This is a genomic window from Paenarthrobacter sp. RAF54_2, from assembly GCF_052113945.1.
In the GTDB taxonomy this organism is placed as follows: Bacteria; Actinomycetota; Actinomycetes; order Actinomycetales; family Micrococcaceae; genus Arthrobacter.
Genome location: NZ_JBFRDV010000012.1, coordinates 1 through 56,824, shown reverse-complemented (window position 1 = coordinate 56,824; position 56,824 = coordinate 1). Strand labels below are relative to the sequence as shown.

The window sequence follows — 56,824 nt, the reverse complement described above, 5'->3', positions numbered from 1 at the left end:
CCAGCGACGGCACCCTCTACGTCTACCCCGGCGACGGCAAGGGCGGCTTCCTGCCGCGTGCCGCCGTCGGAACTGGTTGGAACGGGGTAGGTGACATCGTTGGCGGCCGGGATTTCACGGGCGACAAGCGCGTGGACGTCCTGACCGCAGCAGCGGGCGGGGGCATGACCCTCTATCCGGGCGACGGCAGTGGCTTCGCGGATCGGCTGGCGATCGGGACCGGCTGGAACCAGTTCCTTCAGGTGTGGGAAGCGGGCGATTTCGACGGCGATACTGTCGCCGACATCCTGGCGCGCGCAACCGACGGCGCATTGTGGCTTTACCCGGGCAACGGATCCGGCAGTTTCCTTCCGCGTGTTCAAGTCGGGTGGGGCTGGGGCCAGTTCACGTCTGTGTTGAGTGCGGGAGATTTCGACGGCGATTCGCACCCCGATCTTGTGGCCAGGGCTTCCGATGGGACACTGTGGCTTTACCCGACCGACGGCACGGGACAGTTCCTTGCACGTAAACAAATTGGCACCGGATGGCAGGGCTTCGAGCAGTTGCTGGCCCCGGGCGATTTCACGGGCGACGGAAAGCCGGACATCGTTGGCCAGTCCGGCGATGGTGTGCTGTGGGTCTACCCCGGCAACGGCTCCGGAGGCTTTCTTGCGCGCAAGCAGATCGGCACCGGGTGGGACGTGTTTAACCTGGTCCTTCAGGCCGGTGACTTCAACGGCGACGGAAGGGAAGACCTCGTTGGCCGTTCCGGTGATGGCGGACTCTGGCTCTACCCGGGGAACGGCGCTGGCGGCTTCCTTACACGCTCCTACCTCGGTTCAGGATGGAACATGTTCTCCAGCATCGCTGCCCTCGGCAACGGGTTTACCGGTACTGGCGACCCCTCCGTGGTGGGAGTTGCAGGGGACGGAACGCTGCTGATGTACTCCGGAACGGGTGCTGGGAAGTTCAAACCGGTGGCGCTGAACCCGCGGTAGTTACTCCGTGGCACGTAACAATGGAGTATGGGAGTCCAGGAGAGGGTCAATTCACATCGAACCAAATGCGGGAGCGGGGGTGTCGCATGGTGCAAATCTGGGTGCCGGATGTGAAGGCGGCCAATTTCGAAATCGAGGCGTGTAGGCGGGCCGCGGCGGTTGCTGAGGGTGATCGGCACTCTGACGATCAGGCGTTCATCGAATCTGTCTCCGCGTCCTGGGACGAATGAATCTTGGCGAGCTCTGTTGCAGCTGGTTGCGAACTCACGGGAGACAGCGAAAAGCCCGGAATGTCAAAGGACATTCCGGGCTTTTCCGTTGCCCGCGCCAAATAAGTGCAGGTGCCGCTGCGGCGACTTACTCGCTCAGGCCGAGTTCCGCCGTCGGGACCTTTGCTGACTCGCGTGCCGTCATGGCTGAGACCGCCGCGATCACGCAGATGACTGCAGTGAAGATGGAGATCTGCACCCAGCCGCCAGGCTTGGTGCCACCGAGCGCGGTGACGATGGTCGGAGCAAAGCCTGCCATGAGGAAGCCGAGCTGCGTACCGATTGCCAAACCGGAGAAGCGGACCTTGGTGCTGAACATTTCACCGTAGAAGGACGGCCACACGGCGTTGGCGGCTGCATACCCGAAGGAGAAGAACACCACGGAGACCAGGAACATGAGCGGGACGACTCCCGATTCCAAAGTCAGCAGGAACACCGGAGTCATGATGGCGCTGGCGATGGCGCCGTAGATGAAGACGGGCTTGCGGCCCATCTTGTCAGCGAGCATGCCGAACAGCGGCTGTGTACCGAGGGCCACAATGTTGGCTACTACAACGAGCCACAAGGTGATGGTGCCGCTGACGTGGGCCACGTCCTGGGCGTACTTGATGGCCAGAGTTCCAAATACGGTACTCACGGCGGCGATGAAGGCGCAGCACACCACGCGGAGGACGTCGCGCCAGTGCAGCTTGAGGAGGTCGGCGATGGGCAGCTTGGCGATCTGGTTGTTCTTCTTGGCCTCTGCGAATGCCGGCGGCTCGTGCAGGGTGCGTCGGATGAAGAACGCCACGATGACTACTACGGCACTGAGCCAGAACGGGATGCGCCAGCCAATGCCGTACTTGATCTCGTCCGGGAGCGCGAGTACTGGAATGAAGACGAGCGCTGCCAAAATCTGGCCGCCTTGGGTGCCGGTCAGTGTCCACGAGGTGAAGAACGAGCGGCGGTTGTCCGGAGCGTGCTCCAGCGTCATTGACGAGGCACCGGCCTGCTCACCGGCAGCCGAAAGACCTTGGGCAAGGCGGGCAAGTACCAGCAGGACGGGAGCCCACCAGCCAATGGTCTTGAAGTCCGGGAGGCAGCCGATCACGAAAGTCGCGGCACCCATCAGGACCAGTGTGAACATGAGGACCTTCTGCCGGCCGATCCTGTCGCCGAAGTGGCCCAGGATGACAGCGCCCACAGGGCGGGCAACGTAGGCGAAGCCGAACGTTGCGAAGGACATGATGGATGCGTTGGTGTCTGCGTCCGGGAAGAACACGTGGGGGAAGATCAGGGCTGCGGCGGAGCCGAAGATGAAGAAGTCGTAGTACTCCACTGCGCTTCCCAGGAAGCTGGCGAGTGCCGCCTTCTTGGGTGTTCCTGCTGGGGTAACTTTGCCTGGCGTCGCTGACGGCATTGTGTGGCTCATGGGTGTTCCTTCTGTGACGACGATGTCGCGGGTCTGGCTTCTGCGGGAAGACCAGAGCGAGGTGCGGCCGGATCAATCCCAAAGTAACCACATGGTGAGAGCTACTTGTGCAATACAGCAATAGTGGCCGTGACTGGGGTCACTTGTCAAGACTTGTCCCCACGATCTAGAAATAGCTCTCACGATGTGAGAGCATCTAAGCATGAGTGTGAAAGAGGACACAAAGACCGACATGGTCGGCAAGGCCCTGGGCCTGTTGGTATTGCTGGGAAATGAGCCCAAGGGTGCGAGTGCCGCGGATCTGGCCCGGAGTGCGGGACTTCCGTTCAGCACCACCTACCGGCTGCTCGGCTCGCTGACGCGCGATGGATTCGTGGACTACGAGCCGGACGGCCGTCGATATCACCTGGGATTGCGGGTCTTCCAGCTGGGCCAGCGGGTGTCCAACCACCATGGCTTCGCAGCAACGGCACTTCCCGTACTCCAGCGCGTCACCGAGAAGACCGAGGAGGCAACCATCCTCTCCGTGCGCGACGGCAACCATCATCTGACAGTCAATAAGGTGGACGGCCCCAAGACCTTCCGTGTCACCAGCGATCCCGGTCATTTGGGCGCGCTGCACACGACGTCCGTGGGCAAGGCGATCGTCGCTTTTGAGAACGACGCCGAACGCGAACGACTGCTCGAAGAGTTGCCTTTGGAGCCTCTCACTGAGCGCTCCATTACCGACCGGGCTGCATTCCGGGCGGAGATTGAGCAGGTGCGCCGGCAGGGCTACGCGGTGATGGATGAAGAAAACGAGATCGGCATGCGCGCCGTCGCGGTGCCGGTCCTCAATTCCCAGGGCCACGCCTTTGCGTCTCTTGCCACGGCCGTGCCGGTTTTTCGTCTCACCATGGACGAACTCATCGCCCACGTACCCACGTTGCAGGAGGCCGCGGCTGAACTCGCGGCCCGCCTGCCCCAGCGCTAACCCAACTGGGGGACAGGACATGTCGCTATGAGCCCCCAGTGGGGCGTTATCTGTCCCCATAGTTGGGTGAGGGGAGTGCAAATGTTCGCGATAAGAACAAGCGTGCGGAATATGAACACTTGTAGTAATCTAAATAGCACCCGGCCTGGCGACGCCCGAAAAGCGCCAACAGCCCGGGGTGCTGAAGTCAAAGGAGCTTTAGGATGAGCAATCGAGCCGAGTCCGTTCTGGTGGGCCTCATGGGCGAAGGGGTCATGCCCTCGCTCACGCCACCCATGCACGAACGCGAAGCCGACGTGCAGGGCCTTCGCTTGCTGTACCGCCCCATCGACCTGCTGGACCTGGCCTTGCCGGCCACCGCCGTCGGGGATCTCCTCACCGCAGCCCACCGCATGGGCTTCAATGGCCTGAACATCACGCACCCGTGCAAGCAGCTGGTGCTGGAGCATCTTGACGAAATTTCCGACGACGCCCGTCGCCTGGGTGCCGTCAATACAGTTCTGATTCAGGATGGTCGGTTTATCGGCCACAACACTGACTTCTCGGGTTTCGGCGCGGCCCTCACCAGCGGACTCCCTGATGCCAAGCTCGATCACGTGGTCCAGCTTGGTGCTGGCGGTGCCGGGTCCGCCGTCGCCTACGCGTTGCTTAAGGCCGGGGTCGGCGTGCTGGACCTCGTGGACATGGATGCAGCCCGCGCAGCCGATCGTGCCGAGGAACTAGGCGGACTTTTCCCGGCGGCCACAGTCACGCCGCGCACTCCCACTGACTTGCCGCAGATCATGCCGCTCGCGGATGGCCTGGTGCACTGCACCCCCATTGGTATGGCCGCCCATCCGGGACTGCCCCTGGACATCGACCTCCTGGAACCGCGGCACTGGGTCGCCGACATCGTCTATCGCCCCATCGAGACGCAGCTGGTCCGCGAGGCGCGCGCCAAGGGTTGCGACGTCCTCGACGGCGGCAGGATGGCAGTCGGTCAGGCGGCCGACGCTTTCCAGCTCTTCACAGGACGAGACGCCGATCGCGACCGCATGCGGGCACACTTCCTGGAGCTGATCGCCGTGGAAGATGCCGCAGCCTCACTGGCCCCTGAGCTGACGAAGGCGGGCCACTGATGCGAACCGGAATCGCCACCGTATGCCTCTCCGGCACACTGAAAGAGAAGATGCAGGCCTGCGCAATCGCGGGGTTTGACGGCATCGAAATCTTCGAGCAGGACCTCGTCACCTCGCCGCTCAGCCCTGAAGACGTACGGAAAATGGCCGCCGATCTCGGCTTGGGTCTGGACCTGTACCAGCCGTTCCGCGATTTCGACGGCGTCACTCCGGAGCTGCTCAAAACCAACCTTCGCAGGGCGGAGGCGAAATTCAATCTGATGGAACGCCTGGGCATGGACACCATCCTGGTCTGCTCCAACGTGGCGACGGCAACCATTGATGACGACGAACTTCGTGCCTCCCAACTGGCAGAGCTTGCTGAACTGGCGGGGGACCACGGCGTCAAAGTTGCCTACGAAGCATTGGCCTGGGGCAAGTACGTCAACGATTACGAGCACGCGTATCGCTTGGTCGAGATGGTTGACCACCCCAACTTGGGCACGTGTCTGGACTCCTTCCACATCCTTTCCCGCGACTGGGACACCGCGCCGATCGAGGACATCAACGCGGAGAAAATCTTCTTCGTCCAGGTGGCCGACGCCCCTAAACTTTCCATGGACGTCCTTTCCTGGAGCCGCCACTACCGCGTTTTCCCTGGCGAGGGTCAGTTCGAGCTTGCCAAGTTCATGGGCCACGTGGTCCGCGCCGGCTATACGGGTCCGGTTTCGCTGGAAGTTTTCAACGATGTCTTCCGCCAGTCCGATGTCGAGCGGACAGCCGTGGACGCCATGCGTTCCCTGATCTGGCTGGAGGAGCAGAGCGCCAAGTGGCTCGAAAGCACCTCCGCGGATTCCGCAGCCGGCAATGGAAGCGCCTCCCGGCGTCGTTATCCCATGGAACTGGCCACGCTGCCCAAGGTGAACGAACCCGCTGGCTTCAACTTCGCCGAGGTCAAGGCTGACGACACCGCCCAGCTGGAGAAGCTCCTGGGCCAGCTCGGGTTCGAGTTTGAGGGCCGCCACCGCACTAAGGACGTCCAGCTCTGGACCATGGGCCAGGCGCGCGTGATCATCAACGAGCAAGCTGCACAGCATGCCGAACCGGCTATTGCCGCCCTAGGGTTCGACGTCGACTCTCCAGTGATTGCCTCCGCTCGCGCCCAGCAACTCAAGGCCCCCGTGGTGGCACGCAAGGTCCAGGCTGACGAGGAAGTGTTCCAAGGCATCTCCGCCCCGGACTCCACCGAAATCTTCCTGTGCCAGGGCAGCCCGGACGGGACCGCCGCGTGGACGCACGAGTTTGGCGAGGGGTCGGAACACGTTTCCAACGTGCAAAACGCGGTGATTGACCACGTTAATTTGGCCCAGCCCTGGCAGCACTTCGACGAAGCCGTCCTGTTCTACACCAGCGCCCTGGCCCTGGAACCGCAGCCGTTCGCTGAGGTTCCGAGCCCCAGCGGCCTGGTGCGCTCGCAGGTCATGGAGACCTCGGACGGTTCAGTCAGGCTGGTGTTGAACCTGGCACCTGCACAGCAGGCGCAGACTGCCCGCAAAACGTACCAGGAACATATCGCGTTCGCCGTGAACGACCTCGTGGGTGCAGCCCGGTCGGCCCGTGATCGTGGCCTCGACTTCCTGCAGATCCCCGCCAACTATTACGAAGACCTGGACGCGCGGTTCGATCTTGAACCGGATTTCCTGGCCACCCTCAAGGAGCTCAACCTCCTGTATGACCGGGACGCCAATGGAGAATTCCTCCACTTCTACACCGCCACAGTTGGCAGYGTGTTCTTCGAAATGGTGGAACGCCGCGGCAACTACGACGGCTACGGGGCGCCCAACGCGCCGGTGCGCCACGCCGTCCAATACGACTCGCTCCACCGCATTTAGACCCATAACGAAGCAATCAACCGAAAGGAGCCGGCCGTGCCACAAGAACAGACCGCACAAGTCAACTCTGCAGAAGCGCTCGAATCCGAGGAACTCGTGCCACCCGCTGAGCCACACGCAGCGCATGATTCCAAGAAGGTGGAAACCCAAGCGGATCTCAGCGCTGAGATGAAGGGCATTGCGGATCGCTATGCGGAGGCGCTGAAGAACGGCAAGGCGCCGGAGACCATGCCCCGGCTGGACTACGCGCCGTATCGCAGCAGCATCCTGCGCCACCCGACCAAGAGCCTGCACCACGCGGACCCGGAGACGATCGAGCTCTACTCGCCGGCCTTCGGCCACCATGATGTGCACGCGCTGGAATCGGACCTGACCATCCAGCACAACGGTGAGCCGCAGGGTGAACGCATCATTGTCGCAGGCCGTGTTCTTGATGGCGACGGCCGGCCGGTCGCGGGCCAACTAGTGGAGATCTGGCAGGCCAACGCAGCCGGCCGCTACATTCACAAGCGCGACCAGCACCCCGCACCGCTGGACCCGAACTTCACCGGCGTCGGGCGTTGCATCACCGGCGACGACGGCTCGTACAGCTTCACCACCGTCAAGCCCGGCGCCTACCCGTGGAAGAATCACCTGAACGCTTGGCGCCCGGCGCACATCCACTTCTCCATGTTCGGCTCGGAATTCACGCAGCGCATCGTCACCCAAATGTACTTCCCGGGTGATCAGCTCTTCCCGCTGGACCCGATTTACCAGTCGATCGTGGACCAGGACGCCCGCGACCGCCTGGTGGCAGAGTACGACCACGAGCTGACGAGCCCCGAATGGGCCCTCGGCTACAAGTGGGACATCATCCTGACCGGCTCCCAGCGGACCTGGACAGAGAACGAAGCATTCGGCGACGCCGGGGACGAGGAATAAGCACATGAGCAAGCTGACACCCACACCGGGCCAAACCGTCGGACCCTTCTACGGCTACGCCCTCCCCTTTAACAAGGACAACGAACTCCTCGCCCCGGGCAGCCCGGGAAGCGTCCGCCTCCAAGGCACGGTCTACGACGGCGCCGGCAACACGATCCCGGACGCCATCCTTGAAATCTGGCAGCCGGACTCAGAGGGCAACATCGTCCAGCGCACCGGCTCCCTGGTCCGCGATGGCTACACCTTCACCGGCTGGGGCCGCGGTTCTGTGGGCAACTCCGGCGTTTACACGTTCACCACCGTCAACCCCGGACCCACCTCGCCGGGTGCGGCACCGTTCATCTCCGTGGCAGTCTTTGCCCGCGGCCTCATGAACCGCCTTTTCACCCGCGTATACCTGCCGGAAAATGAGGAAGCGCTGGCCAACGATCCGCTGCTGAGCTCCCTGGATCCCGAGCGTCGCAAGACCCTGATCGCCCGTCGCGACCCCGACGGCGGCCTCACCTGGGACATCCGACTGCAGGGCGGCGACGAAACTGTATTCCTGGATTTCCAGCACGACGGTTCACTGGAAACCAGCGTTAACGCGGACTCGCCTGCAAGGGAAAACCGGCCATGACCGACGGCGACTTCGGCCTCCTTAGCCCCGTTTCGGCGTCGCCCGCTGTTGCGGCGCTGACGGGCGATCGTGCCGTGATCGCGGCGATCCTCGACGTCGAAGCCGCCTGGGCGGTTGTCCTCGAGGAAGCGGAGCTCGTCCCTGCCGGTTCCGCCGCAGTTGTGGCCGAAGCCGCCGACGCCGGCTCTTATGATGTTGCCGCAATCGCGGAACGCGCCCAGGGCGGGGGCAACCCTGTGATTCCCTTGCTCGGCGACCTCCGGGCACGAGTGAAGTCCCTGGACTCGGGTGCGGCTTCCGCTGTCCACACCTCACTCACCAGCCAGGACGTCCTCGACTCCGCGCTCATGCTGCTCGCCAGTCGCACCATTTCTTCGCTGCTGGCCGACGTGAAGCGAACGACGACGGCGCTCGCCACCTTGGCGGAACAGCATGCGGAGACCCTTTGCGTGGGCAGGAGCCTGACGCAGCACGCGCTGCCATATACGTTCGGGCTCAAGGCCGGGCAGTGGTTCCACGGTGTGGCCGCTGCGGCTGCGCGGATGGAAGCGCTTGAACTACCCATCCAGTTTGGCGGGGCCGGCGGGACCTTGGCGTCGGCAACCAAACTGACTGCTTCCTTGCAGAGCACTCCTTTTGATCTTGCCGATTCTTTGGCCTCAAAGCTTGGCCTCGCAACGGCTCCTGCTCCTTGGCACACGAACCGCCTGGCCCTCACTTCCCTGGGCGATGGACTTGCTGCTCTGATTGATTCCTTCGGCAAGATCGCCGTGGACCTGCTGTTCCTGAGCCGGCCGGAAGTCGCAGAACTGGGCGAACCATTGGCTCCCGGACGCGGTGTTTCCTCGGCCATGCCGCAGAAACAGAACCCGGTGCTGTCCGTGTTGATTCGCAGCGCGGCGTTGCAGGCACCCGGTCTCGCATCGCAGCTGCACCTCGCAGCGGCCACCTTCAACGATGAGCGCCCGGACGGTGCCTGGCACAGCGAATGGCCGGCCCTGCGTCAGCTGCTCGCGTTGGCCTTGGGGGCGGCCGGACATCTCCGCGAGCTTACGGAAGGCCTTCGTGTCTTCCCCGATGCCATGCGCCGGAACCTCGAAATTTCGGGGCCACTGCTCCTCAGCGAAGGTGTGATGGCCGCCGTCGCTCCTCTGCTGGGTGAGAACGGAAAACAGAAGCTGCAGGCCGTCGTCGACGAAACCCTCAACGCACCCGCCGCAGAGCAGACCCGGATCTACACCAAACTCCTGCGCGAAACGGTCCCCGCGGATAAGCTCTCCGACGCCGAACTCGAGGCACTCCTGGATCCCGCGAGCTACCTCGGTGAAGCCGCCGAGATCACGCGCCGGATCCTTGCCGCGTATCCGGTCTTCGCAGGAATCTCAACGAAGGGAGCCACCCGTGGCTAAGCCAACCGTTAAGGCCGTTCTGCTCTCCCCGCAGCGCGAACTGGGAACCAAGCCGCTCCTGGTGGTCGGCCCATCGTTGGGCACCTCCACTGTTCTCTGGACCGAAACGGCAGCGTTGCTTGGCGATGAGTACGACGTCATCGGTTGGGACCTCCCCGGCCACGGCATCTCGCCAGCCGCCACCGAAGGTTTCGATATCGCGGAACTGGCGGACGCGGTCGTCGATCTCGTCGACTTTGTGAGTCCGGGCGCGAAGTTCCACTACGCGGGCGTCTCGCTGGGTGGGGCCACCGGCTTGCAGCTCGGCATCAAGCACGGCGACCGTCTCCGCAGCCTGTCTGTCCAGTGCAGCGGCGCCAAACTCGGCACGCCCGAGGGCTGGCTGGAGCGCGCCGAAACTGTGCGCAAACTGGGTACGCCGGTGATGATTCAGGGCTCCGCCGAACGCTGGTTTGCCGCTGGCTTCATGGACCGGCAGCCGGAAATCAGCAGCCGCCTCCTGCACTCACTCCGCGACGCCGACCGCTTCAGCTACTCGTTCTGCTGTGAAGCCCTCGCCGGATTCGACGTCCGCGAGCAGCTCGGCAGCATCACCGTTCCCACCCAGGCGATTGCCGGCGTCGAGGACTCTGTGGCGCCGCCGTCCCTGGCCGAAGCTGTTGTTTCCGGTATCACCGCGGGCGGCGGTACCGCTCAGGCGGTGGCGCTCGACGGCGTCGCGCACCTCGCGCCAGCGGAGGCGCCTGCAGTTGTGGCCGGGTTGATGCGGACCTTTATGAAGGAGAACGGACGATGACCTCTTTATCTCCCGAGCGGAATGGTGCCGTTCAGCCGAGCGCCACCGGACAGGACATCTACGACGCCGGCATGGCGGTACGCCGCGAAGTCCTCGGCGATGAGCATGTGGACCGCGCGAACGCCAACATGGACTCCTTTACCGAGGACTATCAGGACATGATCACCAGGATCGCCTGGGGTGGCATCTGGACGCGGCCCGGTCTTAGCCGGCAAATGCGCTCCGCCGTCACCCTCACGGCACTGGTGGCGCACGGTCACTGGGAGGAGCTCGCGATGCACATCCGGGCGGCTCTCAACAACGGCCTGAGCAGGGACGAGATCAAGGAAATCCTGCTGCAGACCGCAATTTATTGCAGTGTTCCCTCGGCCAATTCGGCCTTCAAGACGGCGCAGAAAGTCTTCGCCGAGATCGACGCCAACGAACCCAACTAGGGGACAGCACATGTCCCATTGAAGGCTCACAGCGACGTTTACTGTCCCCTAGTTGGGCAGAGAGAATCAGAGGAATCCCCATGAACCAGGCATACGTGTACGACGCCGTACGCACACCCTTTGGCAAGTTCGGCTCCGGTCTTGCTGCTGTCCGTCCCGATGACCTTGCTGCCCATGTGGTCCGCGAGTCCGTTCGCAGGGCTCCGGGGCTGGACGTTGAACGGATCGACGAGGTGGTCTTCGGCAACGCCAACGGCGCCGGCGAAGAAAACCGCAACGTGGCCCGGATGGCTACCCTGCTGGCAGGCTTGCCCGTGTCGATTCCCGGGACAACGGTCAACCGCCTGTGCGGCTCCTCCCTGGATGCAGCGATTATTGCGTCCCGCCAGATCAATGCCGGCGACGCCGACCTGATGTTGGTGGGCGGTGCAGAGTCCATGTCGCGTGCACCTTGGGTGCTGCCGAAGACGTCCAAGCCGTACCCCGCCGGTGATATGACGCTCGCGTCCACCACGCTCGGCTGGCGTCTGGTGAACCCGGCCATGAACAAGAACTGGACCATCTCACTGGGCGAAGCCACCGAACGGCTGCGCGAGAAGTATGGGATCACCCGTGAACGCCAGGACCAGTTCGCAGCGGACTCGCACAACCTGGCCGATTCCGCATGGAACGAAGGCTTCTACGACAACCTTGTTTCGCCGGTTCCGGGCACTGACCTGGTTCGCGATGAGGGAATCCGTGCCGGTTCTTCCGCAGAGAAGCTCGCCACGTTGAAGACCGTGTTCCGTGCCGAGGGTTCAGGGCCCGACGGCGGCACGGTCACCGCCGGTAACGCCTCGCCATTGAATGATGGAGCTTCGGCTGCGTGGATCGGTTCGGAGGCTGCTTCTTCCATCCTGGGTCTCGAACCCCTGGCCCGCATCGCCGGCCGCGGCGCCCATGGCAACGATCCCCAGTTCTTCGGGTTCGCCCCGGTGGAGGCGGCGAACAAGGCCCTTGCCAAGGCGGGCATCGGCTGGGACCAGGTTGGCGCCGTCGAACTTAACGAGGCTTTCGCCGCGCAGTCGCTGGCGTGCGTTGACGCGTGGGGGATTGACCCCGGAATCGTGAACCGGCATGGCGGGGCTATTGCGATGGGCCACCCACTCGGTGCCTCCGGTACCCGCCTCCTCGGGACGCTTGCCCGTTCCCTGCAGGCCTCCGGACGGCGCTGGGGAGTGGCGGCGATCTGTATCGGGGTGGGGCAGGGCTTGGCTGTGGTGCTGGAAAACGTTTCTGCGGGCGTATCGGAATAGGTGGATCATGCTGAAATTCATTGACACCGTTGGCGAAGCTGTCGCCGGCATCAAGGACGGGTCCACCGTGATGATCGGCGGGTTCGGCAACGCCGGGCAGCCATTCGAACTGATCGACGCCCTGATGGACTGCGGCGCGAAGGACCTCACCGTGGTGAACAACAACGCCGGTCAGGGCGATCAGGGGCTCGCGTTGCTGATCAAGGAAGGCAGGGTCCGCAAAATGATCTGTTCGTTCCCGCGGCAGTCTGATTCCTGGCACTTCGATGCCAAGTTCCATGCGGGTGAGATTGAGTTGGAGTTGGTTCCGCAGGGCAACCTGGCCGAGCGTATCCGTGCCGCGGGTGCAGGGATTGGCGGGTTCTTCACACCCACTGGCTACGGCACCACGCTGGCTGAGGGCAAGGAAACGCGCTTGCTGGACGGGAAGTGGCAGGTGTTCGAAACGTCCATCCACGCCGACGTCGCCCTCATCAAGGCACTCAAGGCGGACGGCAAGGGCAACCTCGTGTACCGAAAAACTGCCCGGAACTTCGGCCCCATCATGGCGGCCGCTGCCAAGCACACCATTGTGCAGGTCTCGGAGATCGTGCCCACGGGTTCGTTGGATCCGGAGAATGTGGTGACGCCAGGGATTTACGTCAACAGTGTGGTCCGCGTCGATTCTGCCGGAACAACAGAGAAGGTGGCCTGATCATGAGCACCCAAACCAGTATCCAGACGTCCGAGGAGCCGTTGGGTCGCGACGAACTCGCCCAGCTCGTGGCACGTGACATCGCGCCAGGTTCGTTCGTGAACCTGGGCATCGGCCAGCCCACTCTTGTGTCCAACTACCTCACCGAGGAACAGAACATCACGCTCCACACGGAGAACGGGATGCTGGGGATGGGCCCCGCGGCTGAGGGCGACGAGATCGACGGTGACTTGATCAATGCCGGCAAGATCCCCGTCACCGAGCTGCCCGGGGCCTCGTACTTCCACCACGCCGACTCCTTCGCGATCATGCGCGGTGGGCACCTGGACATCTGCGTCCTGGGCGCATTCCAGGTTTCGGCCACGGGCGATCTCGCCAACTGGCACACCGGCGCCCCGGACGCCATCCCGGCTGTGGGTGGTGCCATGGACCTTGCCACGGGCGCCAAGGATGTGTTCGTGATGATGACGTTGTTGACGCGCGAGGGCGTGTCCAAACTGGTGGAGCAGTGCACCTACCCGCTCACCGGCGTCGGCTGCGTGACCCGCGTGTACACGGACAAGGCCGTCTTCCTCACAGGATCCGACGGCGTCACTGTCCGCGAGACGTTCGGCTGCACCTTCGAGGAAATCCAGGAGTTCGTACCCCTGCCTCTGAAGCCCGGCGCCTAACACTGCTCACGTTGTGGGGCCTGCTCTGGGGATGCAGAGTAGGCCCCGCAACGCACCCTAGGATTGGTAACCATGACCGATTCCGCAGTTACCCCGCAGGCCAGCGACCAGTATGTGCAGTCGTTGGCCAGGGGTCTGGCCGTGATCCGGGCGTTCGATGCGAACAACCCGGTCATGACCCTCAGCGAAGTCGCAGCCCGCACTGACCTGACCCGCGCCACGGCCCGTCGTTTTCTTCACACCCTCGTGGAGTTGGGCTACGTCCGCACGGACGGCAAGACCTTCGCCCTCACTGCAAAGGTGCTGCAGCTCGGGTACTCGTATCTGTCGGCGCTGTCCCTGCCTCAGCTGGCTCAGCCACATCTGGAGCAGTTGAGCATGAAGCTGGGGGAGTCCACGTCAGCGGCAGTCCTTGACGGTCCGGACATCTTCTACGTTGCCCGCGTCGCGACCCGCCGGATCATGAACGTCGGCATCACTGTGGGCACCCGTTTCCCGGCATACGCCACATCCATGGGCCGTGTGCTGCTCGCCGGTCTGCCACAGGCCAAGCTCGAGGCATACCTGGCCAACGTCGACCTCAAGCCAATCACCCCGCGAACCGTGGCCAACGCGGCAGACTTGAGGTCCGCCGTCGAGCAGGTCCGTGTGCAAGGCTGGTGCCTGCTGGACCAAGAGCTGGAAATCGGCCTGATGTCCATCGCGGCGCCGGTCTGGAACCACAACAACGGCGATAACGTTGCGGCGATCAACGTGTCCCTGCAGGCCCAGGCTGTCGCGGCGGAGTCGGACCCGGACAAGTATCTCGAGTCCGTACGGCAGGAAGTGGTCGCAACGGCCAACGCGATCTCGCAGGACGTGTCCGCGAAGCACTAAATCGAGGCGCCTCTACTTCCGGATCGCAGCCAGCCGCGTCTCGAGAATGCGCCGCACCATGGAGTCGGGAACAGGGTTGTCCGCAGAGAACCGCAACGTCCCCGGCGACCACGAGTAGCCGCCCAGCTCCTCGGACATCTCCGGCAGGATCTGGCCGCTAAACGGGTACAGGGCCAGATGGTTCTTGGTTTCGAGTACGCTCACGAAGCCCTTGCCGTCCACAAGCAAGGCAGGCATGCCGTAGCTGGTGCCTTCCTCGGCGTCTGGGGCAAGTTCACGTGCGATCGCAACTATCCGCTCCAGGATTTCCCGGTTGCCTTTGCTGACGTTCTCCAGATATTCGGTGACGGTTCCCATAGGGGACATGCTTCACTAAGCCCGCAGCAGAGGCCAGAGATTTAGCCCTCAGGAATAACCGCGATGCCCTGGATTTCGATCAGGGCCTCTTTCTGCCACAGCCGGCTCACACCGATGCCGGCCATCGCCGGGTACTGTGTGCCAGCCATTTCACGCCAGATTCGTCCGATCTCGCGGCCGTTCGCCATGTAGTCGTCTACGTCTGTGAGGTAGATGGTGACGTTGACGAGGTCCTCCGGCTGCCCACCGGCTTCCCGCAACGTGGTCAGCACGTTGGAGAACGCCTGCGTGAACTGCTCCACGATGCCGCCGGGAACGATGTTCATGTTCTTGTCCAAGGCAGTCTGCCCACCCAGGAACACCGTGTTGCCGGCAAGCATGCCGTGCGCAAAACCGGATGGCTTGGGGAGTGACTCCGGGTTGATTGTTTTGTGGCTCATGCTGTTCCTCCTTGTTGTGGCAACTGCAAAAACTTTTGAAATGCCTCTGTGCAGATCATTTCTGCCGTGCTACGTTGAGCATATGTGACGATCGTAAAAAAGTCGACACATTGAATCTCGAAGGAGCAGAACCCATGAAACTTGCCACCTTGCGCACCTCCGGCGGAAATACGACGGCGGCACTCGCCACAGGCGCCGACACGTATGTTGCGCTGCCGGCCACCGACGTCGGCGCGCTCCTGGCCCAGCCGGAATGGCGGTCGATCACCGAGAAGGCAGCCGAAGCAGCGGCGGAAGGCGGGCAAGCCGTCATCGCAGCAACTGAAGCTGACTTTGCCCCGCTCCTGCCCCGCGCCGGAAAAGTCATCTGTTGCGGGCTGAACTACGGGGACCACATCCAGGAAATGGGACGCGAACTTCCTGAATTTCCCACCCTGTTCGCCAAATACGCTGACACCCTGATCGGAGCCACGGACGTCGTAGAAGTCCATGGCAGTGGGCGCGTGGACTGGGAAGCCGAGTTGGCCGTCGTCGTGGGTTCTGAACTGTTTCGTGCAGACGAAGACCATGCCCGGGCGGCAATTGCCGGGTACACCGTTGCCAATGACGTCTCCATGCGTGACTGGCAGAACCGCACCCTGCAGTGGTTCCAGGGCAAGGCCTTCGACGCAACCACACCAGTGGGCCCGGTGATGTTGACTGCGGACGAGGCAAGCGAAAGCTTCGAGGTCCGTGGCTACGTCAACGGTGAGCTCGTGCAGCAGGGCAATACCAGCACCCTGGTGTTCGGCCCCGCACAGCTCCTGTCCTACATTTCCCAGTTCACCGTCCTGCGTCCCGGCGATCTCGTACTCACGGGCACGCCTGGGGGAGTGGGCATGGGGATGACCCCGCCGCGTTTCCTGAACGACGGCGACGTCCTCACCACCGAAATCGACGGCATCGGCCGCCTGGAAAACCAGTTCCGAATCCACGCGCCGGTCACGCCAGTCCCCGCCAACGCCTAAAACCACCGCCAAAAGGAGAACCCCCATGAGCCAGACCACCACTGAATACCGCCTCGAAGGCGACAACTCCATCTACGCCGGAGCTGACGGCAAGGTTGTCCCCGTCGTGACCCGTGCGGGTGAAGAAGACACCAACACCGCCCAGTCCGGGGATTGCATCCGCGTCTCCGGCGTGAGCATCCAACACACCCCGGCGACCAAGATCTGGTTCGGCCAGGTCTCCAACACCCCCGGGTACCGCTCCCTGCCGCACCACCACGGTGAAGCCGAAACCGGCGGCTACGTTCTTCGTGGCCATGGCCGCATCTACTTCGGCGAAAACTACTCAGAGTTCCTGGACATGAAGGCCGGCGACTGGGTCTTCGTTCCGCCGTTCATGCCGCACGTTGAAGCAAACATGTCCGTCACCGAAGAACTCGTGTGGCTCACAGCCCGCACCCCGGAGAACCTCGTGGTCAACCTCGACGACGTCCCGGACGAAACCCTCGCCGACTACCGCCGGGCATAACCACCATGATCACTGGAACCTTGACCTCGGAGACCTTCCTTAGGGCTGTGGAGATGACAGCCGTTGAAGCGGAGGTTTTTGACGAAGCCTACGAAGCCACGACCCAATACGTTCCGTGGCCAAAAGCCTATGGCGGAGACATGGTGGCCCAAGCTGCAGCCGCCATGATGCTTTCAGTGGAGGCCGACAGGCAGCTCCACTCGATGCACAGTTACTTCATGCGGCCCGTGGACATCGGTGCCCATGTTCGGTACGAAGTAGAGCGCTTGCGTGACGGTCGCGGCTACTCCACCCGCAACGTCCGTGGTTTCCAGAATGGCAAGACTGTATATGCCGCGATGGGTTCGTTCCAGGTTCCCGAAGATGGTCCGGACTTCCAGCCGGAGGCTCCTGCCGCCGTCGAGCCTGAATCCCTGCGCTCCGCAGCGGAAGCACTGGACGGGAAGGAAGGCCCAGCCGCAGACTATTGGTCTACGGGCCGTAGTTTCGACATGCGGCATATTCCGGGGTCGGTATACATCGAGCTTGAGGGTGGATCCATGCCGCAGCAGGCAATCTGGGTCAAGGCCTTCGACAGCCTCCCCGACGACGCCAACCTCCACCGGACTGCCCTTGCTTACGTTTGCGACTACACGATCCTGGAGCCGCTGCTCCGGGTCAACGGGCTCAACTGGTCCAGTCCCGGGCTCGCCACCGCCAGCCTTGACCACTCCATGTGGTTCCACCGCGATGGCCGCGCCGATGAGTGGGTCCTCTATGCACAAGAGGCCATATCAGGCCAAAGCAACAGGGGCCTGGCCATGGGCCGCTTCTTCGACCGACAAGGAAGGCTCCTCGCCACAGTCGCCCAAGAAGGCATGATCCGCGCCTGAACAGTTTTACCCCCAACACCATCCCCAGCTTCACTGACGCACCACTGAAAGGAACGGCCATGAGCATGACGCCATCGGCCCACGTGGACACGTTCACCCGCGACCACCTGCCGCCCGCCAACACCTGGCCGGCGCTCGAATTTACCCTGCCGGAACTCCACTACCCGGAGCGGCTGAACGCTGCCGCCGTGCTGATCGACAGCGCCGTCGAGACGTACGGCCCAGACCGGCCGGCGCTCCGCACCCCGGATGGCACAGTCTGGTCCTATGGACAGTTGCAGCTGCACTCCAACCAGGTTGCCCAGGCCCTCACCGAAGACCTCGGGGTAGAGACCGGAAACCGTGTGCTGCTCCGCGGCCCCAACAATCCATGGCTGGTTGCCGCCTGGCTGGGTGTGCTGAAGGCGGGCGCCGTGGTGGTCACTACGATGCCCATGCTGCGTTCCAGCGAGGTGGCCACACTCATCCAGCTCACCAAGCCTGTGGTCGCCATTTCCGATCACCGCTTCGTGGATGAGCTCGCGACGGCGGCAGGCGAGGACGTCACCGTCCTGAGCTACGGAGGGCCCGACGACGGCGATCTCACCCAGCGCTGCCAGCGCAAGAGTGGGGAGTTCACGGCTGTGGACACGTCGGCAGACGACGTAGCCCTGCTGGGTCCAACGTCCGGGACCACAGGTGTGCCCAAGGTGACCATGCACTTCCACCGGGACGTCCTGGCGAATGCGGACACCTTTGCCCGCCACATCCTTCAGCCCACAGCTGATGATGTCTTCGCCGGTTCCCCTCCACTTGCCTTCACGTTCGGGCTCGGCGGATTGGTGATCTTCCCGCTGCGGTTTGGCGCGTCGTCGCTCCTGACGGAGAAGGCCGGGCCTGTGGAACTGGCCGAGCATGCTTCGGCTGCCGGGGCCACCATCCTTTTCACGGCTCCCACTGCCTACCGGGCGATCCTGAAGGAAAAGCGCGGGGACTTGCTCCGTGGCCTCCGCGTCGCTGTTTCGGCGGGGGAGCACCTGTCCAAGGAGACGTGGGAAGCGGTCCGTGAGGCGACGGGTCTGAGGCTGGTCAATGGTATCGGCGCCACAGAGTTGCTTCACGTGTTCATTTCCGCTGCAGGGGATGACATCCGTCCAGGTACTACCGGCAAGGCTGTGCCGGGCTTCCGTGCAACCATTCTTGATCAGGACGGCCACCAGCTTGGCCCAGGCCAGTCTGGCCGGCTTGCAGTGATTGGCCCTACGGGTTGCCGCTATCTGGACGACGCACGCCAAACGAATTACGTGGTGAATGGCTGGAATGTCACTGGCGATACGTTCTCGATGGATGAAGACGGGTACTTCACGTACCAGGCCCGCTCGGACAACATGATCGTTTCCTCCGGCTACAACATCGGGGCACCCGAGGTGGAAACCGCCATCGACCAGCACCCGGACGTGGTGGAGAACGCGGTGATCGGGCGGCCTGATCCTGAGCGCGGAAGTATCGTGTGCGCGTTCATCGTCCTGCGTGAGGGCGTCATTGGCGACGCCGCGAAGCGCAAGGAAATCCAGGACTTCGTGAAGCAAACCATTGCCCCGTACAAGTACCCGCGCGACGTCCGCTTCGTCACCGAGTTGCCGAGGAACCCCAGCGGCAAACTCCAGCATTTCAAGCTCCGCGATGGCCTCCTCAAGGAGAGCACCACAGGCGAAGCAAAAACCCAACAACTTACCCCCGCCGGCCAAAGCCAGGCTTGAGAAGGAGCATGAGCATGAAGATCGCAATCGTTGGAGGCGGCCCCGGCGGCCTGTACTTCGCAGCACTGATGAAGCAGCTGGATGCGTCACACGAGATCACGTTGTGGGAGCGGAACGCTGCCAGCGACACGTTTGGTTTTGGTGTGGTGTTTTCCGATGAGACCCTGGGCGGGATCGGGAACGCGGACCCGGTGGTCGCGGAGTACATGAGCCGCCGGTTCGCGCGCTGGTCCGATATAGATATCCACTTCCGTGACCAGATGATCACGGTCGGCGGGCAGGGTTTCGCTGCCATGAGCCGCAAGGAACTGCTGGAACTGCTCCAGCGCCGCTGCATCGAACTGAACGTCGATGTCCGGTTCTCCACTCTGGCCCCTGCCATTGAGGAACTCGAAGCCAACTATGACCTGGTGCTCGCCGCTGATGGTGTGAACTCCCAGATCCGTGCCAAGTACGCCGACGCGTTTGGCCCGGACCTGGACCCGCGGACCAACAAGTTCATGTGGCTCGGTACGGACCAGGTGTTCGAGGCCTTCAAGTTCTTCGTGAAGGAAACTGAGTGGGGTGTCATGCAAATTCACGGCTACCCATACTCCGATGAGGGTTCCACGTTCATCGTGGAAATGCACCAGGACGTCTGGCACGCGGCAGGGTTCGACGAAACCGCCAACGAGGTCTTCCCTCCCGGCGTCTCGGACGAGAAGGCGATCGCGAAGATCCGCGAGATTTTCGCCGAGGAACTGAACGGCTACGAGGTCCTCACCAACAACTCCAAGTGGATCAACTTCACCACAGTGCGGAACCAGAGCTGGCGCAAGGGCAACGTGGTCCTGCTCGGCGACGCCGCCCACACCGCGCACTTCTCCATCGGCTCCGGCACGAAACTGGCCATGGAAGACTCACTCGCCCTCGCTGCCTGCCTGCACGAACACCCCGACGTGGACTCCGCCCTGGCCGCGTACGAGGCTGAGCGGCGTCCCGTGGTCGCCTCCACGCAGCGCGCCGCGCAGGCATCGCTGGAGTGGTTTGAGCGGATCGGCCAGTACAAGGACCAGGATCCCACCCAGTTCGCGTTCAACCTGCTCACCCGCAGCCGCCGCATCACCCAGGAAAACCTCCGCCTCCGCGACCCGGAGTTCGCCGAAACCGTGGACCGGAACTTCGCCGAATCCCAGGGCCTTGCCCAGGTCGCGCCGGCGATGTTCCAGCCCTTCCGCATCGGGGAGCTGGAGTTGAAGAACCGCATCATCGTCTCCCCCATGGACATGTACTCCGCCACCGACGGGATCCCCGGGGACTTCCACAAAGTCCACCTGGGCTCCAAAGCCCTCGGCGGCGCGGGTCTGGTCATGACCGAGATGGTCTGCGTGTCCGAAACAGGGCGTATCACCCCCGGCTGCAGCGGCCTGTACACCGATGAACAACGGGACAGTTGGAAGGAAATCGTGGACTTTGTCCACGCCCGCTCCACCGCCAAGATCGGCGCACAGCTGGGACACTCCGGCCGCAAGGGCTCCACCAAGCTCATGTGGGAAGGCATCGACCAGCCCCTCGACTCGGGCAACTGGACCGCCGTCGGGCCTTCTGCATTGCCGTACAGCAACGAAAACCAGACCCCCGTGGAGCTGGATCGCGCAGGGATGGACGCCATCACGGCCGAGTTCGTCGCCGCCACGATCCGCGCTGGTCAGGCAGGCTTTGACCTCCTGGAAATCCACGCCGCTCACGGCTACCTGCTCTCCTCCTTCCTCTCCCCGGTCTCGAACAAGCGCACCGACGAATACGGTGGCAGCCTCCAGAACCGGCTGCGGTTCCCGCTGGAAGTCTTCGACGCCGTCCGCGCGGCCTGGCCTGCCAACAAGCCGGTGACGGTGCGCATCTCCGCGACGGACTGGATCGAGGGCGGCAACACCTCCGACGATTCGATCGAGATCGCCAAGGCGTTTGTGGAGCACGGCGCCGCCGGCCTGGACGTTTCCACCGGCCAGGTCGCCAAGGAGGAAAAGCCTGCGTTCGGCCGCAGCTACCAGACCCCGTTCGCGGACCGCATCCGCCAGGAAGTCGCCGCACCCGCCGGGGTGGCCGTGATCGCCGTCGGCGCCATCTCCAGCTACGACGACGTGAACTCGATCCTCCTTGCAGGACGCGCGGACCTCATCGCCCTGGGCCGCACCCACCTTTACGACCCGCAGTGGACTTTGCACGCCGCTGCAGAACAGGAATACCACGGTCCTGGCGCGCAATGGATCCCGCAATTCCGCGGCGGCCGCCGCAAACCCCCAAGCGCCCGCACGGACGCCGTCCGCCCCCGCCTGTCCCTGCTGAAGGAACCCGACACTGAAGAAACCACCACCCACCTCCGCTGGACACCTGCGTCCGCCGCTGCATCTGCGTTGGTGAAGTAGCCATGGCCGCCGCACCGATTAATGACTGGAAAGTGCCCAAGCGCACCACTGGCTTGGTGTTGATTTGTTGCTGGCTCGCCATCCTCGCTGAAGGGTACGACGTCGGCGTCCTGGGGGCAGTGCTTCCGGCCCTGGCCGAGTACAAACAATGGAACCTCAGCCCGCTTGCCCTGGGTGGGCTGGGATCATATGCCTTGATCGGCATGCTTATCGGAGCCCTGTTCATCGGGACTCTGAGCGACCTCGTAGGCCGCAAGAAGATGCTGTTGGCGTCCATGGTCATCTTCACCCTCACCCAGGCTGGTGCGGCCTGGGCTCCGACGCCCGAGCTGTTTGGCCTTTTCCGGCTCATCGGCGGACTGGGCATGGGCGGTGTCATCCCCGTGGCCGCAGCCCTGACAATCGAGTACTCAGCTCCCAATAGGCGTTCCTACAACTACGGCCTCATGTATTCGGGCTACTCGCTGGGCATCGTTGCGGCCGCGCTTGCTGCGATGTTCGTGCTGCCGGTTGGTGGCTGGCGGGCCGTGATTGCTCTTGGTGCCGCGCCGATTGTCCTGCTGCCGATCATTTGGAAGTTCCTCCCGGAATCGTTGGAGTACCTCGAGTCCAAGGGACGTAAAACCGAGGCCAAGGCCTTGGCTGCCAAGCTGGAGATCGCCGACTACCAGCCGGTGGCAACGGTGGCAGAGCTGGGTTCACAGGCCTCCTCACACACCGCAGATCCGTGGTGGAAGACCATCACCACGATGTTCTCCAGGAAGTACCTGCGCTCCACGGTGTTCTTCTGGGTTTCCCTGTTCTGCGGCCTGGTACTGGTCTATGGCCTGAACACCTGGCTGCCGAGCATCATGAAGAAGGCCGGCTACGATCTGGGCTCGTCCCTGACGTTCCTGTTGGTCTTCAGCCTGGCCTCCGCCATCGGCGGCCTGCTCCTTGGCCGTGCGGCAGACAAGTACGGCAAGAAGCTCATCCTCGTGGTGTTCTATATCCTGGGTGGCCTGGGCATCATGCTCCTCGTCTTCCCCAACACCATGGTGGTCAACCTGCTGTTCGTGGCCTTCGCAGGCGTCGGTTCCATCTCCACGTCCCTGGTCCTGACCGGCTACATCGCTGACTACTATCCGGCCAAGGTTCGCGGTACGGCCACGGGTTGGGCTCTCAGCTTTGCCCGCCTGGGTGCGATCTCCGGACCCTTGATCGGCGGCTGGATTGCAGGTTCCAAGCTGCCCTTCGAGGCCAACTTCGCGATTTTCGCCGGCATCGCAGTGGTGGCCGCGGCCGCCGTCGCTATGATTCCGAAGCCGCAACCCGAGGTGACAGTTGTTGCGCCCAACGCGGCAGCCGACGTCGCGGACCCGGACGACGAGACCGCGGCAGTCAGCACCCGCTAGGAGAATCATGGACGCGTTTCCTGAAGCGAGTGTTGAGCGGACGGTTGAGTGGGTGGACACCGATGCCTCCGGCCACCAACACAACTCGGCCATCCTCCGATGGGTGGAAGCCGCCGAGGCAGAGCTGTTCCGCTCCCTGGAGCTGCCCGACTACTTCCCCAACGCTCCCCGCGTCCAGCAGGTGATCAACTACAAGGCCAAGCTCTGGTTCGGCCAGCGCGTCACCGCCACGGTGAAAATCCACGCGCTCGGCCGGACCTCGCTGACCATGGCCTTCGAGGTCCGGGGCCACCCACTTGAAGATGTGCCCCGCGGAACGCCCGACGGCGTCACTCAGCAAGGTGCATCGTCGGACGGCAGCGAGGTGGCCGCCTTCGGGACGGTGACCACGGTCCACGTCCCCAACGGCACCACCGCCGCGCAGTCTTGGCCGGAACATTTCGTCCGGGCTGTGCGGTGTGCTGACTAGCTGACAACAAGGACGCCCTCAGGATCGGCTGGCAGAGCATCAGCCTTCCCCGGCCATTGATGGTTCCCCACCTATGATGAACATGACTGGCGCCTTACCTGGCGCGGAAATGAGGGTCCTTCAATGTTCGCCGTCCCGGCACCCCCGGTGCGCCATCAGCAACTCCTGGTCACCATCTTTGGTCTTTATGGCAGGAATGCTGGTGATGCGTTGCCGGTCTCCGCACTGGTTTCGATGCTCGGTACGCTCGGCTATGACGCGCCAGGTGTGAGATCGTCTGTTTCCAGGCTTAAGGCCAAGGGTGTCCTGAAGAGCGTCCGTGAAGGCGGCATTGCCAAGTACAAGATCGCCGAATCGGTGAGCGACGTCTTCCGTGAAGGTGATCGGCGGATCTTCGCCCCCGAACAGCCAGCTCCCGTGGATACGTGGGTGCTCGCCGTGTTCTCCGTGCCCGAGTCGATGCGGAACCGCCGGCACCAGCTGAGGTCCGCCCTGTCCAGCCTGGGATTTGGATCCGTGGCGTCCGGTGTATGGATCGCTCCGGCACACAAACTGGAGCAGGCTCGCGAACGCCTCACCGCCAGCGGGCTCATCGAGTTCGTGGACCTCTTCCGCAGCGACTACGTTTTCGATGGCCCCATGCGGCCCAAGATCTCCGAATGGTGGGATCTCAAGGAACTCGATGAACAGTTCACGGAGTTCCTTGAGATCTACCGGGGCGCCGAGCAGCAGTGGATTGACCTGGTGGGAACCGACCCTGAGGCGGCCTTGGCTGATTCCACGGCCGAAGTGCGGCGCGACGCTTTCCGCTACTACATTCCGATGCTGACCTTGTGGCGGAAGTTCCCTTACCGGGACCCCAACCTCCCGACGGACTACCTTCCGCCTGAGTGGCATGGGCCCGAAGTCCGCCGGACCTTCCAGGCAGTGCACCGGCTCGCCGCGCCGCTCGCCGCGGCACACGCCCATGAGGTCATCAGCGAAGCTTTGGATCCAGTCCTGACGTAGCCGTTGGTGCGGGTTTAGCCGGCGGTCCGGGCTTAGTCCTTGGTCCGGGGCGCGTCGATGATGCCGAAGATTTCTCCCTGCGGCGCCTGCAGGATTGCCATCCGTCCCATGGGGCTATCCATGACTGGCACCAAGGCTGAAGATCCGAGTTCCATGGCTGTTGCGGCGGTTCGATCTACATGGTCGCTGGCAAACCACGTCAGCCAGTGATTCGGCGCGCCCTCGGCAATTTCAGTGTCGTGCTGAATGCTGCCCACTTCGCGGCCATCAGAAGCCCGCTTGGCGGTTGCGTATATGAATCCGTCCTGGTCGATGTCCTGATAGCTGAAGCCAAAAACATCGGCATGGAAGGACCGGGCCAGCGCGTAGTCGCGGGTGTGGAGTTCGTTCCAGCACAATGCACCGTGCTCGTTGACGCGCTCCGCCCCGATATGGCTTCCCGCCTGCCAGATGCCAAAGACTGCACCCACGCTGTCCGCGGCAATTGCCATGCGCCCCGAATCCATCACATCGAAGGGAGGAGCGATGAGTTGGCCACCAGCAGCGGCTACTTCTTTGCACGTGGTGTCAACATTGTCCGAGGCCAGATACGTGGTCCAGACGGTTGGCATGTTGGAATCCTGTTTGGGACCGAGTCCCGCAACAGCTTGTCCGTCCAGTTGGGCCAGTAGGTAGCCCCCGGCCTCTTCGTCGCCGGAGAGGTAATCCCATCCAAACAACTCCGTGTAGAAGGCCTTGGCGGCAGGGAGGTCATCGACCCCCAGATCCACCCACGCGGGTGTTCCTGCAGGCCATTTCTCAGTTTGGGTAGACATAGCAACTCCTCGGGTTTCGGGGCTTAATTGGCGCGGCTGCCTCCCGGAATGCCCTATGCGCCGGGCTTCCTGGGAGGCAGCCACTCCCTTTGTGCATCCAGCGTCCAATTCGTGATGCGATTCGGCCCAAATCTTGGCCGCAAATCGTGCCCACCCGTCGTGGAGTGGTCGTCCCACAGCACCCCAGCACAAAGGAGGCGGCAGGCGTAAGCCGCCTGCCGCCGTCGTGCGTGTTCTGTTGTGAGATGGTGCGGATCTATCAGACGGTGCGGGTCGCCTTGGCGAGGTTGTCGCGAAGTTCGTCCGCGTTCTGACGGATGACGTAGGCGGGACGGTCGCGCTCGACGCGCCAGCTGTCTTCGAGCGGCCCGATGTTGACGGTGTCGAAACCGAACTCGTCGTACAGCTTGGTCACGAGTTCGGCGGCCTCCGGGAAGTCGCTGGCTGTGGCCAATGCGCGGCGGTTGGGCGTGCCGGCAGGAGTGCCATCGGTAGTGATGTCCTTGGCGAAGATGTGGTTGAAGCCCTTGGCCACCTTGGATGTGGGCAGGTGCTTCTGGAGCAGGCCCGAGGTGGTGGTCTCGCCGTTATCGAGCGCGGGAATACGGCCGTCGCGCTCCCAGTAATAGTTGTTGGTGTCGATGACGATCTTGCCTTCGAGCGGTCCCGCCGGGATGTCTTGATAGTTTTTCAGGGGAACGGTCACGACGGCGAAATCACCTGCCGCTGCTGCCTCGACCGCCGTCGCGGCCCGGGCGCGCGGCCCGAGTTCTGTGACCAGTTCCGTGAGGGTTTCCGGCCCGCGTGAATTGCTGATCACGACGTCGTAGCCAAGTTCCACGGCTTTACGCGCAACCTGGCTGCCAATGTGTCCTGCACCGATGATTCCGATTGTTGTCATACTCCCGCCAACAAGATGTTGCAGACGCGTATTTCCGGCGTTACGGAATATGTCGGAGTCGCAGGCGAGTTTCCGTGTACGGGGGTGATAAGTAGACTTACTAAATGTCTACTCCAGCGAACCCCAACTCCAAGAAAAGCGGTGTCCTCTTCGACGTCGATGGGACGTTGATCGACTCCAGCTACTTCCACGCACTCGCCTGGTGGCAGGCATTCAGGCGCGAAGGCTTGGACATCCAGATCTCCGACATTCACCGCTGCGTAGGAATGGGCGGCGACAAACTCGTCCAGCACCTGGTTCCGGACTGTCCGGAAGACATGCAAAAGGAACTGAAATCCGCGCACGGTGCTGTGTTTTCGACATTCTGGCCGTCATTGCGAGCCTTCGACTCCGCCCGGGACCTCCTTGCAGCCTGCTCCGATTCCGGGCTGGCGGTAGGGCTGGCGTCGTCAGCGCAAGAGCGCGACCTTGACGTCAGCAGGCGGCTCCTCGACGCCGGTGGGTCCATTGACGCGTGGACCAGCTCCAACGATGCGGACGAAAGCAAGCCTGCCCCGGATATCCTCCTGGCCTGCCTGAAGAAGCTTGAACTCAATCCAGCGGACGTCGTCTTTGTTGGCGACGCAGTCTGGGACGTGAAGGCCGCTGCGGCAATTGGCGTTCCCGCCATCGCCCTGACCTGCGGTGGTATCAGCGAGGCCGAGCTCCGTGACGCAGGGGCCGCGGAGGTCTACGACAATCCGCGGCACCTTCTGGAGAATCTGGAAAGCAGCGCTATTGGCCGGCTAACGGCGGGGACAGTCAGCGGTTAAGAAGCGCGGCCGCCCGCGCCGCCGGGTTGAGTAGCATTGCCCCCAATTGACCAGCAACGGAAGGAAGTCGCATGATGCAGCAGTATGTCGTCCTGCAAGTGATCCTTAAGGAGAAACTCTGGGGAACCGGTTCGGGCAATCTGACCTCTCTGGAGAAGGCCATCAACGATCAGGCCGCGAAGGGCTACCGGCTCCACACCATCACCACGTCGAGCAGCGGGAGCAAGGGGCTCGGCGGCGGGGACCGCATTCAGGCAACGATGGTGTTCGAGCGCCTCGGATGATTGGACTTCGTCGACAAGCTGGGCGTTCGGACGGCCATGGTGGACCGACTTGCGGGCGAGGATGAGATGATGACCAAAATGGCCGTAAGGATGGCACAAGCGTACCGAAAGCGGTACGCTTTTGCCGTGAGGCTGACTAGTTCGTACCGGCAGATCCTGAGGGAACTTGCCTACGACACCCATGGCGTCATCACAGTGGCCGACGCGCGCGAAGCAGGAGTACCGCCCGTGGAGCTCCGGAAATTGACTGCGCGAGGAGCCCTGCGGCGCATAGGGCACGGCGTGTACCGGATGATCGAAGCCCCTTCGAGCAACCTCGACGAGTTCGCTGAAGCCGTAGCCCTCGGAGGAGAAGAAGCTGTACTCGCCGACGAATCTGTGCTCGCCGCCTACGGCTTGGGTCAGGTCAACCTCCGCAAAATCAGGGTGGTCACCCCTCGGAGGGTCCGCAGCCGGCTCCCGGACACGGTCGAGATTGAACAGCGGAAAGTGCCTCTTTGGGACAGCGGCTACATTGAAGGTATTCCAGCCATGGGTGTGGAAAGCGCCCTGTTGGGTTCTCGAGGACGAATCATGACTGAGCGTCTGGTCGATGCGGCCCGCAAAGCGGAGCAGCGTGGTCTGCTCGATTCAGCAGCCGCAGCCCGCGTCATCAAAGAATTGGAAACATCTTGAGCACACCACCGAACGACAATCAGCCAGAGGAAATCACTGCGCCCAAGAATGTCCGGTATTTAGAGGGCAGGATCGCAGAGCTCGCAAAGGCCGAGAACTCGACCGTCGCCAAGCTCAAGTCCCTAGTAGCCAACCTGGCGGTGTGCCAAATGCTGCCCCGTCAGCGGTGAAGGGCGGCACTGGTCTAACGCTACGGCTTGGCGAGAACCTCACGCGTCAAACCCCTGATCTGGACACCGCCTTTCGCGGGAATATGCAGAATTTTGAAGAGCAGTTGCGAAAGAATCTTGCGGCTGGTTGGGGAGGATTCACCGGTGCGGTTGTGCCGGGAACTCCTCGCGCACCAGAGAGCGTGCCGACCGCCTACATCATGCAGCCTTTCGCGGTGAAGCCGCAGTGCCGAAACAAGTCCTTCACGACGGTGGAGCTTGGAGTCAGCTTCGACGGGCTTGGAGCAACCGGAGATCTCACGGAGACAGCACTCTCGGAGGAATTGATCGACGCCTTCATGGCCCTAGGGCTCCCTCGACCGAATCCGGTGCCTGTCCTACCCCTCCACCATCAGGTATCACAGAAACTGCATGCGTGTACCGAACCCGGAAGTCAGCGGGCCCACGATCTGGTCGACTTGCAACTGATGGCCGGCCTTGCCGTTGACGTGTTGGTGGCCGAGACGGTGGAACGGCTCTTCCGATTCCGGCGCCAACACGACTGGCCAGCCATGGCAGTATCGACCAAGGAGTGGGACACTCTATATGCCGATGCCGCCCTCGGCCTGGAGGAAGTAGTGCTTCCCACTGTCGGCGATGCCGTCCAATGGCTGAACGGCGAATACATTCCGCGGATCGTGGCAGCAGGAAAAAGTTCCTAACGCTGCAGATGGACGCAAAAGCCTCGGAGCTCGTGGTGCTCCGGGACTTCGGCGTCCGGCACCTGGTACGGATCGCTCTACGGCCGCCAAACTATGCTTTGAGGGCTGCAGGTATCCCGTTGAGGCGAAGGGTCGTCCCGGTGCGCAGATGAGGTAGGTCAGCGCTGCCGTCTCCGGTTCGCTTGAGGAACGTGACCTGCTCTGTCCAGGTCAGCGTGCTTCTCCCCATTTCGGTATCGGCCAAGGTCACCGTCACGAGCGATACCCAGCGGGTTACATCGTCCACGATCGCTTCATAGACGAAAACGATCCGGCGATCGGGAATGATGTCGAGGTAGCGCGAACGATTGCGCAGTTTCTCGGCCTGCCCGTCTAGCATGACGAAAGTGCTGCTCGCTTCCTCACCGCCGCCAATGTGGAAGTCGTGATCATAGACGGACCCCGTTCCTGGCATCCGAAACCATTGCCGGCGCAACCGATCATCCGCGAACACGGCGAAGAGGTCCGCCCGGTTCGCATCGAAGTCGCGCGTGATACTGAAAGTCTCGTGCCTCACGTCCGAAGGCTGCTCCCCACTCGTTTGGTCGGAAGGGTGCCCATCACGCAGCTCAGTCATGTCARCCAACTCTCTGTTTTCTCATCACGTATCTGTGGGAACAGAGGCAGGCCGCAGTTGCTTCCCGCACTTGATCTCAGCCGGACGGCCACGCCTGGCGTCGTCTAGAGTTCCTCGTCCCGCACTTCCTCACTCCGGCCGCGTCCTCGAACTGCCCAGATGATCAACGCAATGACGATGATCGCAGCAACGGCTGCCAGGATCCACGGCGTGACGTCGGTCCGGGTTTGTTCCTGGGGTTGGGACTCTCCGGTCCCTGGGTTCGCGGGTCCGCTGCTTGCCGGGTTGGACGTGGTTTGCCCGCCGGACGATGGAGCTGGGTTTGTGGGTGTCGCCGTTGATGGGCCGGACGGGTTGCTGGGCGAGGCCGACGGCGTGGGGGTGGTGGCAGCTACGTGACCTTGGAGGGCGGCCGGGTTTGCTGCGTTTGCTGCTGCCGCGATGGACAACATGGACCCGGTGAAGAGGGTCAGTGCCAGGGTTGTCAGGGCTAATCTACGAAGCATCGTTTCTCCTGTGGGATAGGGCGTGTCCGCGAATCCTCATAGTAGTAAGCATACTGACTAACAAAGAAAATGGGATGGGTGTCGCCCCTAGACAAGGGGCGACCCCACCCGAGGGGCTAGCGCGTTAGCTTGGCGGAATCCGGTTCCGGATCGCCGATATGGCCCGGAGCGTTGGCTGCCAGGACACGCTGGACGAACGCGCTGTATTCCTCCATATAGTGGCGCAGCAACCCTGCCGTGCCCTCGTCCTTAACCGAGCCGTCGTCGTCGTACGCGTCCGCGACGAAGCGGATGTAAGCCTCCGGAGCATTCAGCTGAGGTGCGTCGAGGAAGCTGAGGACGCTGCGCATGGAGGACTGCATCACCGCGGTTCCGATGCCACCAGGCGACGCGCCGATAATGCCGGTCGGCTTCCGTGCGAAGGAGTTGCTTCCCCACGGTCGTGATCCCCAGTCGATGGCGTTCTTCAATGCGCCTGGAATGGAGCGGTTGTACTCGGGGGAGACGAAAAGAATGCCGTCCGATGCGGCGATCGCGTCCTTCAATTCCCTGCCGGCAGGCGGGAAGTCGGAGTCATAGTCGGAGCTGTACAACGGGAGGTCCCGGATGGCGATCTCATGAAATTCCAGTTCCGGAGGCGCCACGCTGATGAGCGCCTTGGAGAGGACCCGGTTGATCGAGGTACTAGAGAGGCTTCCGACGAAATAGCCGATTTTGAATGTGTCCATAGCGGCGTTCCTTCCCGACGGCACGGCCGGAACCGGCTCGTCGACGGTGTGGACGCTGGTTGCCCCAGCTTCCACCGACCCTAATGGACTTGTCCACATAGCGCACCCCCCTACTCCCGTCCGGACCCTTGCGGCCATAGACTCATGCCAACTGGTTCCGGAGAGTTCCCGAAGAGGGGTGGCGGGTGAAAGCAGGCATAGCGCGCGAGGCACTCGACGGCGAGCGCAGAGTGGCAGCCACGCCCGAAACGGTCAAGCAATTGACCGGTTTGGGCCTTGATGTTCAGATCGAGTCCGGGGCGGGGCTTGCCTCCGGACACAGCGACGATGATTACCGGCAGGCCGGCGCTTCTGTTGTGCAGTCCTTGGATCTGGGATCCGTAGACGTTTACTGCCACGTGCGTCCCATGGAACCGTCGACGGCGGGAGCTCTCCGCCCGGGTTCAGTCACCGTCGGTTTGGGGTCGCCATCGTCGGAGTTGCCAACCGTCCGCGCGCTCGCCGCAGGTGGCATCACCTCCTTTGCGCTGGAACTGGTTCCCCGGATCTCGCGGGCCCAATCCATGGACGCCCTCACCTCACAGGCCCTGGTGGCTGGCTACCGCTGTGTCCTTGAGGCCGCGACGCGACTGCCGCGCTTCTTCCCCCTGTACATGACCGCGGCCGGAACTATTCCGCCGGCGCGAGTCCTGGTACTGGGGGCAGGTGTGGCCGGGCTCCAAGCGATCGGCACCGCCAAAAGGCTTGGTGCGCGCGTTTCAGCCAACGACATCCGTCCGGCCTCGGCAGACGAAGTGGCTTCCATGGGTGGGACTTTCATCAAGCTGGACCTTGAAACAGCCGAAGCTTCAGGCGGATATGCGCGCGAGCTCAGCGCAGACAGGGGTGCCTTGCAGCGTGCGCTCCTGACCCCGCACGTAGCGCAGGCAGATGTCCTCATCACCACTGCTGCCGTCCCCGGACGCCGGGCACCACTTCTGGTGAGCCGCGAAATGGTCCAAGGGATGCGCCCGGGATCGGTCGTAGTAGATCTGGCGGCTGAGTCAGGGGGAAACGTCGAAGGCAGCATCCCCGGGCAGGACATCCACATCCCCACCGCTGATGGGCAAGGCGAAGTGACCTTGGTGGGGCTCAAGGACCCAGCGTCCGCGATGCCCGGCGATGCCTCACGCTTGTTCGCCAAGAACGTGGCCAACCTGATCGCATTGATGACCCGGGACGGAGTTGTCGCCCCGGACTTTGAAGACGAGGTTGTGGCGGGAACCTGCCTCACCCACGACGGCGAGGTGCGGCACGCGCCAACGGCTGAGGCACTCACGGCGCTCGCGGGTGAGACCGGCCCCTTTGGCAGTGCCCACACCGCGGCCAACCCTGGCAGTGAAGGAGCGCATTGATGGATGGCATGAGTCTGCTGACGATCACCGTACTGGCAGTTTTCGTGGGCTTCGAGGTCGTCTCCAAAGTTTCCAGCACCCTGCACACACCGCTCATGTCCGGGGCAAATGCGATCCACGGGATCATCCTCGTGGGTGCGATCATCGTCGCTGGCCAGGCCTCTGATCCGTGGGTTTTGGCGGTTGCCCTGCTGGCTGTTGTCCTTGCCACTGCCAACCTTGTGGGCGGCTTCGTGGTGACCGACCGCATGCTGGAGATGTTCCGCGGGAGGCAACGGCCGCCGTCGCCAGTTGTTTCATCCGAGGATCATGCGGGTAAGGAGCTCGGCCGGTGACTCTTCTGGATCCCACCTGGACAGCTCTCCTCTATCTCGCAGCCGCAGCCTGTTTCATCCTGGCGCTCAAAGGTCTGAACTCACCGCGGACGGCACGGCGTGGAAACCTCATTGGGGCGTTCGGAGCCTTGTTGGCTGTCGTCACAGTGTTCGTCTCGGTGAAGCTGGACAACGTTCCGTGGATCGTTGGGGCAATAGCTCTGGGATCGGTGGTGGCCGCACCCGTGGCACGGCGCGTTCAGATGACGCAGATGCCCCAACTCGTGGCCCTGTTCAACGGCGTGGGTGGTGGCGCGGCCGCACTCGTGGCCTTACTGGAGCTCTCGCACACGGGTGATGCCTGGGTCCGCCTGGCCATTGTGTTCACGCTGCTCGTCGGGGCCGTTTCCTTCGCCGGTTCCGGAGTTACGTTTGCCAAACTCCAAGGGCTGATGACCACCCGGCCAGTAACGTTCCCGGGCCTGCCTGTGTTGATGGCCGTAGTGTTGCTGGCGGCAGTGGGCGCAGGGGTTGTGGTGATACTGAATGGCTCGTTGCTGCTCGCGCTTGCGCTGCTGATGCTTGGTCTTGTGACCGGCATCCTGCTGGTCCTCCCGGTGGGTGGTGCCGACGTGCCCATCGTCATCTCGCTGCTCAACGCCTTCACCGGATTGGCCGTGGCCGCATCCGGATTGGTGCTGGGCAACGTACTCCTGGTGGTGGCCGGCACCCTGGTTGGGGCGTCCGGCACCATCCTCACTCGGGCCATGGCCGCCGCAATGGGCCGCAGCGTTGCGGGCATCATGTTCGGTGCCTTCAAGGGTGGCTCCACGGCTGGGTCCACTGCGGTTAGTGAGCGCCCGGTCAGATCCTCCAGCCCGGAGGATGTTGCGGTGCTGCTCGGGTACGCCCAGCGGGTGATTATCGTTCCCGGGTACGGCTTGGCCGTGGCGCAAGGCCAGCACACGGCCGCTGAGTTGGCCTTGGCTTTGGAGGCACGCGGGACAGAGGTGGACTTCGCCATCCATCCTGTTGCCGGACGCATGCCCGGGCACATGAACGTCCTCCTGGCCGAGGCAAACGTGCCGTATGAGTCGCTGAAGGAAATGAGCGATATCAACCCGGAGTTCAAGACGGCCGATGTTGCTTTGGTGGTGGGTGCCAACGACGTAGTGAACCCTGCAGCCAAGACCACCTCCGGCTCGCCGATTTACGGAATGCCCATCCTGGAAGTAGCTGACGCCCGGCAGGTGGTATTCCTCAAACGGTCCATGCGTCCAGGATTCGCTGGCATCGAAAACGAACTTTTGTACGAGCCACAGACCACGTTGCTGTTCGGCGACGCAAAGGATTCATTGACCAAGGTGTTGGGCGCAGTAAAGGCGCTCTAGGAGGATCGGCCCTCTAATTTCGGGCCCAAATTTCGCGTCACGTTCCGACTGCTGAAGCCACATCTTTTAAACAGAAGTCTGCCCAGAAAGGAGACTGCGGAAAGATGCATGGCTAGGAGTCATCGATTGCAAGACGATATGAAGGATTCGACGCCGGATTCCCGCTTCGACAAACCACAAAGCAAGAGGGTGACAGATTGGAGGCCACTCGTTGGCCTGGACGTTCAAATCTGGCGCGGCAACAAGATCGTGGACCAAGGCCTGGTGGAAGCGGTGACCGCTGACGGCGACGTTTTATGGCTCAAACAAGAGGGAGCAACAAACCGTCGGCTTGTCATGAAGGAAGCCGGAACAGGGCTTCGGGTACGGCTCATCACCTGAGCACAAAGCCGGGGTGCCCGGCCTCGCACCCTTCCCGGCCATCCGCCGTCGTCCTAAGCTGAACCGTACGAGTTACCCAACCCATGCCGAACCGCCACATCTAAGCGAGGTTGCGCCATGACCGTCAAACTCAACAAGAAAGCATTCGATAACGCGAAGCATCTGATCAGCGACGGGAAGATCGTCAAGGACGTCCGGGATGACTGGAGCGAGCATGCCCCGTCCACCCAGGACGAGAATAAGTTCCTGGAGAAGCACGGCCAGGCGGAGTATTCCAAGTGGTATCTCGGTGTGGACGACGATCACCCGGATGACCAAAAGGGCCACTACAAATTCCCCTTCGGCGACTTCAAGAAGATCCACAGATGTGCGGTCATCTCTGCCGAGAGCCGTGCGGCGCAGAACGACTATGACGATATCCGGGATGCGCTCGGCAAGCTGCTCGAACGCATCGATGAGGACAACAAGGATTAGGCCACTGCGTCAGCCAGCAACCGCCCCCATCTCGGTTCCAGCAATGGAGCTCCCGCAAGTTTAAGTGCATGCCAGAGTGTCACTGCCACGGAATCGAGTACCGGGACGCCTGTTCGGGCTTCCACGTCTGCTGTGATGTTGGCTCCATAGAGGTTGGTGCACAAATAGACCAAGGCATCGGGATGAGCTGCAGCCAGCTCCAATGAACCCGGCAGCATTTCCTCATCAGTAACGCGGCCAAAGGATTCGTTATCGGTGAGATCAAGGTGCCGGTGATCGATCGTCTTGATGCCTTCTTTGGCATAGGACGCGATCACGGCCTCATTCACGTCTGCGGTGTAAGGCGTGAACAGACCAATTCGCTCGGTGCCAAAGGACGAGAAGGCCTCCAAGTAGGCGAGCGTGGACGTGGTGGCCGGTATCCCTGTGGCGTCGGTGATCTCACGGACCAAGGCGTGGTCGTGGGAAGCGCCGAGCCAGGATCCGGACGTGCCGTTCCATGCAATAACGTCCACGTTCGCTGTGGCCAGCAACTCGGCGGCGGCGCGCATCACGGAGGAATCGAATTGCTTGTCCGAGGAGTCGTCCAAGGCAATCCGGGTGACGGGGATGCGGGTTGAATGGATGGTTACATCCTGGCGGTCGCCAAGAATCCGGTAGGTCTGCGGCTCGAGGCAGGTATTGGAGGACGGCACGATCATGCCGATCCGGATGGGGCGGTTGTTTGAAGGCATGGTTGCTCCTAGGCGCTAAGGGATTCGGCAGAAGGAATGACGGGAACGGAGAGGGCGTCGCGGTGTTCCATGAAGCCGTTGCGGGACACGAAGCGACCCACCGGCCCGGGATCATGGAAACCTGCTTCATCAAGGACCACCCGTCCCGCGGAGATCACTACCGCTGGCCATCCACTGAGCGTCTTCCCCTCAAAAGGCGAGAAATCAGTCCCCATGTGCAACGCACCGCCGTCGACCTTTTGCTGTGAGGCGGGATCGAAGATCACGATGTCGGCATCGAAGCCTTCCACGATCGCGCCCTTTCGCGGGACTGCATTGATCCTGGCGGGACCTGCGGAGAAAACCTCAACGAAGTCCTCCACAGAGCCGCCCGACTCCGTGACCAGTGCCGTGAACGTCACGGGCATGCGGGTTTCCACGCCGGGGAGGCCGTGCGGCATGTAGCGGACATCGTCCGTGCGCTCGCGTTTTTGTGAGAGGTCGTAGCAGGAATGGTCCGAGGAAACCGTGTGGATGGCACCGGCAGCAAGCCGATCCTTCAACGCGGCTACAGTTTCGGCACTGCGCATGGGCGGGCAGCACGCGTACCATTCCGGGAACGCAGAACCGTAAACGGTGTCGTCCAAGGTCAGATAGTGCGGGCATGTCTCGGAGTATGCCTCCTGGCCGCTCTCGCGGGCTTCGGCCACCAGGTCCACGGCGCCCGCAGTCGACTGGTGGACAAAATAGACGGGCGCTCCGGTGTACTGGGCCATTGCCAGGGTTTCCTTGACCGAGATCTCCTCGGCAAGCTCGGGCCGCGTACGGTGCAAGTGCTCGATGCTGATCCGGCCATCCGCGGCGTGTTGTTCGGTGCAGTCGATGATGATGGAATCGTGCTCTGCATGGATGTACGTGAGGCCATCCAGGCGCACCATTTCACGCATGACCTTCAGGATGGTGTCACCGTCCGCCATGGTTGAGCCGCGGTTGGTGGTGTACATCTTCACGGACCTCACGCCCTCGGCCGCAAGCTGTTCAAGCTGCCACGGAACCGTCTCGTCCCACGAGACAACAGCGCCGTGCAGGGCAACATCGCAGCGGGACTCGGTGGCGAGGCGCTTCTTGTTCAGGACCGCTTCGAGCGGAGTCTCCTGAGCATCGCGGGGGATGCCGAAATCGATAATGGTGGTGGTGCCGCCCCAGAGTGCCGCCGTTGACGTGGTCCGGTAGTCATCCAAAGTGCGGAATCGGCCCGTCACTTGGGCAACATGGCAGTGGCCGTCGATGCCGCCGGGGATGACCAACTGGCCGTGGGCTTCAATGGTTCGTGCGGCCGCGGGAATGGGTTCGGCGGCGTCAATGAGCTGGACGATGCGTCCGCCGTCCACCACGACGTGGGCGGCTTGCCTGCCGAAACTGTTGACGACGGTGCCGTTGGCGATGACGAGATCGGGGAAGTGGGACATCGTTGTCCTCCTTGTTCTTGGAAGTTTTTAGCGGGASGGGAGGGCGGGCGATGCCGGAACCGACGCGGAGGAGAGGTGCGCGGAGTGGGCTGCTGACTGGGCCGCGGACTGAGCACCGGTCAGGGCAGCGTCGAGGTTTTCCGAAAGACCCTGCCGCCGCTTGACGGGCGGCGCTGCGAACGAGCCGCCTCGGTGAACGCCGGACTTCAACGCGACCACGGCCTCCGTCATGCGGATCCCGGCGGAAATGCCGTCCACCACGGGCACGGGGATTTGCCCTTCAAGCTCCCGGGCAAGCCCGGCAAGCGGCGCACCGGCAAGGATCACGACGTCGGCGCCGTCCTCACCGACGGCCTGCCGGCTGAGCGCCAGCAGGGTTTCCTTGAAATCTGCCTGCACCGACCCTATGGAGTTCAGGCTTTGGTTGATGGAGCGTATGGAAGCGAGACGGCCAGCAAAACCGAAGCGTTCCACGCAGTCCAGGTACCAGGCCTGGATACGATCCGAGATGGCGATGATCGAGAAACGGTGGCCTTGCAAGGCCGCCGCGCACAGTGCCGCCTCGGTGATGCCGATGACCGGTACGTCAACGAGTTCCTTCAGCGCAGGCATTCCTGGATCTCCGAAAGCAGCCACAACGACGCCGTCCACAGCGGCGGTGCCGCCATCGCGCCCAACGCTGGCGCCGCCGTCGTGCGCATATTCGGCGATTAGCTCTGCCACCGCGCCAGCGGCGATAAGCGACTCGAAGCGGGTTTCGATGTATTCGACGCCGTGCCCGGCTGTCCGAACGATCAATTCGGTGTCCGGCCCGGCTGAGCGCAAGGCCTCGGCCTGGATCAGGGCTGTGACGTCGTCACTGATGTTGGGGTTGATGACCAGGAGTCTCATGGTTTTTTCCGTTGCAGTTTGGGCTCAGTGTGGCTGGAATCCTCCGGGAACTGCTCGCGGTACTTGCCGATGTGCGACGCCGATTGGATAGCGGCCCGGTCAGGGTCGCCACTGGCGATGGCCGCGTACAGGTCGCGGTGTTCCTGAATGAGTTCCGGGAGATCGCTGACGTGGCGGAACAGCCAGTGCATGCGACCCTGGAGTGGTTCCAGCGCGGAGCGGAGAAAGTCGTTGTTGGCGATTGCCGTGATGGCATCGTGGAAATCGCTGTTGGCGCGGTGGGCTTCCAGGATGGAGCCCTTGGCCAGGCAGCGATCGGCCTCATCCAGCAGGCCGGCGAGGTGTTCAAGATTCTGGGTGGTGGCCCGCTTGGCGGCCAGCCGGCAGGCGAGGACTTCCAAGGATTGACGGACGTCGAAGAGGTCCTCCACATCCTTGGGGCTCAGGCCGCTGACTTCGGAACCACGGCCGGCGCGGTCCCGGATAAGTCCTTCCTGCCGCAGCATGCGCAGTGCTTCGCGGATGGGCAGTCGGGAGACGTTGAATTCGGCGGCGAGGTCGCGCTCCACCAGCCTGGTGCCGGGCGCATAGTGCCCCTCAAAAATCCTGGAACGGAGCGTGTCACGCACTGACTCCCGGAGGGGGCGGTCAGCGATGTTCGTGTCTTCTGCGGCTAGCATTTCCAGCTCCATTTCGTGATGTGTGAGGCAGTGCGCCCGGCGACCAGGTGGGCTTCCGGCCATCCCGCGGTTCAGGACCGTCCGGCCGGCCCGGTCAGGCGAGTTAGACCGGGAGTCGCTTGTTGTAATCCAAGACCAGGACGGAGATGCCCATGATCACGGCGGATCCAACAAAGTACAGCAGAGCCCAGGTGTAAGAGCCGGTGGCCCCGACAATCAGGCCTACCACAATCGGGGTGACGAATCCGGCGATGTTGCCGCTGAAGTTCATGGCCCCGCCGAGTACGCCCGCATTCGTGCGGCCGCCCAGGATGGACGGGATGGACCAGAACAGGCCAACCCAGCGCAGGAAGAACAGGACTACCGAGAGAAGCGCGACGGCGGTGATCGGGTCTGCGACGACCGTGACGCCTACGAGGCCGCCCACCACTACGACGCTGGAGATACCGAGGAGAGTGCGCATGACCCGGTTGGCGGAGGCACCGGATGCCCGCCATTTGTCGGCGATGATGCCACCGAGGATTTCGCCGACGAACCCGGCGCCGAAGATCACAAACGTGGACCAGCCGATGGTCTTCAGATCGAAGCCCTTGGCTTGAGCCAGGTACAGCGGGCCCCAGGTGAGCAGGCCGTAGAACACGCCGTTGAAGCCGAGCCAGCCGAAGCACATTGCCCAGAAGGAACGGAACTTCAGGTAGGGCAGCAGGGCGCGCTTGCCTTGCGCACCTTCCTTGGCAGCTTCAGCGTCGTCCTCGGCGTGTGAAGCCTCGATGTAGTCAGCTTCAGCGTTGTTGACACTCTTGTGCTGACGGGGGTTGTCGCGGACGTACCACCAGACGGCCAGGCCCATGAGAATCGTGAGGGCGCCGGCGATGATGAAGGACATCCGCCAGCTGCCGGTGGAGGCAATCAACCAGGTGATGAGGATGCCGCCGAGGCCAGCACCCAGGGGAGCACCGGCGTCGAGGATGGTGGCGCCGCGGCCACGTTCCTTCTTGTGCATCCAGATGGCGTTGAGCTTACCGCCGGCAGGCATGACGCCTGCCTCCGTCACGCCGATGCCCAGGCGGGCGATGAACATGCTGATGAATCCGCCTGCGAAACCCGAGGCGGCAGTCGCGGCGCCCCAACCAATGCAGGAAGCGGTGACCACTTTGCGTGGGCCAAACTTGTCGATCAACAGACCGACGGGGATTTGCATCAGGGCATAGGTCCAGAAGAATGCCGACAACAGAAGCCCCACAAGCTCGGGCGGGAGGTTGAATTCCTTCTGGATGATGGGCAGGGCTACGGAGATGGATCCACGGTCAATGTAGTTGACCGAGACAAGGACCAGGAGCAGGATGAAGAGCTTCCAGCGGACGTTGGTGCGTCGCTGCACGCCGTCCTTGCCGGTTTTGGGCTCGTTTTCCTGGTTTTCCTGGGTTGCCAGTTGGGTGTTTTGGGGAGACACAGCTTCTCCTTCAGAGGAGTCAACAGGGGTGGAATGTCTTGGGGTATGTCTTTGGGGGATGAGCCGGGGCGCGATATCGCTTCAGCTGGATCCGTGCCGGCGGCAACTGTTGCGATCCCTGCCCTTTTGGTAGCGGGGGCCGCAGCCGGTAGCGGGTCTATTTGGGATCCCGTTTTGGGATCCCAAAATCTAAGTTAGATGTGACGGGCGGCACGGTCAAGAGTTTTGGTATACCCAATCTGGAAACGGAATGTGACTGGGCGAGGATCCAGTGGCGCTCCTCCCCGGTTACTCCTGCCGTCAACACGCGAAAACCCGGCCTTTCCTGGGAAATTCCGGGCTTTCGAGGTGCTAACTGGGAAGGAGTGCTGATTAGCGCTGGTATGCCGAGCTTGGGGATGTGTCAGGACTGTATGCCAAAATCTCCGCGAGCTCAGCAAGCCGGTGCGCGCGAGCCGACTCGGCCGGGGTGAATGGCTCGCCTGGGCGGGAGAAGACCAGAGGTCCATGCCATGCTGTTGGAATCTTGAGGATGTCCGTTGAAGGCCCGACGCCGGCACTCGCCTCGGGTGCCGGATTCTCTGGATCGTTGGGAACTACTTTCGCGGACAGCAGTTCGGCGACCGCGTGTGGAAGCTCATTCGGATTCCCGGCAATACGGGTGGCGAGGCTCAGCGCCTTGGTTTGGCCATCAGCCATGGCGAGTGCCGTGGTGGGCCACACGTGGGACTCACGCCCGCCGCCGTCGTCGAGCGCTTTCAGCAGTTCATGTTCTGTGACCTCGCCCGGAGCGGAGAGGACGAACTCATCCATCACTATTTGCGAGACTTCTGATCCGTCGCGAGCCGGGCCGTCCATCGGGTGAACGTGAATGCTGAGGATATTCGTCTCCAGCTTGGCCAGGGACTGGGTGATTTTCTGCAGGGAACCGGGTTGGTCCCGCAGCGTGACCCGAGCACGCCACAACGCAGGCGCGGCATGTAGCTTGTGCCGCTGGCGGAGAGCCGGGGCATGCAACCAGCGGCGGAGGACCTTGGCGGCCGACGGTTCGGCCACCCAGATAACCAGCACTGTTGCAGTCACGGTCAGGAGCAGGACCTTGGCCACATAGGGGAGATGAGTTTCCACAACCGCGGCGTGAACCAGCAGCTCAATGGGAAGCATCACCGCGATGTTGGCCAGGGTGAGCCGGGCCTTGGGTGGTTCGGGCAACTGTCCGCAGACATCGCATCGGAGGTCCGCGGTGACGGGAGAGCTCGCTTTGGGCTTCATGGTTTCATGCTGCCCGACGCCTGTTTCGTGAGGGTTGCCTGCGCGTCACGTTTCTGGTTACTGGCGTCGAACGGCTGCATTCCTGCCCACTTACTACCTGCCCGCACCACGCTGGCAACGCAAAAGCCCGGCGCTCTCGCGGGGAGAACGCCGGGCTATGTGAAGCAACCGGGAAGGAGCGCTCGGGGAATTTGTCTTAGTGGACGGAATCCGAATCGAGGTCCGAACCCCGTCCGGTACCGCGATGGGCCGCTGCATCCTTCAGGAGATCGCGGATTTCGGCCAGAAGGGCGGTGTCAGCCGGCAGTGGCTCTTCTTCGGGTTCCTCGGTGGAGAGGCGGTTCTTGACCATTGAATTGATCTTGTTCATGGGCGCTACGAAGATGAAGTAGACCACTCCGGCGGTGATCACGAAGGTCACCATTGCCGTGAGCACGGCACCAAAGTTGATGAACGTAGCGGGGTTGTCCTGCCAGATCCGGAAGCCCAGACCGTCGGCGTTCACGCCGCCTGCAGCCGCGATGACGGGGTTGATGATGTTGGTGGTGAAAGCCGCGACGAGTGCGGTGAACGCACTGCCGATGACCACGGCAATAGCCAGTTCGATCACGTTGCCGCGAAGTATGAAGTCCTTGAAACCCTTAAGCATGGAAATGTCCTCCGATTGGGTGCGGGTGTCTGGCTCAAGCAGAGAACAAACTACCACTCCAAGGTTTCAAAAGGGTGTCAACGTGATGTGAGAGAGGGATCCCGCCAGGGGGTGGGGATGTGAGAGAGGGATCCTGCCAGGGGGTAGGGATGTGAGAGAGGGATGCCGCCAGGGGGTGTGGATGTGAGAGAGGGATGCCGGGAGGGGGTGGGGATGTGAGAGAGGGATCCGGCCAGGGGGTGTGGATGTGAGAGAGCATCGGGTTTGATCGATGTTCTCTCACATCGTGGCCTGTTTTCGAGAATGCTCGGTCAGGCGAGCAGCGCCCGGGTGTGGTCGTTCAGGAACATTCCCCTGGGGTCGAACTCGCGGCGGACTTGGATGAAGGTGTCCAACTCCGGGTAGAGGCGCTCAAGGCGACTCCGGGTCATGAAGTGGATCTTTCCCCAGTGTGCTCGGGGCTCGAATTCCTGCAGCACGGCATCGGCGTCCCGGAAGAACTGCCAGTAGTCGGTTCCTGGCTCGGTTGTCAGGGTGATGACCGTGCTGTCGCGCCCTTGGAACTGGGACATGTAGGCGTCGTCGGACTTCACCCAGCGGACTTCAACGGGGTACTTCTGCTCGGGATACTTGGTCCGGATCAGGTCCTGGATGGCCTCGACCGCCACCAATCCATCCTCGCTGCGGACGAAGTACTCGAGCTCGTGGAACTGGGTAGTGAAGCCGCCCGGGTAGATCCGGTAGGAGCGATCCAGCCTGGCACCCTCGACGGCGGAGAGCTCGCGTTCGTCCTGGACGCCCACAATGTTGTACCGCTTGGTGTAGCTGCGGTCGCCCATAGCGTGGTCTGGTGAACCAGGGAGGTCCAGAAGCTCGCAGGAATCTTCCTCCGGGCACCAAAGGAAGGAGTAGTGCCTGTTGGAATCGATATCGGTCTGCCATGTAGCCGTGGTTTCCTCCCACGTGGGGTAGGTGATCTGTTCCTGAAGGTAGTAGCTGTCCTCAACAGCCAACTCCACTTCCAGGAAGACGCCCAGCGTGCCCAACGCAACCTGTGCAGCCCGGAGTTCGCGGAGCTGACCTTCGCCGATTTCCACGATCTCGCCGTAGCCATTGATCAGCTTCACCCACCGGAGGTTGGACGAGAAGCTGCCCAGGTTTTTGCCCGAACCGTGCGTGCTGGTGGCCAAGGCACCGGCGATCTGTTGCTTGTCGATGTCACCTTGGTTCCCCAAAGCCAGCCCCTGCTCCCACAGGGCATCGCCGAAAGCGTTGATGGTGGTTCCGGCGAGGGCCCTGGCGCGACGCCCGGCCTTATCGGTGCCCGTGATCGCCGAGAGCCCGGACATGTCCATCAACACTCCGCCAGTCTGAACCAGCGGTGAGGACGAGTGCCCTGAACCGACAGCCCGCACGGGCAACCCTTCGCGGATGGCGAAACGGACGGCGTCGAGCGCTTCTTGCTCATTCCTCGGCCGAACGGTGAAGGCGGGCGTCGCGCTCTGGTTTCCGCCCCAGTTGGTCCAGGTCACGTCCGTCCCGAAGGGGGCTGAAGGCGTGGCGGCACCTTGCAGGGATGTCGGGCGGGAAACATTGGTGGTCATGGTGAAAGCTCCGTTGCTTGTCTGAATGCTCATGCGCCGTGGTTGATCATCACGTGCTTGGTGCGTGAGTAATCGTCCAGGGCGTAGAGGGAGAGGTCGCGGCCGTAACCGGATCCCTTGAATCCGCCCCACGGTACCTCGCATGCCAGGACAAGGTGCGCATTGACCCAGACCGTGCCGAAGTCCAGTTGCTTCGGAATCCGCAGGGAAAGGCTCGAGTCACGCGTCCAGACCGACGCCGACAAGCCGTAGGGGCTCTCGTTCGCGCGGGTGACGGCTTCTTCTGTGGTGCTGAAGGTCTCCACGGTGACCACGGGCCCGAAGATCTCGTGGGTGGCGATGTGGGCTCCGGCGGGAACGTCGGAGATGACAGTGGGCTCGATGAAGTAGCCGGGTCCTTCCAGTGCCGAACCACCAATGGCCACGTGGAGCCCCGCCTCGCGGGCTTCGGCCAAGGATTCCTTGACACGTTCAAAGTGGGGCCGGGAAATCATGGGGCCGATTTCGACGTCGTCGCCGGCGTCGGGTGCGCCGATCACCAGGGTGCTGACTTCGCGCACCAGGTGCTGGGTGAATTCCTCGGCCACGGACTCGTGCACCAGCACGCGGCAGGCAGCACCGCAGTCCTGGCCGGCATTCCAGAATCCTGCATTGCGGACGCCAGCAGCGGCGGCGCGGAGATCGGCGTCGGGGAAGACAACAACCGGCGCCTTGCCGCCAAGTTCCAAGTGGACGCGCTTGACGGACTTGGCCGCAGTTTCGGCGACAGCCTGGCCGCTCACGACGCTGCCGGTCAAGGCAACGAGGGCGATGTCCGGGTGCTCCGAAAGCCGCTGTCCCACAGTTCGGCCCTGGCCCGTGACTACGTTGAGGATCCCATCAGGGATGCGTCCGGCGAGCAATTCTGCCAGCTTCAGGGTGGACAACGGGGTCTGCTCGGAGGGCTTGAGGACGATGCTGTTGCCGGCGGCCAGAATCGGTGCGACCTTCCAGGCTGCCATCAGCAGCGGGTAGTTCCAGGGGGTGATGACGCCGACGACGCCCACGGGCTCGCGGAGGATCACGGAGGTGTGGTCAGTGGCGTAGTCGCCGCCGGCCATGGACGTCAGGGTCCGCGAAGCTCCGGCCATGAAGCGGAACGTATCAATGGTGCTGGTGACATCGTCCTCGGCCACCGCCTGCGGCTTGCCGGTATTGGCGGACTCAATGAGCTCGAACGCCTGCCGGTTCTCTTCAATAATGTTGGCGATCACGTTCAGGACGTCCGCGCGCTCCTTGGGGGTGGTGGCACCCCAGGTCTTTTGGGCGACGACGGCGGCCTGGACAGCGGCGTCGACATCATCCGCCGTGCCTGCCTGCACTGAGGCGATGACCTGCTCGTTGGTGGGGTCCACGACGTCGATCAGCTGACCGGTGGAGCCCGGGACGAAGGATCCGTTGATGAAGTGCCCGGCCGGAGGCAAAGGCAGGTTCCCGGCGTGGTCAGCACTGGTGCGTCGAACAGTGAATTGGACGGTTTCCGGGTGGGCAGTGTCTGTGAGGGTCATGACAATTCGCTTTCAGATGAGGTCTGGGGTGAGTGCAGCGGAAGAAAGTGAGGCGGCGTCCGATTTCTGACGGAAGATCCGGGCCGCGAAGTAGTAGAGGGGAGCAACAACCACCAGGCCGACGATCCAGGAGATGTCGACGCCGCCCAAAGCTGTGGCCATGGGGCCGGTGTAGATTGCGGTGGCCGAGAAGGGAACCTGGATGAGGGCGCCTGCCAGGTAGGAGCCGATGGCGACCCAATTGAACCGCCCGTACACGCCGCCGTCGCGCTTGAAGAAGTCTTCAACCCGGTAGTCGCCGTGCCGCAGAAGGTAGTAGTCCACCAGGTTGATGGCAGTCCAGGGGACCAGGACGTACATCAGGAAGGAGAGGAAGTTGGTGTAGAAGAGGATGAAGTTGTCGCGGGCGAACAGGGCGATCGAGACAGCTACGACGAAGAGGATGATCGCCGCCACGGTGCGGGTCTTGGCCCGTGGCAACCACGAGGGCTTGAACGTTTGGCCGATGGTCAGCGTGCACAGGACGCCGCAGTAGAGGTTCATGGCGTTGGACGCCGCGACACCCAGGCAGAAGATTCCCACGATGATCAGGGTCCAAGGCTGCAGCAAAGCGCCCAGGCTTCCAACAATTTCGACGTTGTCGGCGCTCATGGTCATGGCGAGCGTGCCCACCATGGCGCCGAGGATCATGGGGAACAACGTTCCCAGGACGCAGCCTGAGTAGGAAGCCCAGAACGCCGGTGCTGACCCCGTGCCCTGCGGCATGTAGCGGGAGTAGTCCGAGACGTAGGGTGCGTAGGCCAACTGCCACAGGGCCGAGACGGAGATGGTCCCCATGAAGCCGACCCAGTTGAAGTTGCCCTCCCCAAGGAAGCTGGCGGGAAGGCCGTGGACCACCAGGATCCAGACGAAGGCGAGCAACAATGCAAGGCCCGCTGCAACGCTGAGGACGCGGGCATAAGCGTGAATGAGCCGATAGCCGAAAATCGTGGCGATAACGCTGACCACGCCGATGATGATGATGCCGCCATCCACGCTGATGCCGGGGCTGACGGCGGCCATTGCTTCTCCGCCAAAGACAAGGTTGGCGGCGAAGAAGCCGACGTACATGACCACCACGATGACCACGATCAACAGGGCGCCGAAGGAGCCGAACTGGCCGCGGGTCTGGATCATCTGCGCAACACCAAGCTGCGGACCTTGGGCCGAGTGCAGGGCCATGAAGACGCCGCCCACTATGTTGCCGATGATGATGCCCACGAGCGCCGGCACGAAACCGAGGCCGAACACCGTTGTGGCGAGTCCGCCGGTCACGATGGTCATGATCATGATGTTGGAGCCAAACCAGATGGTGAAGAGGTCCCGGGCCTTGCCGTGGCGCTCGTTGAGCGGGATCGGCTGGATGGTTTTGTCCTCGAGGCGGGGAACTTCGGTTGTTGGCACGGTGCTCATGACGCACTCCGGGATGTCGAAGCCAGTTCACGGACAGCAGAGCTGGTGGCTTTGCTGCGGTTCACCATCAGGCCGAGAAGGTCGAAGACGAGCGTGGCCGCGGCGACGGTTGTGATGTCCGCATGGTCGTAGGCCGGAGCGACCTCGACGACGTCGGCGCCCACAATGTTGATGCCGTTCAGTCCGCGGAGCAGGGCCAGGAGTTCGCGGGAGTGGAGCCCGCCCATCTCCGGGGTGCCGGTCCCTGGTGCGAACGCGGGGTCGAGGACGTCGATGTCGATGGAGACGTAGACGGGGGTATCGCCGAGCCTGTCCTTCACCTGCTGGATTGCAGCCGGGACGCCGATAACATCCAGGTCTGAGCAGCGGATGATCTGGAAGCCGAACTCGTGGTCCCTGAGGAAGTCATTACGGTCATACACCGGGCCGCGGATGCCTACGTGCATTGACTTGTCCTCCACAAGGAGACCTTCCTCGAACGCCCTGCGGAAGATGGTTCCGTGCGTGATGGGCTGGTCGAAGTAGGTGTCCCACGTGTCCAGGTGAGCGTCGAAATGCAGCAACGCCACCGGCCCATGGACCTTGTTCAGCGCCCGCAGCATGGGCAAGGCAATGGTGTGGTCGCCACCGATGGAGATCAGCCGCTTGTCCTCACTGATCAGGGGCAACGCCTGCTCCTCGATCTCGCGGACTGCCCGGGAGATGTCGTAGGGAGTGCAGGCGATATCGCCGGCGTCCACAACCTGGGCTTCGTAAACGGGTTCGACGTCCAGCTCCGGGTGGTAGCCCGGGCGGAGGAGACGCGAGGCCTCGCGTACCGCGGCAGGACCGAAACGGGCGCCGGGCCGGAAGGAGGTTCCGCCGTCGAACGGGACACCGACGATAGCAATGTCGTAGTCCGGAACCCGGTCGATTTGGGGGAGGCGGGCGAAGGTGCCGAGGCCGGCATACCGCGGGACTTTGGTTGCGTCGACAGGGCCGATGGGCTTGTGAATTGTCATTGACGGATCCTTGGTGTGAGGGGGTGCTCGCCATTGAGCGGGAAGTAAGTAATTCCATTCTTCGTGACGCGGGTCACGGCGAATAGCGGTACATTGACTACAAATGGCCGAGGCGCTTAGACGAATGTCTAAACGGCCCGAAACGGCCCCCGGAATCATAGAGTCAGGACCCCATCCGATGGCAATCACCGTCGCAGAGCTCGTGGCTGAACCGCAGCTGGGACTCACCCTCCTGGCCGGTGACACAGGCCGCGACAACCGGATCACCTGGGCCCACACCTCGGACCTGCCCAGGCTGTGGGAATGGGTCACCGGCGGCGAGCTCATGATGACCAATGGGCTGTCGATTCCCGCAGACGCCGAGGGACAAGTGGCGCTCGCAGAGGCACTCATGGACAGCGGGGCAAGCGCCTTGGCGATCGGCGAGAAGATGCACGCGCCCCCGCTGACGCAGGAGTTCCTGACGGCCTGCGATCGGCTGCCGTTGCCACTGATCAACGTCCCGTACCCGCTGCCGTTCATCGCGATCGCCCGCTCGGTTGCTGAATCTTCCCTGCTCGAAGAGTCGCGGCGCTTGCGGCAGACGGCCAGGGTTTACGACCTTCTCCGCACGGCCGGAGCCTCCGAGGACCATTGGCAGAGCCTCGTCCAACGGCTCGCCACCGAGCTGGACGCGGAGCTGTTCGTGGTAGATCGCCGCTGCCTCCATCCCTGGCACCCGGAAGGGCAGGCGCTCCCGGGGTTCCTCGCGGATGAATGGGCACCGCTTTCCGGTCAGGTGACCTTGGCGGGTAAGAAGTTCCAGTGGCACCGGATCCGGGGACGGCACGTGCTGACCATGGACATCCCGACGCATGCCAACGCGCTCCTCGTGGTGCTGCCCAACAGCGAACCGCACCCGGACGCCGTCGTACTCCTGCACGCCGCAACCGTGCTGGGACTGCAGCTCTCGCGCATCGTTTTGTCGTTGGAAGGCCGCCACCGATTGGCTGGCGAGTTCCTGCTGCAGGCCATGGACGGGCGCTTGGGCGCGGCCGAGATGGAGAGCCGGCTGGCAACTTTTGGGGTTCCGCCGCAGGACTTCCTGCTCGTTTCCATGTCCGAGACCGCCGGAGACAAAACAGCGAACGACGGCGACAGGCTGGCCAACGTGCACATCGAACTGTGGCGGCACGGGGTTGCGTCGGCTTCGTTGAAGCGGAATAGCCGGCTGCACGTCGTGGTCCCCGCTGATGTGCCGGACGACATCCTGGTGCATTGTGCCGGGGCGGATGCAGCGATCGGAATCAGCGCTCCGGCGGCAGTGGCGGGCATTCAGCGCGCGCTGCAGGAGTCCCTCTGGGCGCTCGGATCGGCCCGGGCGAACAAGCTCGGATTGGCTCGCTACGCGCAAGGACCATCATGGCTGGGGCTGACAGGTTTCGAGGAAGGAACTGCGTTGGTCCGGCGTCTCTTGGGGCCGATTTTCGACTACGAGCAGAGCCAGGAAGGCGATCTCCTCGTCACGCTGAGGACCTATTTGGACTCGCAGCGTTCGTGGCAAAAGACCGCCGCTGCCCTGTTCGCGCACCGGCAAACCATCATCTACCGGATCCGGAAGATCGGCGAATTGACGGGCCTGGACATGGGTGAAACCTCCACGGTTGCCCAACTGTGGTTCGCTCTCCAGATCCATGAGGCAATGCATCGGTAGGTATCCCTTGCTTGCGCTTTTTCCAGATAACCCGCTATGGTGTGAACCGTGTCACTGACGTGACGCAATGCTTTTGATCTGTGGCGGGAGAGTCCTGCCGGTACATCCAGTCAGGCGCCGTAGGAGCAAATCCTCCCCAGGAATCTCTCAGGCCCACGTACCGCCACGGCGAGGCAACTCTGGAAAGCAGTCCGGGTAACCGGGCTCACCGACGGTGCAAGCAGGCAACCATTCCTGCGGAATCTCTCAGGTCCAATACAGAGCGGGGAGGAACCCACATCATCGTGGCGCACATAGGGCGCCTGAATCATGGAGTTCCTCTTGACTGTTCAATCAACCCCCACCGCTTTCGCGGACCGGCACATCGGCGCCAGGCGCCAGGCCGACGTTGACACCATGCTCAAGGCCATCGGCTACGACTCCGTAGACGGCTTGGTAGACGTTGCGGTCCCCGATTCCATCCGCCAGGACACTGCACTGAAGCTGCAGGACGCCCTCACCGAGGTGCAGGTCCTTGCCGAGCTGCGGAAGCTCGCGTCCAAGAACAAGACCGCCGTTCAGATGATCGGCCAGGGCTACTACGACACCGTCACGCCCCCGGTCATCCGCCGCAACATCCTCGAGGCTCCCGCTTGGTACACGGCGTACACGCCCTACCAGCCGGAGATTTCGCAGGGCCGCCTCGAAGCACTGCTGAACTTCCAGACGATGGTCCAGGACCTGACGGGGCTGCCCGTAGCCAACGCCTCGCTGCTGGACGAAGCCACCGCTGTGGCTGAGGCTGTGCTGCTGATGCGCCGCGCCAACAAGTCCAAAACTGCCAAGGACGGGAAGACCGTCCTGGACTCCGACCTCCTCCCGCAGACCATCGCCATTGTGAAGGGCCGGGCCGAAGCGCTGGGCTTCGAAGTGGAGATCGCTGACCTTTCGGCGGGCCTTCCCGACGGCGACATCAATGGCATCGTCCTGCAGCAACCGGGTGTTTCCGGCCGCGTATTCAATCACTCCGGCGTCATCGCGGCGGCCAAGGAACGGGGTGCGCTGGTCACTGTCGCTGCCGACCTTTTGGCGCTCACCCTCATTACGCCCCCGGGCGAACAAGGTGCCGATATCGCCGTCGGAACTGCGCAGCGCTTCGGTGTTCCGCTGTTCTTCGGCGGCCCCCACGCTGCATACATGGCTGTCCGCGAAGGTATGGAGCGGACGCTTCCGGGGCGCATCGTTGGTGTTTCCAAGGACAACGCCGGCGTCCCCGCGTACCGACTCGCGCTGCAGACACGCGAACAGCACATCCGCCGCGAGAAGGCCACGTCCAACATCTGCACGGCCCAGGCGTTGCTCGCCATCGTGGCCTCGATGTACGCGGTTTACCACGGTCCGGAAGGCCTGAAGGCGATTGCTGAAACTGTCCACGGCCACGCCCGTGTTTTGGCTGCGACCCTACAGAAGGCCGGCCGCGAACTCGTCTCCGAAGTCTTCTTCGACACCCTCACTGTCCGCGTGCCAGGCAAGGCCGATAAAGTCATTGCCGCCGCCGAAGCCCGCAGTATCAACCTGCGTCGCATCGATGCTGACACGGTTGGCGTTTCCCTCGATGAAACCACGACGCCGGAGGTCCTCTCCGCGGTAGCCGTCGCTTTTGGTGCCGGCCCGGTGAAGGACGCTGCCGGGTTTGAGCTGCCGTCTGATGTGCTCCGCACCAGTGATTTCCTCCAGCACCCCGTGTTCAACACGCACCGTTCCGAGACGCAGCTGTTGCGCTATATCCGCAAGCTGTCCGACCGGGACCTCGCCTTGGACCGCACCATGATCCCGCTGGGTTCCTGCACCATGAAGCTCAATGCCACGGCCGAGATGGAAGCCATTTCCTGGCCCGAGTTCGCCTCGATCCACCCGTTCGCTCCGGATCACCAGACTGCTGGCTGGCGCGAGCTTATTGAAGGACTGGAAGCCGACCTCACCGAGATCACCGGCTACGATCAGGTCTCCATCCAGCCGAACGCCGGTTCCCAGGGTGAGCTCGCGGGGCTCCTGGCGATCCGTGGCTACCACCTGTCCCGCGGTGATGACCAGCGAAACGTGTGCCTGATTCCTGCTTCTGCCCACGGCACCAACGCAGCATCTGCTGTGCTCGCCGGCATGAAGGTTGTTGTGGTGGCTACGGCCGCTGACGGCACGATCGATCACGCAGACCTGGCGGCCAAGATCGAGGCCAACAAGGACGTCCTGTCCTGCATCATGATCACGTACCCGTCCACCCACGGTGTGTACGACGCCGACGTTCGGGAGGTTTGCGACTCCATCCACGCTGCTGGCGGACAGGTATATGTTGACGGTGCAAACCTCAACGCGCTCGTTGGGCTCGCCCAGCCGGGCAAGTTCGGCGGCGACGTGTCCCACCTGAACCTGCACAAGACGTTCTGCATCCCGCACGGCGGTGGCGGACCTGGTGTTGGTCCGGTTGCAGCCAAGGCCCACCTGGCACCTTTCATGCCTGGTGATGCGAACAATGTTTCGTCTGAAGGTGGCGTGGCCATCTCGGCATCGCGCTACGGCTCCGCGGGCGTGCTCCCGATTTCCTGGGCTTACGTGAAGCTGATGGGTGGCCAGGGACTCACCGAAGCGACCAAGTCTGCGCTGCTCGCGGCCAACTACGTCGCCTCCCGCTTGGATGAGCACTTTCCAGTCCTTTACACAGGCGAGGGTGGGCTCGTGGCCCACGAATGCATCCTGGACCTCCGCGAACTGACTGCCCGCACAGGCGTCACGGCAGAGGATGTTGCCAAGCGCCTCATCGACTTCGGTTTCCACGCTCCCACCCTTGCGTTCCCCGTTGCGGGCACTTTGATGGTGGAGCCGACCGAGTCCGAGGACCTGGCTGAGATCGACCGCTTCATTGAAGCCATGATCACCATCCGTGCCGAAATCGAGCAGGTGGCCGCCGGCGATTTCACTGTTGAAAAGTCGCCGCTGCGCAACGCGCCGCACACGGCTGCCGCCGTCGTGAGTTCTGCTTGGGACCGCGGCTACACGCGTGAGCAGGCAGCGTTCCCGGTCCACCACCTCAAGCAGGACAAGTACTTCCCGCCGGTCGGCCGCGTTGACGGCGCCGCCGGGGACCGGAATCTTGTGTGCTCCTGCCCTCCGCTCACGGACTTCGAAAACTAAGGATTCACCGTCATGACTGAGAACTACACCGCTCTTTATGAGCAGCACAAAAAGGCCGGCGCGTCCTTCACGGATTTCGGCGGCTGGCAGATGCCCCTGAAGTACGAGTCCGAGCTTGCTGAGCACCACGCAGTCCGCAACGCAGCTGGCTTGTTCGACCTCTCCCACATGGGCGAGGTCTGGGTCAGCGGCCCGGACGCGGCAGCGTTCCTGGACTTCGCGCTGGTGGGCAAGTTGTCTGCGGTCGCCGTGGGCAAGGCCAAGTACTCGCTGATCTGCAACGCCGACGGCGGCATCATCGACGACCTCATCTCTTACCGTCGCCCCTCTCCCGAAGCAGGCGTGGATCAGTACCTCGTGGTCCCGAATGCGGGCAACGCCAAGGTCGTTGCGGCGGCACTGCTGGAGCGCGCGGCCGGCTTCGACGTGGTTGTGGAGGACGCCTCTTCCGAGACGTCCCTGATCGCAGTGCAGGGCCCGAACGCCGAAGCCATCCTGCTGACCTTGGTTCCCGCCGAGCAGCACGCCCTGGTGACGGAACTGAAGTACTACGCGGCCGTTGAAGTCTCCATTAACGGGCAGGACTTGTTGCTCGCCCGCACCGGCTACACCGGCGAAGACGGCTTCGAGATCTACATCCCCAACCTTGACGCAGCTGGCCTTTGGGAAGCACTCCTCGAAGTCGGCGAGGGCCACGGGCTCATCCCTGCAGGCCTTGCCGCACGTGACTCCCTCCGCCTCGAAGCCGGAATGCCGCTCTACGGCAACGAACTCTCCCGCTACGTCAACGCCTACGCCGCAGGACTGGGCCCCGTAGTTTCCCTCGCCAAGGAAAGCGACTTCATCGGCAAGGAAGCACTGACGGCGATCAAGGCCGCCGGCGTCGGATCCACTATCGGCCAAAAGCTCGTCGGCCTCAAAGGTACAGGCCGCCGCGCCGCCCGCGCCCACTACTCGGTCCTCAAGGACGGCTCCCTCATCGGCGAAGTCACCTCCGGCCAGCCGAGCCCAACACTCGGTTACCCGATCGCCCTGGCGTACGTCGACGTCGAACATTCAGCGCCGGGAACGATCGTCGAAGTGGACCTCCGGGGCAAATCGGAACCGTTCGAAGTGGTAGCCCTGCCGTTCTACAAGCGGGTCAAGTAGGTCAAGTAGGTCAAGCGGGTCAAGTAGCCCGGTGGAAGTGACATCCTCCGCGGGCTCGGTCGCAGAAGCGCCCGCTGGGCGGACGGTCAAGTAGCCCGGTGGTGCCGACCTCCTCTGCATGCTCCCCACCGTCCCCCTCGCCTCGCAAGCTCGGCCAGGGAACCCGGACGGCGTGGCCCCCGTCGAATGTAGCGCCCGCTGAGCGGACCCGACGCTCCCTTAGACGCATGCTGCCGGAGGCCGGCACCACAGGGGCCGTGCGGCTCACCTTGCGCACGGGGACCAGTAGACCGAGGCGACCTGCTGAAAGGCGGCTTCCAATGCCTTGGTTCGCGGGCTTTTCTGAAGGTGAGCGGCATAACGGTGACGGTCGGCCGGCGGACAGCGGATTCCGGAAGCGTGCGTCAAAGCGACGAAGGAGCAGCACGCGGAGGAATTCGGTGTCCGGCACCCAACCCAAGTACCGCCGGGATCACGAACAGTTTTCAAAACACACGAGAAGTTAGGAATTGGAATGAGCAAAGTAGTTGCCGAGCTGAAGTATTCGGCCGAGCATGAATGGGTTGCTTCGGATGGGGCCGGGCCTGTGGGGATTGGGATCTCCGCCGTTGCTGCGGATGCCTTGGGCGACATCGTTTATGTGGATCTGCCCGAGGTTGGCTCCACGGTTACTGCGGGGGAGACCTGCGGTGAAGTTGAGTCCACGAAGTCCGTGTCCGACTTGTACTCGCCCGTGACGGGTGAGGTGACTGAGATCAACGACGCCGTTGTCGATGATCCCGCCCTGATCAACAACGATCCGTATGGCGCTGGCTGGTTGTTCAAGGTGGCCGCCACGGAAGAAGGACCACTCATGTCGGCCGAAGAATACGCTGCAACGAACGGTGGCGAACTGTGAACCCGGCAGCCGTGACCGAATTCGAGCAGGTTGTTTCGGCGTCGTTGGATGCGCAGCTCGCTGAGCTGGATCCTGAGATCGCCGCAAAGATCGACGACGAACTGGGCCGCCAGCGCGACGGCCTGGAAATGATCGCTTCAGAGAACCACACGGCGGTTGCCGTGATGCAGGCTCAGGGATCCGTGCTGACCAACAAGTACGCCGAGGGCTACCCGGGCAAGCGGTACTACGGTGGCTGCGAGCACGTCGACGTTATCGAGCAGCTCGCGATCGACCGCATCAAGTCCCTGTTCGGCGCAGAGTACGCGAACGTTCAGCCGCACTCCGGTGCCCAGGCCAACGCGTCGGTGATGCACGCGCTGATCAAGCCGGGCGACACCATCATGGGCCTGAACCTGGCCCACGGCGGCCACCTGACCCACGGCATGAGGATCAACTTCTCCGGCAAGCTCTACAACGTGGTCCCGTACGGCGTCCGCGAGGACACCCACACCGTGGACATGGCCGAAGTCGAACGCCTGGCGCAAGAACACAAGCCGGCCCTCATCGTTGCCGGCTGGTCCGCTTACGCGCGGCAGTTGGACTTCGCCGAGTTCCGCCGGATCGCTGACTCCGTGGGCGCCTACCTGATGGTGGACATGGCTCACTTCGCCGGATTGGTTGCAGCTGGCCTGCACCCGTCGCCGGTCCCGCATGCCCACGTCACGACGTCGACGACGCACAAGACCCTCGCCGGTCCTCGTGGAGGCATCATCCTCTCCAACGACGCCGCCATCGCCAAGAAGATCAACTCGGCCGTGTTCCCCGGCCAGCAAGGTGGTCCCCTGGAGCACGTGATCGCTGGTAAGGCGGTCGCGTTCAAGATTGCCGCTTCCGAGGAATTTCGGGAACGTCAGGAACGCGTCCTTGCTGGCGCCCGGATTCTTGCCGAACGCCTGATTCAGCCGGACGTTGCCGAAAAAGGGATCACAGTTGTTTCGGGTGGCACGGACGTGCACTTGGTGCTCGTCGACCTGCGCAACTGCGAACTCGACGGCCAGCAAGCCGAAGACCGTCTCGCCGCAATCGACATCACCGTCAACCGCAACGCTGTCCCCTTCGACCCGCGCCCGCCCATGGTCACCTCCGGCCTGCGCATCGGCACCCCGGCGCTCGCTACCCGCGGTTTCGGGGAAGCAGCCTTCCGCGAGGTTGCGGATATCATCGCCGAGGTTTTGATTGCCGACGCCGATGCGGACCTTTCCGGGTTGCGGCACCGGGTTGATGCGCTGGCGAAGGCGCATCCGCTCTACCCGGGTGTTTCGAACCTCGCGTAAGTCGCCCGTCGGGTCCGACATCCCCCCGCATGCTCGGTCGGGTTGGCCCGTCGGGTCCGACATCCTCCGCGGGCTCGGTCGCATATGCACCCGCTGAGCGGATGCGATGCTCCCTTAGACGCCCGCTTCCGGATGCCGGTCCCGAAGGGGCCAGCTCTTGGGTCGGCCGGTCCGGATGCCCGGGCCAATGGGGGCCGGTGGTCGGGTTGCCGTGTTGGGACGGGACCGCGGGCTCGTTGGCTTGTGTTGGAGGGGTCTACCTGCCGAGGGTGTTCCGTAGGGGCCGGGTTGGTTTGGGAGCGGCGGTGCAACTGCAACGCGGGGTCACTCGTGGCCCATGCGGGGTGTGTTTGGGGGCCATAAGTGACCCCGGGTTGCTTTAGATATCTTTTGTTTTGAAAGGGATCACGGCTATGGCTGTTGGTGTTTTCGATCTGTTCACCGTGGGCATTGGCCCGTCGAGTTCCCATACTGTGGGGCCGATGCGGGCTGGGGCGGTGTTTGCCCGCGAGCTGCGTGAGTCCGACGTGCTCGGGTCGGTCGTGTCCTTGCGGGTTGACTTATATGGGTCGTTGGCTGCGACGGGTAAGGGACACGGCACGTTCACCGCGGTGTTGCTTGGGCTGGAAGGCTTCGACCCCGAGGAGATCCTGCCTGACCAAGTGGAGGAGCGGTTGGCCTCCATCGCAGAGACCGGGAAGCTCAATCTGGCTGGTGGCCAGCTTCTCGAATATGCGGTGGAGGATATGGTCCTGCATCCGTTGACTGTGTTGCCGCGGCATACGAATGGGATGAAGTTCGCCGTGGCTGATGCCGGGGGCAACACCCTGCGGGAGGCGACGTTCTTCTCGGTGGGTGGCGGGTTCATTGTCCGCGAGGGTGAGGAAGACGCAGCGCGGGCGGAGTTGGAGGAGACGAAGGCGGAGCTGCCGTTGCCGTTCCGAACCGCTGCTGAGCTGCTGGGCCGCTGCTCGTCCAAGGGCCTGGGGATCAGCGACATCATGTTCATCAACGAGCGTGCGTCCCGGAGTGAGGAGGAGATCCGGGAGGGTTTGCTGCATATCTGGCACGTGATGGAGGCGTGTGTTGAGACGTCGTTGAAGCGTGAGGGTGTGTTGCCCGGGGGGTTGAWGGTCCGTCGTCGTGCTCCTGACTGGTTGGAGCGGTTGTTGAA

Annotated in this window: 57 protein-coding genes and 1 riboswitch (1 of these 58 cut by a window edge); of the genes, 38 read left to right on the top strand and 19 right to left on the bottom strand. The window is 62.9% G+C overall.

Annotated elements, in window-relative coordinates:
• Both AB4Y87_RS13545 and AB4Y87_RS13540 read left to right on the top strand, forming a co-directional pair.
• Positions 1–977: the 3' end of an FG-GAP repeat domain-containing protein gene (locus AB4Y87_RS13545; protein ID WP_442004856.1), read on the top strand. The gene continues 1,765 nt to the left of window position 1, outside the view; the window shows 977 of its 2,742 coding nt (coding positions 1,766–2,742); its start codon lies off the left edge, out of view; it ends in the stop codon at positions 975–977.
• A gap of 20 nt (positions 978–997) precedes the next feature.
• A complete protein-coding gene (locus AB4Y87_RS13540; protein ID WP_442004855.1) occupies positions 998–1,207 on the top strand; it encodes an antitoxin MazE-like protein in 210 nt (69 codons plus the stop codon).
• Positions 1,208–1,334: 127 nt separating this feature from the next.
• Here the strand turns inward: AB4Y87_RS13540 and AB4Y87_RS13535 are convergent, their stop codons facing one another.
• Positions 1,335–2,657, bottom strand: coding sequence for an MFS transporter (locus AB4Y87_RS13535; RefSeq protein WP_442004854.1), 1,323 nt, complete (start codon positions 2,655–2,657; stop codon positions 1,335–1,337).
• 202 nt (positions 2,658–2,859) lie between these two features.
• On the opposite strand from AB4Y87_RS13535, the gene AB4Y87_RS13530 reads away from it, so the two are divergent.
• The 12 genes from AB4Y87_RS13530 (at position 2,860) to AB4Y87_RS13475 (ending at position 14,334) form a co-directional block, all read left to right on the top strand.
• Complete coding sequence (locus tag AB4Y87_RS13530; protein ID WP_431117236.1) at positions 2,860–3,630, top strand: IclR family transcriptional regulator; 771 nt, start codon at positions 2,860–2,862, stop codon at positions 3,628–3,630.
• A 203-nt stretch (positions 3,631–3,833) separates the two neighbouring features.
• Entirely contained in the window at positions 3,834–4,748 is a 915-nt protein-coding gene (locus tag AB4Y87_RS13525) for a shikimate dehydrogenase (protein WP_442004853.1), read from the top strand.
• Entirely contained in the window at positions 4,748–6,619 is a 1,872-nt protein-coding gene (locus AB4Y87_RS13520) for a bifunctional sugar phosphate isomerase/epimerase/4-hydroxyphenylpyruvate dioxygenase family protein (protein ID WP_442004852.1), read from the top strand. The genes AB4Y87_RS13525 and AB4Y87_RS13520 overlap by 1 nt, the downstream gene beginning before the upstream one ends.
• Positions 6,620–6,655: 36 nt before the next feature.
• Positions 6,656–7,540, top strand: coding sequence for a protocatechuate 3,4-dioxygenase subunit beta (gene pcaH, locus AB4Y87_RS13515; RefSeq protein WP_442004851.1), 885 nt, complete (start codon positions 6,656–6,658; stop codon positions 7,538–7,540).
• Positions 7,541–7,544: 4 nt separating this feature from the next.
• A complete protein-coding gene (pcaG, locus tag AB4Y87_RS13510) occupies positions 7,545–8,159 on the top strand; it encodes a protocatechuate 3,4-dioxygenase subunit alpha (protein WP_442004850.1) in 615 nt (204 codons plus the stop codon).
• Positions 8,156–9,568, top strand: coding sequence for a class-II fumarase/aspartase family protein (locus AB4Y87_RS13505; protein WP_442004849.1), 1,413 nt, complete (start codon positions 8,156–8,158; stop codon positions 9,566–9,568). Before pcaG ends, AB4Y87_RS13505 begins: the two co-directional genes overlap by 4 nt.
• Complete coding sequence (locus AB4Y87_RS13500) at positions 9,561–10,364, top strand: alpha/beta fold hydrolase (protein ID WP_442004848.1); 804 nt, start codon at positions 9,561–9,563, stop codon at positions 10,362–10,364. The genes AB4Y87_RS13505 and AB4Y87_RS13500 overlap by 8 nt, the downstream gene beginning before the upstream one ends.
• Entirely contained in the window at positions 10,361–10,798 is a 438-nt protein-coding gene (gene pcaC / locus AB4Y87_RS13495) for a 4-carboxymuconolactone decarboxylase (RefSeq protein WP_442004847.1), read from the top strand. Before AB4Y87_RS13500 ends, pcaC begins: the two co-directional genes overlap by 4 nt.
• Positions 10,799–10,878: 80 nt before the next feature.
• On the top strand, positions 10,879–12,093 hold the full coding sequence (locus tag AB4Y87_RS13490; protein WP_442004846.1) for a thiolase family protein: 1,215 nt from the start codon (positions 10,879–10,881) through the stop codon (positions 12,091–12,093).
• A 7-nt stretch (positions 12,094–12,100) separates the two neighbouring features.
• A complete protein-coding gene (locus AB4Y87_RS13485; RefSeq protein ID WP_442004845.1) occupies positions 12,101–12,787 on the top strand; it encodes a 3-oxoacid CoA-transferase subunit A in 687 nt (228 codons plus the stop codon).
• Positions 12,788–12,789: 2 nt separating this feature from the next.
• The gene (locus AB4Y87_RS13480) at positions 12,790–13,458 is read left to right on the top strand and encodes a 3-oxoacid CoA-transferase subunit B (protein ID WP_442004844.1); all 669 of its coding nucleotides are present in this window, start codon (positions 12,790–12,792) and stop codon (positions 13,456–13,458) included.
• A gap of 72 nt (positions 13,459–13,530) precedes the next feature.
• Positions 13,531–14,334 carry an IclR family transcriptional regulator domain-containing protein gene (locus tag AB4Y87_RS13475; protein WP_442004843.1) on the top strand — a complete coding sequence of 268 codons (804 nt, stop codon included), beginning with the start codon at positions 13,531–13,533 and terminating at the stop codon, positions 14,332–14,334.
• 12 nt (positions 14,335–14,346) lie between these two features.
• Here AB4Y87_RS13475 and AB4Y87_RS13470 read toward each other — a convergent pair whose 3' ends face one another.
• A complete protein-coding gene (locus AB4Y87_RS13470) occupies positions 14,347–14,691 on the bottom strand; it encodes an iron chaperone (protein WP_431117224.1) in 345 nt (114 codons plus the stop codon).
• Between the two features lie 41 nt (positions 14,692–14,732).
• A complete protein-coding gene (locus AB4Y87_RS13465) occupies positions 14,733–15,131 on the bottom strand; it encodes a RidA family protein (RefSeq protein ID WP_431117223.1) in 399 nt (132 codons plus the stop codon).
• A 134-nt stretch (positions 15,132–15,265) separates the two neighbouring features.
• On the opposite strand from AB4Y87_RS13465, the gene AB4Y87_RS13460 reads away from it, so the two are divergent.
• The 8 genes from AB4Y87_RS13460 to AB4Y87_RS13425 all read left to right on the top strand — a co-directional run bounded on the left by AB4Y87_RS13460 (position 15,266) and on the right by AB4Y87_RS13425 (position 24,533).
• Complete coding sequence (locus AB4Y87_RS13460; RefSeq protein ID WP_442004842.1) at positions 15,266–16,138, top strand: fumarylacetoacetate hydrolase family protein; 873 nt, start codon at positions 15,266–15,268, stop codon at positions 16,136–16,138.
• Between the two features lie 25 nt (positions 16,139–16,163).
• The gene (locus AB4Y87_RS13455; RefSeq protein WP_442004841.1) at positions 16,164–16,646 is read left to right on the top strand and encodes a cupin domain-containing protein; all 483 of its coding nucleotides are present in this window, start codon (positions 16,164–16,166) and stop codon (positions 16,644–16,646) included.
• Positions 16,647–16,651: 5 nt separating this feature from the next.
• Positions 16,652–17,518: an acyl-CoA thioesterase gene (locus AB4Y87_RS13450; protein ID WP_442004840.1), complete on the top strand. Its 867-nt coding sequence runs from the start codon at positions 16,652–16,654 to the stop codon at positions 17,516–17,518.
• A 59-nt stretch (positions 17,519–17,577) separates the two neighbouring features.
• Positions 17,578–19,257 carry an AMP-binding protein gene (locus AB4Y87_RS13445; protein WP_442004839.1) on the top strand — a complete coding sequence of 560 codons (1,680 nt, stop codon included), beginning with the start codon at positions 17,578–17,580 and terminating at the stop codon, positions 19,255–19,257.
• Between the two features lie 14 nt (positions 19,258–19,271).
• On the top strand, positions 19,272–21,662 hold the full coding sequence (locus tag AB4Y87_RS13440; RefSeq protein WP_442004838.1) for a bifunctional salicylyl-CoA 5-hydroxylase/oxidoreductase: 2,391 nt from the start codon (positions 19,272–19,274) through the stop codon (positions 21,660–21,662).
• 2 nt (positions 21,663–21,664) lie between these two features.
• Positions 21,665–23,056, top strand: coding sequence for an MFS transporter (locus tag AB4Y87_RS13435; RefSeq protein WP_442004837.1), 1,392 nt, complete (start codon positions 21,665–21,667; stop codon positions 23,054–23,056).
• A gap of 7 nt (positions 23,057–23,063) precedes the next feature.
• Positions 23,064–23,525, top strand: a complete 462-nt coding sequence (locus tag AB4Y87_RS13430; RefSeq protein WP_442004836.1) for an acyl-CoA thioesterase — start codon at positions 23,064–23,066, stop codon at positions 23,523–23,525.
• 123 nt (positions 23,526–23,648) lie between these two features.
• Positions 23,649–24,533 (top strand): PaaX family transcriptional regulator, encoded by an 885-nt coding sequence (locus AB4Y87_RS13425; protein WP_442004835.1) that lies wholly within the window; start codon positions 23,649–23,651, stop codon positions 24,531–24,533.
• Between the two features lie 32 nt (positions 24,534–24,565).
• On the opposite strand, the gene AB4Y87_RS13420 is transcribed toward AB4Y87_RS13425, so the two are convergent.
• Complete coding sequence (locus AB4Y87_RS13420; RefSeq protein WP_442004834.1) at positions 24,566–25,348, bottom strand: VOC family protein; 783 nt, start codon at positions 25,346–25,348, stop codon at positions 24,566–24,568.
• Positions 25,349–25,607: 259 nt separating this feature from the next.
• Positions 25,608–26,249, bottom strand: a complete 642-nt coding sequence (locus AB4Y87_RS13415) for an NADPH-dependent F420 reductase (RefSeq protein WP_442004833.1) — start codon at positions 26,247–26,249, stop codon at positions 25,608–25,610.
• Positions 26,250–26,353: 104 nt separating this feature from the next.
• Here AB4Y87_RS13415 and AB4Y87_RS13410 point away from each other — a divergent pair, with 104 nt between their 5' ends.
• From AB4Y87_RS13410 to AB4Y87_RS13390, 5 genes are all read left to right on the top strand, one after another.
• On the top strand, positions 26,354–27,061 hold the full coding sequence (locus AB4Y87_RS13410; protein WP_442004832.1) for an HAD family hydrolase: 708 nt from the start codon (positions 26,354–26,356) through the stop codon (positions 27,059–27,061).
• Between the two features lie 71 nt (positions 27,062–27,132).
• On the top strand, positions 27,133–27,345 hold the full coding sequence (locus tag AB4Y87_RS13405) for a DUF4177 domain-containing protein (protein WP_442004831.1): 213 nt from the start codon (positions 27,133–27,135) through the stop codon (positions 27,343–27,345).
• Between the two features lie 126 nt (positions 27,346–27,471).
• Positions 27,472–28,020, top strand: a complete 549-nt coding sequence (locus AB4Y87_RS13400) for a type IV toxin-antitoxin system AbiEi family antitoxin domain-containing protein (protein WP_442004830.1) — start codon at positions 27,472–27,474, stop codon at positions 28,018–28,020.
• Complete coding sequence (locus tag AB4Y87_RS13395; RefSeq protein ID WP_442004829.1) at positions 28,017–28,190, top strand: hypothetical protein; 174 nt, start codon at positions 28,017–28,019, stop codon at positions 28,188–28,190. The genes AB4Y87_RS13400 and AB4Y87_RS13395 overlap by 4 nt, the downstream gene beginning before the upstream one ends.
• Positions 28,163–28,891, top strand: coding sequence for a nucleotidyl transferase AbiEii/AbiGii toxin family protein (locus AB4Y87_RS13390; protein ID WP_442004828.1), 729 nt, complete (start codon positions 28,163–28,165; stop codon positions 28,889–28,891). The genes AB4Y87_RS13395 and AB4Y87_RS13390 overlap by 28 nt, the downstream gene beginning before the upstream one ends.
• Positions 28,892–28,982: 91 nt before the next feature.
• Here the strand turns inward: AB4Y87_RS13390 and AB4Y87_RS13385 are convergent, their stop codons facing one another.
• From AB4Y87_RS13385 to AB4Y87_RS13375, 3 genes are all read right to left on the bottom strand, one after another.
• Positions 28,983–29,447: an SRPBCC domain-containing protein gene (locus tag AB4Y87_RS13385; RefSeq protein WP_442004827.1), complete on the bottom strand. Its 465-nt coding sequence runs from the start codon at positions 29,445–29,447 to the stop codon at positions 28,983–28,985.
• A 164-nt stretch (positions 29,448–29,611) separates the two neighbouring features.
• Positions 29,612–30,013 (bottom strand): hypothetical protein, encoded by a 402-nt coding sequence (locus AB4Y87_RS13380; protein ID WP_442004826.1) that lies wholly within the window; start codon positions 30,011–30,013, stop codon positions 29,612–29,614.
• 116 nt (positions 30,014–30,129) lie between these two features.
• Positions 30,130–30,741: an NADPH-dependent FMN reductase gene (locus tag AB4Y87_RS13375; protein WP_442004825.1), complete on the bottom strand. Its 612-nt coding sequence runs from the start codon at positions 30,739–30,741 to the stop codon at positions 30,130–30,132.
• Between the two features lie 185 nt (positions 30,742–30,926).
• Here AB4Y87_RS13375 and AB4Y87_RS13370 point away from each other — a divergent pair, with 185 nt between their 5' ends.
• The 5 genes from AB4Y87_RS13370 (at position 30,927) to AB4Y87_RS13350 (ending at position 34,695) form a co-directional block, all read left to right on the top strand.
• Entirely contained in the window at positions 30,927–32,135 is a 1,209-nt protein-coding gene (locus AB4Y87_RS13370; RefSeq protein WP_442004824.1) for a Re/Si-specific NAD(P)(+) transhydrogenase subunit alpha, read from the top strand.
• Positions 32,135–32,470 (top strand): NAD(P) transhydrogenase subunit alpha, encoded by a 336-nt coding sequence (locus tag AB4Y87_RS13365; RefSeq protein WP_442004823.1) that lies wholly within the window; start codon positions 32,135–32,137, stop codon positions 32,468–32,470. The genes AB4Y87_RS13370 and AB4Y87_RS13365 overlap by 1 nt, the downstream gene beginning before the upstream one ends.
• Positions 32,467–33,840 carry an NAD(P)(+) transhydrogenase (Re/Si-specific) subunit beta gene (locus tag AB4Y87_RS13360; RefSeq protein ID WP_442004822.1) on the top strand — a complete coding sequence of 458 codons (1,374 nt, stop codon included), beginning with the start codon at positions 32,467–32,469 and terminating at the stop codon, positions 33,838–33,840. Before AB4Y87_RS13365 ends, AB4Y87_RS13360 begins: the two co-directional genes overlap by 4 nt.
• 126 nt (positions 33,841–33,966) lie before the next feature.
• Positions 33,967–34,221 (top strand): hypothetical protein, encoded by a 255-nt coding sequence (locus AB4Y87_RS13355; protein ID WP_442004821.1) that lies wholly within the window; start codon positions 33,967–33,969, stop codon positions 34,219–34,221.
• Between the two features lie 117 nt (positions 34,222–34,338).
• The gene (locus tag AB4Y87_RS13350) at positions 34,339–34,695 is read left to right on the top strand and encodes a hypothetical protein (protein ID WP_442004820.1); all 357 of its coding nucleotides are present in this window, start codon (positions 34,339–34,341) and stop codon (positions 34,693–34,695) included.
• Here the strand turns inward: AB4Y87_RS13350 and AB4Y87_RS13345 are convergent.
• The 11 genes from AB4Y87_RS13345 to speB form a co-directional block, all read right to left on the bottom strand.
• The gene (locus AB4Y87_RS13345; RefSeq protein ID WP_442004819.1) at positions 34,692–35,429 is read right to left on the bottom strand and encodes a maleate cis-trans isomerase family protein; all 738 of its coding nucleotides are present in this window, start codon (positions 35,427–35,429) and stop codon (positions 34,692–34,694) included. The genes AB4Y87_RS13350 and AB4Y87_RS13345 overlap by 4 nt on opposite strands.
• A gap of 8 nt (positions 35,430–35,437) precedes the next feature.
• Positions 35,438–36,877, bottom strand: coding sequence for an amidohydrolase family protein (locus tag AB4Y87_RS13340; protein ID WP_442004818.1), 1,440 nt, complete (start codon positions 36,875–36,877; stop codon positions 35,438–35,440).
• Positions 36,878–36,904: 27 nt separating this feature from the next.
• The gene (locus AB4Y87_RS13335; RefSeq protein WP_442004817.1) at positions 36,905–37,768 is read right to left on the bottom strand and encodes an aspartate/glutamate racemase family protein; all 864 of its coding nucleotides are present in this window, start codon (positions 37,766–37,768) and stop codon (positions 36,905–36,907) included.
• Positions 37,765–38,448 carry a GntR family transcriptional regulator gene (locus AB4Y87_RS13330; RefSeq protein WP_442004816.1) on the bottom strand — a complete coding sequence of 228 codons (684 nt, stop codon included), beginning with the start codon at positions 38,446–38,448 and terminating at the stop codon, positions 37,765–37,767. Before AB4Y87_RS13330 ends, AB4Y87_RS13335 begins: the two co-directional genes overlap by 4 nt.
• Positions 38,449–38,551: 103 nt before the next feature.
• The gene (locus AB4Y87_RS13325) at positions 38,552–39,901 is read right to left on the bottom strand and encodes an MFS transporter (protein ID WP_442004815.1); all 1,350 of its coding nucleotides are present in this window, start codon (positions 39,899–39,901) and stop codon (positions 38,552–38,554) included.
• Positions 39,902–40,273: 372 nt separating this feature from the next.
• Positions 40,274–41,173, bottom strand: a complete 900-nt coding sequence (locus tag AB4Y87_RS13320; protein ID WP_442004814.1) for an amino acid-binding protein — start codon at positions 41,171–41,173, stop codon at positions 40,274–40,276.
• A 196-nt stretch (positions 41,174–41,369) separates the two neighbouring features.
• Positions 41,370–41,822, bottom strand: coding sequence for a large conductance mechanosensitive channel protein MscL (gene mscL, locus AB4Y87_RS13315; RefSeq protein ID WP_442004813.1), 453 nt, complete (start codon positions 41,820–41,822; stop codon positions 41,370–41,372).
• A gap of 311 nt (positions 41,823–42,133) precedes the next feature.
• The gene (locus AB4Y87_RS13310) at positions 42,134–43,459 is read right to left on the bottom strand and encodes a D-arabinono-1,4-lactone oxidase (RefSeq protein WP_442004812.1); all 1,326 of its coding nucleotides are present in this window, start codon (positions 43,457–43,459) and stop codon (positions 42,134–42,136) included.
• A complete protein-coding gene (locus AB4Y87_RS13305; RefSeq protein WP_442004811.1) occupies positions 43,456–44,973 on the bottom strand; it encodes an aminobutyraldehyde dehydrogenase in 1,518 nt (505 codons plus the stop codon). Before AB4Y87_RS13305 ends, AB4Y87_RS13310 begins: the two co-directional genes overlap by 4 nt.
• 12 nt (positions 44,974–44,985) lie before the next feature.
• Positions 44,986–46,425: a purine-cytosine permease family protein gene (locus tag AB4Y87_RS13300; RefSeq protein ID WP_442004810.1), complete on the bottom strand. Its 1,440-nt coding sequence runs from the start codon at positions 46,423–46,425 to the stop codon at positions 44,986–44,988.
• Entirely contained in the window at positions 46,422–47,426 is a 1,005-nt protein-coding gene (gene speB, locus AB4Y87_RS13295) for an agmatinase (RefSeq protein ID WP_442004809.1), read from the bottom strand. The genes AB4Y87_RS13300 and speB overlap by 4 nt, the downstream gene beginning before the upstream one ends.
• Positions 47,427–47,604: 178 nt before the next feature.
• On the opposite strand from speB, the gene AB4Y87_RS13290 reads away from it, so the two are divergent.
• The 6 genes from AB4Y87_RS13290 to AB4Y87_RS13265 form a co-directional block, all read left to right on the top strand.
• Entirely contained in the window at positions 47,605–49,119 is a 1,515-nt protein-coding gene (locus tag AB4Y87_RS13290; RefSeq protein WP_442004808.1) for a PucR family transcriptional regulator, read from the top strand.
• A 74-nt stretch (positions 49,120–49,193) separates the two neighbouring features.
• Positions 49,194–49,292: riboswitch (glycine riboswitch) on the top strand.
• A 148-nt stretch (positions 49,293–49,440) separates the two neighbouring features.
• Positions 49,441–52,287, top strand: coding sequence for an aminomethyl-transferring glycine dehydrogenase (gene gcvP, locus AB4Y87_RS13285; protein WP_442004807.1), 2,847 nt, complete (start codon positions 49,441–49,443; stop codon positions 52,285–52,287).
• Positions 52,288–52,299: 12 nt separating this feature from the next.
• A complete protein-coding gene (gene gcvT, locus AB4Y87_RS13280; RefSeq protein WP_442004806.1) occupies positions 52,300–53,436 on the top strand; it encodes a glycine cleavage system aminomethyltransferase GcvT in 1,137 nt (378 codons plus the stop codon).
• 514 nt (positions 53,437–53,950) lie between these two features.
• The gene (gene gcvH, locus AB4Y87_RS13275) at positions 53,951–54,334 is read left to right on the top strand and encodes a glycine cleavage system protein GcvH (RefSeq protein WP_442004805.1); all 384 of its coding nucleotides are present in this window, start codon (positions 53,951–53,953) and stop codon (positions 54,332–54,334) included.
• Positions 54,331–55,650, top strand: a complete 1,320-nt coding sequence (glyA, locus tag AB4Y87_RS13270) for a serine hydroxymethyltransferase (RefSeq protein ID WP_442004804.1) — start codon at positions 54,331–54,333, stop codon at positions 55,648–55,650. Before gcvH ends, glyA begins: the two co-directional genes overlap by 4 nt.
• A gap of 413 nt (positions 55,651–56,063) precedes the next feature.
• Positions 56,064–56,824: serine dehydratase beta chain (locus AB4Y87_RS13265; protein ID WP_442004803.1), on the top strand; the 761-nt coding region annotated here is incomplete at its 3' end.

Coding starts and splice junctions, on each gene's coding strand:
- AB4Y87_RS13320 (WP_442004814.1), bottom strand. CDS start 41,173: ATGAAGCCCAAAGCGAGCTCTCCCGTCACCGCGGACCTCCGATGCGAT.
- AB4Y87_RS13445 (WP_442004839.1), top strand. CDS start 17,578: ATGAGCATGACGCCATCGGCCCACGTGGACACGTTCACCCGCGACCAC.
- AB4Y87_RS13405 (WP_442004831.1), top strand. CDS start 27,133: ATGATGCAGCAGTATGTCGTCCTGCAAGTGATCCTTAAGGAGAAACTC.
- AB4Y87_RS13540 (WP_442004855.1), top strand. CDS start 998: ATGGAGTATGGGAGTCCAGGAGAGGGTCAATTCACATCGAACCAAATG.
- AB4Y87_RS13450 (WP_442004840.1), top strand. CDS start 16,652: ATGATCACTGGAACCTTGACCTCGGAGACCTTCCTTAGGGCTGTGGAG.
- AB4Y87_RS13350 (WP_442004820.1), top strand. CDS start 34,339: ATGACCGTCAAACTCAACAAGAAAGCATTCGATAACGCGAAGCATCTG.
- AB4Y87_RS13290 (WP_442004808.1), top strand. CDS start 47,605: ATGGCAATCACCGTCGCAGAGCTCGTGGCTGAACCGCAGCTGGGACTC.
- AB4Y87_RS13430 (WP_442004836.1), top strand. CDS start 23,064: ATGGACGCGTTTCCTGAAGCGAGTGTTGAGCGGACGGTTGAGTGGGTG.
- gcvH (WP_442004805.1), top strand. CDS start 53,951: ATGAGCAAAGTAGTTGCCGAGCTGAAGTATTCGGCCGAGCATGAATGG.
- AB4Y87_RS13535 (WP_442004854.1), bottom strand. CDS start 2,657: ATGAGCCACACAATGCCGTCAGCGACGCCAGGCAAAGTTACCCCAGCA.
- AB4Y87_RS13380 (WP_442004826.1), bottom strand. CDS start 30,013: ATGCTTCGTAGATTAGCCCTGACAACCCTGGCACTGACCCTCTTCACC.
- AB4Y87_RS13475 (WP_442004843.1), top strand. CDS start 13,531: ATGACCGATTCCGCAGTTACCCCGCAGGCCAGCGACCAGTATGTGCAG.
- AB4Y87_RS13340 (WP_442004818.1), bottom strand. CDS start 36,877: ATGTCCCACTTCCCCGATCTCGTCATCGCCAACGGCACCGTCGTCAAC.
- AB4Y87_RS13465 (WP_431117223.1), bottom strand. CDS start 15,131: ATGAGCCACAAAACAATCAACCCGGAGTCACTCCCCAAGCCATCCGGT.
- AB4Y87_RS13375 (WP_442004825.1), bottom strand. CDS start 30,741: ATGGACACATTCAAAATCGGCTATTTCGTCGGAAGCCTCTCTAGTACC.
- AB4Y87_RS13305 (WP_442004811.1), bottom strand. CDS start 44,973: ATGACCCTCACAGACACTGCCCACCCGGAAACCGTCCAATTCACTGTT.
- AB4Y87_RS13435 (WP_442004837.1), top strand. CDS start 21,665: ATGGCCGCCGCACCGATTAATGACTGGAAAGTGCCCAAGCGCACCACT.
- AB4Y87_RS13480 (WP_442004844.1), top strand. CDS start 12,790: ATGAGCACCCAAACCAGTATCCAGACGTCCGAGGAGCCGTTGGGTCGC.
- pcaC (WP_442004847.1), top strand. CDS start 10,361: ATGACCTCTTTATCTCCCGAGCGGAATGGTGCCGTTCAGCCGAGCGCC.
- AB4Y87_RS13300 (WP_442004810.1), bottom strand. CDS start 46,425: ATGAGCACCGTGCCAACAACCGAAGTTCCCCGCCTCGAGGACAAAACC.
- gcvT (WP_442004806.1), top strand. CDS start 52,300: ATGACTGAGAACTACACCGCTCTTTATGAGCAGCACAAAAAGGCCGGC.
- AB4Y87_RS13345 (WP_442004819.1), bottom strand. CDS start 35,429: ATGCCTTCAAACAACCGCCCCATCCGGATCGGCATGATCGTGCCGTCC.
- AB4Y87_RS13470 (WP_431117224.1), bottom strand. CDS start 14,691: ATGGGAACCGTCACCGAATATCTGGAGAACGTCAGCAAAGGCAACCGG.
- AB4Y87_RS13485 (WP_442004845.1), top strand. CDS start 12,101: ATGCTGAAATTCATTGACACCGTTGGCGAAGCTGTCGCCGGCATCAAG.
- AB4Y87_RS13365 (WP_442004823.1), top strand. CDS start 32,135: ATGGATGGCATGAGTCTGCTGACGATCACCGTACTGGCAGTTTTCGTG.
- AB4Y87_RS13530 (WP_431117236.1), top strand. CDS start 2,860: ATGAGTGTGAAAGAGGACACAAAGACCGACATGGTCGGCAAGGCCCTG.
- AB4Y87_RS13330 (WP_442004816.1), bottom strand. CDS start 38,448: ATGCTAGCCGCAGAAGACACGAACATCGCTGACCGCCCCCTCCGGGAG.
- AB4Y87_RS13440 (WP_442004838.1), top strand. CDS start 19,272: ATGAAGATCGCAATCGTTGGAGGCGGCCCCGGCGGCCTGTACTTCGCA.
- AB4Y87_RS13310 (WP_442004812.1), bottom strand. CDS start 43,459: ATGAGCATTCAGACAAGCAACGGAGCTTTCACCATGACCACCAATGTT.
- AB4Y87_RS13505 (WP_442004849.1), top strand. CDS start 8,156: ATGACCGACGGCGACTTCGGCCTCCTTAGCCCCGTTTCGGCGTCGCCC.
- pcaG (WP_442004850.1), top strand. CDS start 7,545: ATGAGCAAGCTGACACCCACACCGGGCCAAACCGTCGGACCCTTCTAC.
- AB4Y87_RS13410 (WP_442004832.1), top strand. CDS start 26,354: ATGTCTACTCCAGCGAACCCCAACTCCAAGAAAAGCGGTGTCCTCTTC.
- mscL (WP_442004813.1), bottom strand. CDS start 41,822: ATGCTTAAGGGTTTCAAGGACTTCATACTTCGCGGCAACGTGATCGAA.
- AB4Y87_RS13425 (WP_442004835.1), top strand. CDS start 23,649: ATGTTCGCCGTCCCGGCACCCCCGGTGCGCCATCAGCAACTCCTGGTC.
- AB4Y87_RS13490 (WP_442004846.1), top strand. CDS start 10,879: ATGAACCAGGCATACGTGTACGACGCCGTACGCACACCCTTTGGCAAG.
- AB4Y87_RS13420 (WP_442004834.1), bottom strand. CDS start 25,348: ATGTCTACCCAAACTGAGAAATGGCCTGCAGGAACACCCGCGTGGGTG.
- speB (WP_442004809.1), bottom strand. CDS start 47,426: ATGACAATTCACAAGCCCATCGGCCCTGTCGACGCAACCAAAGTCCCG.
- AB4Y87_RS13415 (WP_442004833.1), bottom strand. CDS start 26,249: ATGACAACAATCGGAATCATCGGTGCAGGACACATTGGCAGCCAGGTT.
- AB4Y87_RS13455 (WP_442004841.1), top strand. CDS start 16,164: ATGAGCCAGACCACCACTGAATACCGCCTCGAAGGCGACAACTCCATC.
- AB4Y87_RS13525 (WP_442004853.1), top strand. CDS start 3,834: ATGAGCAATCGAGCCGAGTCCGTTCTGGTGGGCCTCATGGGCGAAGGG.
- AB4Y87_RS13460 (WP_442004842.1), top strand. CDS start 15,266: ATGAAACTTGCCACCTTGCGCACCTCCGGCGGAAATACGACGGCGGCA.